We start from the raw sequence: 57,671 nt of genomic DNA, 5'->3' as shown, positions 1-57,671 counted from the left end.
CCATTAGCTGTCCTTCGGCAGCCTTGAGTGTGCCCGATAGAGCCAGACATCCACAGAGCAGGATGAAAAGGAATACTTTTTTCATGATTAAAATGTTATTATTCAGTTAATACTTTGATATGACTTTGCAGATTGAGCATCTATCATGCAAACCCCAAAGTCTCATAATTCGGCTTAAAATCTGACGGGTTTACCGCTTTTAGCACTTTTGATTGCAGATTCTAATATTTCTACAACGATCAGGTTATTTTCCAATGAAGACAAATCATAAGGCTGTACCTGAATTTCCTTCCTAACAGCAGCTTTCAGGTAATAGAAAGAATCATTATAAGGCTCTTTAAGCTTGGGAGGCAATGTCGTTTTTTCTTTTCGATGGGTATAAACACGCATAGAACCCGGAGTATCCTGATAGATATATCCTTCGCTACCATAAATATGCATATCTTTCCGTCCCTTCGGCCAATTCCATGAACCCATAATTTGTACGGTTGCAGAGGGGTACTCGACTAAAATTGTAGCATCGTCATCTACTTTCGGATATTTGTCCGGCTTAAGTTGTTTCAGAATGGCGTATACACTTTTAGGTCTTTCACCGTTCATCAGCCAGGTTACCAAGTTTGCGCCATAGCAGCCAAAGTCTATTACGGCTCCACCTCCATTCAACTTCGGATCGGTCAGCCAGTCGGTGAACTCTTTTCCGCAACCTATTTCAATAGGGCCTTCATGCCCGTCGTACACTTCAATACGATTTATCTTGTCTATTGCGTTTTCATTCTTTATTAACCGATAGGCTTCATGATTCGTATCATACCAAGTCGTTTCGTAGTTTGTCAGTAGCAGCGTATTGTTTTCACGTGCCAACCGAGCCATTCGATTCGCATGATTCATGTTGACTGCCAGAGGCTTTTCCACCATTACATGTATACCGCGCGGTGCGCAGGCTTCTACAATAGCCAGATGATCGTAGATAGATCCGTAAGCGACAACCGCCTCCGGCTTAGTTTTATCCAGCATTTCCTCCAAATCGGCATAGAAAAGAGAACTATCCACCTTTTTGCGCAACGGGTTATTGACTCTTAACTGTTCATCGGGTTCTGCCACTCCTACAATTTCGAAATCACCTCTTTCCAGCCGAATCAGCACTTCATGGAGATGTCCGTGTGATACTCCCGCTACACCCAGACGGAGTGGTTTCAATTCTTGAGCGTTCAGTGTAAAAGACAGACTAAAAACAGACAAGCATAAGAAAAATGTCTTAAAGATGTTTTTTGTATTCATACCACATTATAAAGATAAAAGGTTTTTTATTTACAACAACAATAATACGTGAGGAGTATTAATAAAATCATTAATTTCCTATTAACTCAAAAAGAAATTATCATTTTTTGTATGAACTAACCATCTACGGCAGACATTATATTGAACGTACATTAAAAACACAAGCCGCTCATAACAAGATGTTACCAGCAGCTTGCAAATATCTCAGATTCCGACATTCCCTCAGTCCTCTCAACGGCGACGGGAAGCAGCCACAGGTTCAGTCGTATATTCCACTTTTGCAGTTTCATGAGGCAAGGCACGCATCTCTGTTGCAGGCTTTGTATCATCGTTCGAATTATCGGAAAGAGTTACTGCAAAAAGGGCTACTCCCGCATCCTTCGGCAAAGTCAGAGCCTTGGCATCCGGAGCAATATCAAGGCAGATTTTATACAAATAAGTATAAATATAGGACTCATTACCCCCCACCCAGCTACTGTGGCGATGCGTTCCGATATAAGCTATCGAAGCATCCTTCATATAGCCTTCACTTTCACCCGTCCATCCCCACTGACCTATAAATCCTGAGTAAAAGGGTACATTGACACTATAATCTTTCCCATCTACCTGGAACGAAGCTTTGCGGTCACCGTGTGACGAAGTCACCAGCAGGTAACATTTCGTATATCCGTGTTTCTCAGGAAGGGGTATTGTTTGCCCGTCGCAACGGATATAGTTATAGTCGGCAGGATTGTTTTCCATCCGGAACGTTACCCCCTCGGCTTCTACTACATCCGGCATCAGTTCGGCAGCAAAAGAATTGCCTTCTCCATCAAAATTCCCCGACATACTGAATTCGTCCGCTGTAAGAGCAGTCGCGTTACATTCAATATCTATAGAATGATTTTCTGGAATCGCGAGGCATGCATTTTCCTTAAGTCTCACACTGAAAGTGCGTGGTTGGAAAGCTGTCCCGCTAAAAACAATTTTGTCACCCTCATATTTTGTCTCACCGACATACTCCTCGATACCGTTCACCTCACAAGCGCTCTCCACTGCACTTGCAAAAATGATTTCTGCATTTTCAAAATCTTTTCCATAAATTTCGTTCACCCTTACGATGTAGCTCTTACCGTCTTCCGCTTTCTTAACAGCCTTTATCGCTATGCCGGGCATATTGGTCTTGACGAACGATAACTTGCGTCCCAACGTTCCGGCATGTTTCGGAGTAGTGAAAGAAAGTAAGGGCTGATTGAATGCTTCAGCTTTCCATGCAGTCCCCGCTTCTGCAATATCGGACTTATGACCATATATGGAATAGCTAAAAGTATGATGCCCCATGTCCAGATGTTCCTGATGAGCCATATTGGGATCCTTGCCTACCGCCGGAGTATTCAAGAGAGTAAGCCTCAACGTATGGTTGTCCGGTTTATCCCATCCGTATTTGCTGTCGTTCATCACAGAAATGCCGTAACTGCCATCCGCAGACGTAATGTCGGCCCATTGCTGGGCTACCACCTCATACTTGTTATCTGTATTGCTGCCGCGTCCGATATAACCTATGCCAAGGTCGTATGTAGCTATTTCATTCGACACATTCATTGGGAACTCGGCTTTAAGGAGGGTATTCCTTTCGTTCCAGTCTATCTCGTTACGAATATCTATCCGGTCATCTTGTCCTCCTTCCGTAAGAGTTATATACTGTACGAAGTTGGAAGTGCCGTAAGTACGTTTCACTTTGAGTGAAGCACGTACCGGTCCGTTTTCCGCCACGGAAATCTCAACATTACCATTTACCGGCAACGGTGTCTGGTCAATCGTTTTCTTGAACAGCTCCCATGCCGGCCATGTGCGTGACTCGCTAGGGGTGAAAAGCGCAAGGCGAAAAGCCTTACCTGGTTCCACCAACTCACGTCCGTTGCGTTTATCAGTTATCGAAGCGATGTCTCCGTTCTTGTCCAGTACAACTTTATAAATCGAATTCTCCAAAATATTACTTTCAGCTTTCAACTGCTTAGTACCGGATATTTTTCCGCTACGCACATCGTAAACCGAAAAACTTACCGGATCCATATCCACCGGAAAAAGTACGGTAGCCTTACCGTTCTGCCATGAAAGAAGTTGCCCGGAAACCTTTTTCCCATTGGGGGCAACGGCTACTATGTCTTTCGGTTGCGAAGCCATATCCACTGTGGCTGTAACTATATCGCAACGGCTTTGGGCAACAGGGTTATAAACCACAACTGAAGCGCCTCTTGTCCGTGTATCAAGTGCCCTACTTACCGCACCGACCGCACCTGTAGTGATTTCTGCAAATTCCGACTGGGAAATAAGTTCATCATTCCATGAGAAAGTATAAACTGCCGGAATGCTTGTACCCGTCAGGTCATCATGGAATTGATGCCACAAAAACCTTTGCCACGATTCACGCAACGACTCTTCGGGGTATGCCGCCCCTCCCAACCATTCGGCCACCACTGAGGCTCTTTCAGCAGCATCGGCCAACAGTTCGTTGCGACGGTTGAAAAGTTTCATGGCTGCTTGAGATGTATAACAGCCTGTCGCATGTACATCCATAAGTAATTCCCCTTTGAAAACAGGCAGTTCCGGATGCTTTTCAAAAGGATAATAATCATCAAACAACTGCCCCGAACGTGCACTTATTATCTGCACCGGTCCCTCACCCTTCATTCCTGTTTCAACCGATCTTACGGAAGCAATTGTAGGCGAACCTCCACGGTCTCCGGCTCCATAATAATGGTAGACGGTATTATTAAGACCGTTTTTAGCTAAATCCACCAGTTTACCATTGTTACTCAACTCTTGTCCATCAAATCTAGAAACGTAGTCTTGGGCATGCGGCACCGCCATAATGCGCGAACCGTCTATACCTTCCCACAACCCGAACATGAACGGTAGTTTGTGGTCACCATAAAACGGCAACTTGCGATGCTGGAGCTTCTGTGTGGAAAAACCAATGATACCAGAATGGGCAGCTATCGTGGGCAGGGTGTATCCGAAACCAAAACAGTCCGGAAGAAAAATATCATTTGATTTTTTACCAAATTCTTTCTTAAAGAATTCCTGTCCGTAAAGAAGATTACGGAAAAATGATTCCGGTGAAGGTATATTGGGATCAGTAGAATCCCATGAGCTCCCTGAAATATTCCAACGACCTGCCTTTATATAATTTTTCAGCCGTTCATACTCGGTTGGATAATACTCTTTGGCCCATTGGTAACGAATCGCTCCTTCGAAATTGAAGATATAACCGGGATAATGGTCGATCAGCCAGAAATTCTGAGTGAGTGTACGGTACAGATAATGGTCAATGGTTGTCTGTACAGTCCACAGCCACTGTGTATCAAGATGGGTGTTGGAAACCATGTATGCTTTATACGGTTTCTGCGCATCAACATGGGTACTTATGCCCAATGCAAACAACAGGGGAAAAATCAGTTTTTTCATCATATCAAATTTAATAGTACATGGCAGTTGAACTTTTATCTATTAACCACAAAGTTCCTTATCTGGCATTCCGTGCCCAATGAACGGGGATTCTTGTCGGACGAGATACGCAAGCGCAAGGTATGCTCAGTATCCTCCAACTCTGTCTCTAACATGTATACCCATGGAATATACAAGGCTGAGCTCCATGCCGTATAAGTATCCAGTTTCTTGAACGGAGCATTATCCACACTATATTCCAGTATGCCTGCCGACGGTCCGCAAACACAAAAAATCCCGATAGCCCTTCCTTTGAAAGAGAGTGTCAGCCGATCACCCGGACGTGCAGCTTCCAACATAGGAACATGCACAAATCCTTTCCGCTTTTCATATTTGTTATCCGGATTCCAATCGTCTGTAATCTTCCATCCGCGACCGATACGCGCACGACTGAGAGGGATGAAATGCCCTTTGGTATAACTGTATGGATCAAGTTGCGCAGCAGGAATCTCATGCGGTCGGCGTATACTTTCAGCATTTATTTCTCGCTGCATCTCGTCCAGCAGATTACTAATGGCAGCAGTATAAACAGATTGCCCATAAGGATGGGGATGTGCGTATCCAAACTCTTTCCAAGTAAACTGTCCGTCCTGCAACCGTTCTGAAATCTCTTGTGCCAGGTTGACTGACGACACCCGATAATGATTGGCTACCCGCTCGTGATTTAGAATAGCATCCGGCATCTGCCGTCTGGCGATGATAGGCAGGAAACCGTCCGTTGCAAAATGAGTCAGCACAATATCGGTTTCCGGATTAACTTCCAAAGCATGACGGATTTCCCCCTCCACTCCACGCACCTGCTCCTCGGGCGTAAAACCATTTGTCATATCGTTCGCAGATCCATCAATGAACAGCAAATCTATTTTACCTTTCGACAATACATCGTTATCCAACCGAAAGGCTCCGGGTGTACTTCCTGTAGAACTGATACCGGCTTCTACGAACTCAAAAGTTGTAAAAGGGAAACGCTGTTGCAACTGTTGTTCCATCATGTCTTTCCACCCCACCATCTCTGTGATGGATCCACCGATAAAAGCTACCCTTCCCCGACGTTCCCGTTCAAACTTAATGAACGAGTTGTTCAGACTGCCACGAATGGTGTAGTGCTGGAACTTCTTATGTTCAGGCTGTTGGCGCATAATAAAATCGACTACAGGTTGAGGATCTTCAAGACTATGCGGATGGTGGTCGCATCCCGGTTTTATTATCAATTCCACATTTCCACCCAATGCCAGGTAACGTTTACGCATCACCATCATGTTCTCCTCAATCGGTACACTCCGGTCGCTGTCTCCACAAACACTGATAATGGGCACACCCGCTTTGGCCAACGGTTCCAAATTGTCTATGGGATTGCCGTCAAAACGATCAATGGTTTCTTCCGTCAGGTTCCATTCTTTCAATAAAGTTTTCCATGCTGCCTTATGCAATCTCTTCAGGCAAGTGAACACATCACTAAGTGGTGCATCAAGATAAAGGCAAGCAACGTTATCCGGGTTTCGAGAAGCCCAAATGACAGAATAGAGTCCTCCGCGGCTAAACCCTTCCATTACTACTTTAGAAGAAAGTCCGTAATTCTCCACCATTTCCTTGTAGAAACGGTTACCCAATTCAATAGCCCACGGACTGGCATAATCATTTGTAACATCCAGATAAGCCACGTGGAAGCCTCTTTCCAACAGGGCTTTATCCACAGCAGGAAACGCATCGAAGAAAGCCGGACGCCATATCCACGGATTACCGGCAGCAGCTTTTTGAGGCACAACAACAATAGCGTCCCGTCCCTGGAATTTAAAATCATAACGGTCTCCTTCATGCCATTTGCTTTTAGAAATACCGTTTTCTATTTTCCCTTGAACGGGAGTTGAGTAAAAGGATATTGCCAGCACCCAAAGCAGGCAAAAGAAATAAGGAAAACTTTTTATGTTCATAGCATTCTCATATACAGGTTATTAAAGAGAAAACCGAAGGACGAAATTATTTCTTCCAGCTTACTGTATGGAAAGAGTGAGGTGGCAGAGTCAATGTAACTTTCTGTCCCCCTATTTCAATGCTCATCGTCTCTTCTGTATCAGTCACATTGGCAACAATCACACTGACCGTGCCGTCCGGATTTACGAAAGCCAACATATTTTTATCTGACGGTGTTTCCAGCCTATAAGCACCTGTCTGCACAAAATGCCCTAAATGCTTCATCAGATAGAATTCCGGATTATACTTCACGGTTTGTTGCTTCTTGTCAATGGACACCATAGAATTCTGATTCCATCCCCAAGGACTGATGCCCGGAGTAGGAAGAATCATATTCCAATAGTGATAAGAATTGATGCCATTACTGAAATAGTGCTTCATCAGGTTCCATGTATATTCAGCATAATCCCATGAATTTGCTCCGTTACCACATTCAGTCTCGGTTTGCATCAAGTTCAGATTAGGATATTCACGATGGATAGTCGGAATAGCTTTCTTACCATCCCACTGGAAACCAACGCCTTTAATGTACTTAGCTGCCTGTTCATCCCGCAAAGCAGTGCGCACATAATCCGGATTGGATGTATTGATAGTTCCAAAATAAATATCAGTTTTGATATTTTCCCGCTCAAAAGTCGGTCCCAGATAATGCCCCAAGAAAAAAGTCAGATCTTCCGTGCGCCATTTACAACTGGGAAAGACCTGGTTGGAACAAGGCTCATTCTGGACATGAATACATTCCAGTGGCAATCCTTCGGCTTCATAGGCTTTGATAAAACGTGCAAAGTAATCGGCATACGTTTTCAGATATCCTTCCTCCATCCGGAAACCTGTACTGAACTCTGCTATAGCCTCGCGCGGAAGTAATCCATTCACATCTTTCTCTCCAGACGGACGAACCGCAGAAGCATAATGATTATTCGTCTTCATCCAAGCCGGAGGACACCAGGGAGAAGCCCAAATACGCAAGTCAGGATTTATCTGACGGGCAGCTTTAATATAAGGAATCAGAATATACCTGTCACGGTCGATATTGAAATTCACCAGGTTAAAGTCTCCCGCAACATCCGCAGAAGAGTAGAAACTCAGGGCAAAGTCATTGGCCCCCATCGGAAGACGGCAATAGTTAAAGCAAGCTCCATCTTTGCTGAAGATAGCTTGAAGAACAGCTTCACGATCTTCAGCCGACAAAGCATTCAGCGCATCCCACCCCATTTCATTGAAGCAGCCGCCTATACCCGTAATCAACTGTAAGCGTTGAGTCGGGTCAAGCACGATCTCTGCTCCGGTAGTTGCACGTTCCGGCTTTACCTTTTGTTTCACCCACGGAGAAGTCTGAGTGGTAGTATACCACTCGACTTTCTGCGCTGAAACAGTTCCACTCAACAGGAACAATAAAATCAGACTTATTAACCTCATAATCTATCTCATTTTCTTTGTTTCACCATCTGGATAGTTCCATCTTCATTGTAATAAAGTTTATCCACACAAATAGAACGTAGCCAATCATGATTGGATAAAGCACTGTTGTGATAAAATGCAAACCACTGACCTTTATATTCTACGATAGAGCCATGATTGGTATAGCTATCGGTAGGCTCCATATAGATACCCATAGATTTCCAAGGACCGAGCGGGTTATCACTGATAGCATAACGCATACGGTTGTCACCTTTCACGCCATCGTTCCAATTTTCATCGTGGTTATCGGAATAAGAGAGATAGTATTTTCCATTATATTTATGAACCCATGTAGCTTCGTGGAAGTCTTCCAGACCTTCCATTTCCTTCATTTCTCCATCCAGTTCCACCATATTATCTTTCAGCTTGCCGCCTTTACAAATCTGGCCGCCACCGTTATAGATATAAGCCTGACCGTCATCATCCACAAATACACAAGGGTCGATCAACGGGTCCATTCCTTCAATATATCCCTGCACAGTAAAGTTAGCAGCCGGTTCCTTGCTGGTAGCTACACCGATCTTCCAACTATTATTCCATTTCGTGTCACTGGGATGCGGGAAATAGAAATAGTACGTACCATCTTTGTAAGCACAGTCGGGAGCCCACATAAATCCGCCTTCTTTGCGCCCCCAGGGAACTTGTGATGAATTCAAAATTTCACCATGATCTGTCCAATTCACCATATCATCTGTAGAGAATACATGGTAACGGTCCATCAAATCGCAACCACGCGGAGGATCGATATCATGAGAAGCATATACATACAAACGTCCATCCGCCCATACATGTGCCGAAGGATCGGCTGTGTACATATGCGTGATAAATGGATTGGGAGCCATACTGTCAATACCAACTGTTTCTTCTTTTGCCGAATTACTTCTAGGTGACTGACAAGAGAACATAGATCCTACCAGGAATAATGCAAAAATAGAATAAAAATGTTTTTTCATAAGTAATGTGTTTTATATTAGTAATTAATAGCAACCGTTGCTATCGATAATCGATTGTAGCTTTATAAGTTTCCCCTTTCTTCAACTGAATAGTACGATCATACGTCTGACCGGCTTTCATTCTTATTTTCCGGTCTTTCGCTGAATACAAGGTTACAGACACCTTATTTTGTGAAAGATTCCATGAAAGATGTTCGATGGTAACTCCGCAACGAGTCTTTATTCCACCAATGCTACCTTGCCGGATACCATCCACCAAAGCTGGTAATAAATCAACACCTTCTTCATTGGAGCCAACCAGCATTTCTATCAGTACCCCGGGTACGGCATGACAAACATCAGTACAGAAAGTACCATGGTTCGGATAATGTGCGGTAGACAAACTGTTATAATAGAAATCCTTCTGAGTAAGCGTCATCATTTTCTTCTTTAGCGAAAAGGCATCATGCAGTCCGGCAGCAATCAAGGCAGCGTGAAGATAGCCGTGACCGGCATTCTCGTAATTGTATTGATCACGCATTTGCAATGCCCTGTGAGCAGCCTTGTAAAGTTCCGGTGTCTTATCTTCCGAGAATTCCCGATAGGGCCATACCATCATCAAATGACTGGAATGACGATGATTATAGCTCTCTTCAAGTCCCGGCCAGCCCCACTCTTTGATGGCGCCATCCTTATTAATCCGATAGGGAGGCAATTCATTCAATAAGCGTTGCCAACGGACTTTACCACCATTTATACCCTGTTCTTCACCCAATAAATCGCATACCTTAACCAATGTAGACAGCAGAAAACGGGCTCCGGAAAGATCAAAAGCGGAATTATTAAGCAAAGATACCCGCAAATTGGACGGCTGGTTTTCCGGTGAAACAGATCCTGCAATAATGTAGTGTCCTTCCTCATCCTTGTACCTCAGGAAGTCTTCATAAAAATCTCCCATACACTTCAGCAAAGGGAACAAACGATTTTTCAGGAAGCCTTGATCTTCCGTTATCAGATAGTGTTCCCAGAAAGGATAAAGTAACCAGGCTTCTTCACCTGTCGCATAATGGTAAGGGTAGAAATCATTGATAGAGGCCATTAGTCCTGAAGAAAGTCCGGGTGTGTTTCCACAGGCCAACATTCCCCGACAACCCAATAGTTTGGCAGCATTGGTTTCAAAGTCTTTCCGCCACACCTCATTCAGATGGAAATAGCCTTCCATCACTTCAGGCATGGCACCCGTATTGCCACCACTGACTTGCAGATTCAGATTGGCATCCAAATGATAGTAACCACCCCATCCGGCATTACAGTCGCCAGTCCAGATTCCTAACAAATCAGGAGGAGTCAGTTCGTTTCCAGAAGATAGGAAATGATACCTTCCGGCATCAAAGATACGCTCCCACAAAGCCAGTACAGGCTGGTCGGTATTCTTTTGCTTCTCCAACAGCTCTTCGTTAGATAGTGAGCGTTCCTGAAGAGTCGCGCCCAAATCAATCCGCACCCGATTATAAATAGAGGTGTGGAGAGCTTTATGAGCTTTCAATAATCCATTATAATTGGCACGAATCGCATTGAGTCCTTTTTTCAGAAGTCCTTTATTCCATTCAGCCTCACAATTCTCCGGATACTTTTGAGTTCGGGACAGTAAAAGGATTTCCGAGGCATCCTTTATGTATAAGGTATCGTTACGCAAAAAAGAAGAGCCACCTTTCTGTTTCACGCGAATACCTCCTTCATAGCCTATGGTATCCATAGGTGCAGCATAGTTCACACGGATATTCAGATAGTCTTTCGTATGCAGACATTTTGTTTTCAGTCCTTTCGGGAAATTCATCTCTGCGGGCATTTGCAAACTGATAGCACAATTTAGTTTACCAGCAGAGGATGCCTGTAGCTCGAAGACTGCAACATCGGCATCTCTTGAAACAAACGACCGACGCTTCCATGCTCCACGCTCATCACTCCACTGGACAGTAATTTCACCGGTTTCATAATTACAAATACGGCGATAATCTCTTACCGCTCCGGAAGCATCCATATCTATTTTAAGTGCAAAGCCCGGATGTCTTCCACCCTCTCCCCCGTCCTGCCAATGCGAGGTACGGACAGCCAAATCATTCGCTTCTTTAAACTTCCCGGTTGCGCAGTACTTCTTTATCAAATCAAGCGTATCACGGGGAACCTCCGCAAACGTGCGCGGGTTCTGCCGTGGAAAGTTGAAAGAGCGATCATTGAATACCACCGTTTCGTGCAAAGGATTTCCAAAAACCATGATACCCATCTTACCGTTACCTGCCAGCAGAGCTTCCTGCCACTTCGCATAAGTCTCAGGAAAATGAATGGAATATCCTTGACGTACAGCCGACTGAGCGCATACTCCCAGCGATGCTATACCGATTAATATGGAGTATAGTATCTTTTTGTTCCACATAATGACCTTATTTATTTCAGTGTGAGTAATCTGCTGCGCTTTAAATTATACCCTTCAGCAGAAATGGCGACTTTTCCCCGGGATACATATTCCACCGTTACCGTTCTCTTCTCTCCCGGTAACAGGTTAAAATAGCCGTCGGAAGCATAAGCCGGCAAAATACGTTTATCTGTATCCGCCTCACGGACATTGAGTTTCAGAGCGAGGGCAGGCATTGCTCCGGTGTTCTGTAATTCTATTTGTATCTGACTCTCCTTTTGCCGGATTAGTTTACAGTTTATGGAAGCTTCTTCCAAAGCATTGAATCCCTGGAAATCACCCTCACCGTTATCTTGCCAATAATCATTGATCGAAATAACCTTGCCACGCTTATCCTGAAGTATCAAGCGTTCCATATATACTCCGGATGCAGAAATTGGTTTATCTTGTACGAAGCACTCGGTCAATCCATTAGCCAATACATTCAGCTTGGAAGTGCGTTTAAACAATGACTTACCTTCAAGGGAATAAACTTCATATATAACTTTAGCCCCCTTTATTTCTTTTAAAGAAGTATTTACAACAACTACTTTCTGATCATCCAGATTCTTCTGAATATGAATCGGCTCACACGCTTTACGGCATCCATAGAAAGAACCGAAAGTTTCATAATCCCAGGAATAAATCTGCCAAACCATACTGGGCCAAGCCGGGTGACTCATCCACAGCAACAGCCCACTTGTGCTATTCCACATTTTACTGTTCCAAGCTTCCATCATGGCGCGGTGACTGTCGTAATTGACAATCTGTGCTTTCCGGCTAAAATCTTTCAGGTCCGTCGGCTTTCCATATTTCCGGTCTATCGCCTCCATAAATTCTCTTTGCCCACCATGTAAATCATGGTAATACCACACATCACTAATGGGCCAGGCATCTTTCACATCCATCATAGCCAGGATGGATTCTTCCGTAGGAATGGAAGTTGAACCTTGTTCCGTATTGAACCCATGTGCCCGATCGCGATAGTAATCCACCGGATTCTTATGATAGTTCCATGGTCCGCTTGGTCTCAGGTTGCAATGGGTAGAATTCGGACTGTAATAACGGGTACCGTCTTTCTCGGCAATCATCTTTGCCAGATGTTCTTCGATATAAACAGGTGCAAAGCCTTCATTCCGGGGATTCCAAAAAGCAATGGAAGGATGATTGCGGAAACGTACCACTACATCTTCTGCATTCCGTAAGAATAGGTTATCATCATTTATCGGCATATTGTAGCCTTGCGTACTCAGCCAGAAGTCATTGAAAACCAGCATACCATATTCATCACACAATTCATAGAAGTTCTCTTCCGTACTCTCGCCCGTCCAGTTGCGGATCATATTAAAGTTCGCTTCCTTGTGCAACCGGAAATAAGGTTCAAGATGTTCACGCGAAACGCGCTTCATGGCATCATCCATTCCCCAGTTTCCTCCTTTACAGAAGATACGCTTGCCGTTGACTTTTATAACCATATAATGCTGCATGGCTTTGTCGGGTGCCGGCACAAGAATATCAGAAGAAACATTCTTTTTCAGACGAGGCATACACATGCCTCCTTCTATATATTTGCGGTTTATATTATCAAAGATAGGTTCGCCCTGCCCCATAACCATCGGACGATATTCCACCCGGCGGATAGAGTCATCGGGGAAACAAACTTCCAATTCATAAGAAAGCTCACGGACTCCGAAACGAACTTTCTTAGAATCAGAGGATACGCCTTTTTCCGCTACAACCACATCCATCGTATAAAGCTCCTGACGACCGTAATTATTCGGCCACCACAAACGGGGAGACTTCAGTTCCAATGTCTTGTGAACATCCGGAGTAAAGACAACCGTTTTCCGCTCCTTCGGTGCAAGGTTTACTTCCTGAGTCACCTTTTTTCCTTCAAGATTCAGGTCAACGGATACTTGTTTGGCTATCGGTTGCAGGTTCTCCACTTCCGTACGTACGGTAATTTCAGCGACCGTAGTATCTGGTAATGCCAGATGAGTAACTACCTGCGTATCATGCAGACGGATGCCGTTCGTGAAACGTAAATGTACATCCTGCCAGATTCCTATATTCCGGTCACGGATACCAGGCACCCAGTCCCAGCCCTCTGAAGAAATAAAGGTAGGTCCGTCCAAACACAATTGTCCGCCATTCATACCGTTTCCGGCGGATGGAGATTGTTCGTGAGGAATTCCTGGGTTAGGCGGTGGAAGAATACGAACAACCAACGTATTCTTGCCATCCACCAAATGATCCGTTGCGTTAAATTCACCCCGGATAAAAGCACCTTTCATTGTACCCAGGCATACATCGTTCAGCCATATCTCGGCTTGATAATTGATACCTTTGAAAACCAGCCAGGCTTCCCGGCCTTCTGTAGGAACAGGTGAATTGAATTCCAAACGATACCACCAATCCATCCTGCACAGAGTGTCGGGAATTGCCAGATTATTCAGTCCATAATAAGGATCGGGATACACCCCCTGATCCACTAAAGTAGTCAATACAGTACCCGGAACGGTTGCATTATACCATCCATTTTTGCCATCTGTCAGTTTCCAGCCCCGGTTCAACAGGAAATCATTCTCCCCAATCTTCTCTACCACCGCTTCCACCGGTGTCTGCGTTTTCGGGGTGGGCATCATGATTTGCGCTTTCGACTTCGGTAACGTCTCTTTCGGCTGAGGATGAGTCAATCCCCAATTTGCCACATTCTGCGCTACCAATGAAGTAGCACAACCCAATAAGAGACAAAATATCCACTGAAATTTGGCATTCCGTTCCATACTTATTTATTTTTCCGAGTGAGACATTGGATAATTATCTTTCTGTAATACCGAAACCACTTTCTGTAAACGAATATCAGCAGAAGAAGCACCTACCATGATCGTATAATCACCGGAAGGATAAACAAACTTGCCTTTCGCTTCATCCCAATAGCGTAACAGATCTTTACGTAATTTCAAAGTCATTTTTTTGTTTTCACCACTCTTCAATGCGACACGCTCAAAACCTTTCAGTTCTTTGACAGGCATTACTTCATCCCGTTCAGGCAACTTCACGTATACTTGAGCAACCTCATCACCTGCATATTTACCTGCATTCTTCAGTTGGAAGGAAACATTTATTTCCTCTTCACCATCTGCCACTTGCAGGTTGGAATACTTGAATGTGGTATAACTTAAACCATAACCGAAAGGATACAGGACATCCCCTTTGAAGTATTTATAAGTACGTCCCTTAGTTATATCATAATCATCAAACGGAGGGAGTTCATCCAGACTTCTGTAATAGGTCAAGGGCAGACGGCCACCCGGATTATAATCACCGAACAGGACTTCCGCTACAGCTTTACCTCCGCTTTCACCGGGATACCAAGCATTCACAATGGCTGGAACATGTTCATCCATCCAGTTGACAGCCAACGAACTGCCGGCAACCAATACAACAACGATATTCGGATTTACTTTGTAAATTTCCTGCAAGAACTCCATCTGGTCTGCCGGAAGCTGAATATCATATCTATCTTGTCCTTCACGTTCTATCGACTTATTGATTCCTAATACGGCAACTACCGTCTCACACTCACGCACCGCTTTTCCTGCTTCACCATACAAATCCAAGCGAGTGACTTTGCCAACCTGGGGAACCCGCCATTGCAGTCTCGCTACAGCATAATCACGATTGTCATAGTACTCTGCTTTCAACTGGTAATCTTTTCCGGCTTCCAGATAAATAGTAGCGGTATCAGTCCGGACAGCATGTCCCCGCCATGCATCAATCAGCATTTTTCCATCAATGCTCAAGCGACAACCATCATCCGATGTGAAACTAAGTGTATATTGTCCGGTAACCGTAGGACGCAATTTTCCTGTCCAGCGAACTGACAAAGGAGATTTAGGTAAGAAAGGATCGGGTGCCTGGTTGGCTGGCTCAAAGTTAATCCATTCTTCTTTGCGCACTTTCGGAGTCCCCTGTAACTTGGTATTGTCAAAATACTCGGCCTTCAATCCTTCCGGAAAATTGACTCCCTGTATGAGTTCCATACCGTCTACAGCTGATTTCCAAGGAGCATATACCACTTTCACACCATCGCCTACTCTATCTTTGATACCCTGCAACACTGAGATCGGAGCAATCACTGGCGAACCACTATAATCTCCAAACTCACAATTACCGGCATTGATGCCTACCACAGCTATTGATTTCACCTTTTTGGCATTAAGCGGCAACATTTTCTTCTGATTCTTAAGCAATACAATACATTCACGTGCTGCATTCAAAGCTACTTCCTGATGCTTTGCCGACCCTATCACAGCCGGAGATATTTTCGTATAAGGATTCTTTTCTCCGCTATCGAACAACCCCAACTGCATACGTGCCCGTAACACACGATAGGCAGCCGAATCTATATCAGCATTCGTAACCATATATTGACGGTAAGCACTCAACAAAGGCTCATCAAATACATCATCACCACATTCCAAGTCTAAGCCTGCTTTTATGGAAAGGGTAGCCGCAGCCTCTTTAGTCTTCACATATTTATGTGCATTCACCAACAAGGAAGGTCCACCGCAATCGGAAACCACATATCCTTTGAATCCCCAGTCCTCACGAAGTACTTTCGTCAATAACCAGGCGTTCAAGGTACAAGGCACATCATTCAGCGCATTATACGCTGACATGATGGAAGCTGATTTACCATCCTTCACGCACGCTTCAAAAGCCGGAAGGTAATATTCACGTAACTGTTTTTCTGAAATCTGCGGATTACATACAAAACGATTATGTTCTTCATTATTGGCTGCGAAATGCTTAGGAGTCGACACAATCTTCAGATAACGGTCATCATCGCCTTGCAGGCCTTTCACAAAAGCAGTACCCATGACACCACTTAAATAGGGGTCTTCTCCGTAAGTTTCCGGAGTACGTCCCCAGCGTGGGTCACGCGCCATATTCACTGTAGGAGACCAGAAGGTCAACAAGTCACTAAACTGATTTTTTTGTTCCCGTCCCTGATCCAGTTCGTTCCAACGAGCACGTGCCTCATCAGAAATAACCGTAGCCACCTGCAATTGCAATTCCGGATTCCAGGTTGCCGCCAGTCCGATAGCCTGCGGGAAAACGGTAAAGCGTCCCGGACGAACCACTCCGTGAAGCGCTTCGTTACCGTGGTAATATTTGGGAATATCCAAACGGGGAATACCCGGAGAGGTTGCACGCAACAGGCTGATTTTTTCTTCAACCGTCAAGCGTGATAATAGATCCATGATGCGCTCATGCATCGGCGCTTTCTCATCTTTATATAGCTCTTGAGCCTGTGCCACTCCGGCACAGGCAATTAGAGCGAATAATCCTGTAAATACAATCTTTTTTAGTGTTCTCATGGTTTTTCCTATTGACTTATTATACCTTATTGTTTTTCTGCAGATGGAGGTACTGCATCGCCTGCGCTACCCCATGTTTTATTAGGCCTGCTGCCCATCACCAATACCAATTTTCCACCTTCTTTTATGTCGTCATGACTAAACCAGGGTTTATTCCATTCTTTTCCGTTCAATGTTGCAGACTGAATGTATTTGTTTTCATCCGATGCACCTTGTGCCTCTATCTCAAATACCTTTCCATTGCTCAACATTACCTTAGCCTTAGTAAACAAAGGGCTGCCGATATTATAAGACGGAGAACCCGGAGTTACCGGATAGAAACCTAAAGAAGAGAAAACTACAAATGCTGACATACCGCCACCGTCTTCATCACCCGGTAATCCCATCAAGTCGTTACGGAACCAAGTCTTCAGCAACTGACGAATACGTTTCTGTGTCTTCCAAGGCTGACCCGCATAATTATACAGATAAGGAATATGCAGAGAGGGTTCATTGGCCATTGAGAATTGTCCCACATTTCCGGTATGGTCCGGTATCTGTGCATAGAAAGCATATTTACCACGTCCCAACGGTTCACGGAAGGTCTGATCCAAGTTCGCAATAAACTGTTGGTTACCTCCCATCAGATCAATCAGATCAGCTACATTGTGAGGAACATCCCAACGATAAACCCAACCATTATTCTCACCATAATATTCACGGGCACCCATACCTCCGGAGAAACGATAATCGAATGGTTCGATCCATTTACCATTCTTATCCTTCGGATGGAAGAAAGCTGTTTCTGCATTATACACATTACGGTAATTATGAGCACATTGTAGATAATGAGCAGCATCTTCTTTTTTTCCCAACATATCGGCTATGCGCGACAAACACCACTGGTCATAGGAAGTTCCCAACGTTACTGCAATTGGCTGACGCTTTTCGAAATGATGTACATTCGGGTCTGTTTCTTTTTCTCCTTCCTGAAGTGCAGGGATATATCCGTTCTTCTTATAGAAATCATCAATCCAACCAGCAGCAGCACCCGACCACGGAGCCAATGTCTTTTCTTCAATACCTTTACGGCAAGCTTCATAGGCTTTAGCCAAATCGAATTGTAAGCCTTTAGCAGCCGCATCCGCTACGGTTGCCACAGCATGATTAGAGTTCATACGACGAGAGTCACCTGTAATCTCAGGGAAAGTTGGCATCCACATATCTCCCATCTGTTCCGCCATGCGCAAATAAGAGTCAATCACATTCTTTTCTGTTCCTTCATCAATCAAAAGACGCAAAGGATGGGCAGCACGGTAAGTATCCCAAATCCAATCGTCTGTGTAGAACGGCTCACCATTATCTTCGTGTATCTTTCCGTCGAATGCACTGAAATAACGACCGCCTTCGCTGATACAAACCGGACGTTCGAATACACGGTAAAGCGATGTATAAAGAACCTGTTTATCTGTCTCACTGCCACCTTCTACCTGAATATCGCTCAATGCTTTATCCCAGATCTGACGTCCCTTTTCTGCTAAAGCCTGCAGATTATAATCAGGCAATTCACGTTGCAGGTTTTTCTTGGCTTGTTCTTCACTTATAAATGAAATTCCATAGCGCAAGTTGACTGTTTTTGTTCCGTCTGCAAAGTGCATTACAGCACAGGCATTACGTCCTTCTGCTTCTTTCTTGTCTGCATCTATTTTGCCATCAGCCAGAATACCTGTTTCTATAGGGGCAACGTCCGATTCTATATACAGGTAAACCCGCGTATTATTCTCCAGTTGCTGATAACCGCTCACAAAACCGTCACCTGCCTTGATAGCACCGTTACGCGAATTGATCATCATGTATACAGGCTTATCCTGCTGACTATAATCTATCTGATAAAGAGCCGACTGATGAGAAGGTGCATACTTCACTTTAATTTCCTCGTCATCGAGAACCACCTCATAATAATAAGGTTTCAACTTCTCATCATCATAGCTATAAGCTATAACCGGACGAAGTTTATCTCCCTGATACGGACTCAGATTGAAAGCAGAACTACCACGATGACTAGTCACAATCAAAGGAAGACCTTTCAACTGATCTGTTGTATAATCCGCCCGTTCGGGATAGACACGAAGCATACTATTCGGCAGGTGAATAGTCGGGAAAGTAGGCACCAGCAAGTGACTGATATTTCCCATGTAAGGATTCACATAGTCCACCGGGCCTTTCACGGCGGCTACTTGGTTTTGTACTCCACTACAAGCGCCCAACATGGAAACTAAAGCTACAGAAGCCAGGCAATGTGTAATTTTCATAATATAACAGTTTTAGTTTATATTTATTTCTTGAAGGCAAATGTAAAGCTCAGCACTTTCCCTTTCAATTAAAAAAGACTTAATCGCTAATTAAATTTGAATAAAGTGGCTAATTTGTCTACTATTTAATCATCTTTTCAATCAATTCTACTAATTTCTTCGGGTTTTCAGGAGTAATCGGATAATGCCCACGTCCAGCATCAATGATTACTGTCATCTTGCCTGCATAGCGTTTTTTAGCTTCACCAGTCTGAGTCTTCAAATTAGGATCCAGACTCCCGCAAGCGTGCAGAATAGGAACCTTCGCCTCGGCAAGCGGTTTCAGATTATCCAATGGCTGAATCTTCGCTAAAGAAGAACGCAAAATAGGATTTTCCCCATAGATTCCGGCTATCTTATCAGGGTTCTCAATAGCCCAGGCATAAACTTCTCCTGTCGCACCTCCACGACCGGCTACAACCGGATGTGCTGCAAATCCCTTACTCACAAGATAATTGTATGCAATGCTCCACTGGTCAAATAAAGGACCATCAGCATTATAAGCAATGGGAGCAACCACTATGTGAAAACCACGTGCAAGCAATCCCAAATCTACAGCAGAATTACCATCCGGCTGATCGCAACGGAAAATCCAAGGATTTCCGGCAGCAGGTTTCTCAGGAGCGATAACCGTAACCAGTCCTTCCACACCTTCCAATGAGAACATATATTTATTATAATTACCTGTAAAATAAGGTCCCCATGAGGTAATCCAGAGTTTATCATATTCAGCATACGAATAAATAGGATCTGTACTGTAGAAATTACTTTTTTTGTATTTATCGGGCAGAAATGCAGGCTTCTCAGCCGGTTTTTCCTTATAAGCCTGTTCGACAAAATCCGCAATAATATTCGGATCCTGCAAGCTGTGCGGATGATGTGCCGTACCGTCTTTGATCAAAACCGACATACGCCCACCATTACCTTGATAAACACCTTGAATGGCATAAGTATTATTGAGTATAGGGTCAATGCTACCACAGATATTCAAGATAGGGACATCCTGTCTGGCAAGTTTATCCATTCCCATCAAACTTTTTTGTGAAAGTCCGGGATTATCGGCACAAATAGCCAGAACTTTATCAGGATGTTCTGTCCCCCAAGTAAAAGAATTAGCTCCGCCACGACTCATACCAATAAACGCAGGTTTAGGAAAAAGGCCGTGCTCATTCACCAGGAAATTATACCATACTTCCCATGTCTGATCGGGATCGGTAGTGATGTAAACAATATGAAAGCCACGCTTCAATAACTCAATTTCCGCTTGTGGCTGATGATCCCAATAACAACCACGCCATGACCATGGATTACCTTCAGCAGCCTGTTTCGGGACAACGACAATGCATCTACGCATTCCTTTTTCCGGACCCGCAACACCTGCTCCTTCACGTTGTGTTGCCTTGATAGATTTAATTTGGAATGTTGTTTCACTCATTACAAAATCGTAGCGGTCGAAGCCGTGCCAATCCGTCTTCTCACCGGTAAAAGACTGAGCCCTTACGGACATCGCTACAAGAGAAAAAAGGAAGAGAAAAAATAAGTTCTTCATCGTATTACTCATTAAATTCAAGTTAATCAATTAAGTCTGACAGACTTTCATTGTATAGCATAGGGCAATACCCTATGCTACATTTTTTATCCTGCCAATCTAACTTCTATTTGTTTCCGCGGGTCTGCTTTACGACCTGTATGGTTCCATCCGAATTATAGAACAACTTATCTACACAAACCGAACGTAGATTTCCCTGTCCTGAAAAATCAGAAGTGTGATAGAAGGCATACCATTGACCTTTATACTTTACAATAGAACCATGACTTGTGTCACAAGTGGTCGGTTCCAGATAAATCCCCTCATACTTCCATGGACCTAACGGAGAATCGCTTGTTGCATACCTCAAACGATTGGCACCCGGGTTATTATCCGCATACGATAGATAGTACTTACCATTGTATTTATGTATCCAGGTCGCTTCATGGAAATCACTCAAGCCAGTCATCGGTTTAACCTCTCCGTCCAATTTCGTCCAGTCATCTTTCCGTAACTTACCACCATAGCATTTACCTCCACCTCCATTATAAATGTAAGGTTGCCCATCCTCATCTATAAATACGCAAGGGTCAATTTCCGGAGGCATACCCTCGATATAACCTCTTACACGGAATTCCTTATTCGGATACTTACTGGTAGCTACTCCCACCCGCCAGGTACTATTCCAATTAGCAGCATTGGCCGGGTGCGGAAAGTAGAAATAATAGGTTTGATTCTCCGGATTATAAGCACAATCGGGAGCCCACATGAAGCCATCACACCCCCAACCATTATGTTTTCGCACTGTGGCTGCATTCATTATCTCCCCATGATCGGTCCAATTCACCATATCTTCCGTAGAAAAAACATGATAGCGATCCATGCGGTCGCATCCAAGTGCAGGCTCCATATCATGCGAAGCATACACATAAAGTACTTCTTTCCCATCAATGTTCCATACATGCGCAGAAGCATCAGCTGTGTAAAGGGGTCCCTTTATCCAACTATTGTACATCGGTGACTCCCACTCTACAAACAGGGGATTACTCATTGCTTTCGTAACAGGGTAAGTGAAAGAATTAGAAATATCTTCCAACTCACCTGTACGCGTTAAAACGAACTTATCGATGTTTCCCGGTGTATTGGCACAATACTTCAGTACATGTTTCCCTTTAGTCAGCTGGATTCCATTAGCTTTCACTTTATGGCTAAAATCCGTCCATCCCCCAAGAGGCATATCTATACTGCGGCTTGCACCCCGACCATCTACCTCAAAGTAAAAACTTCCCTCCGATCCGTCCCCTTTCACACAGAATGTTTCAATGGCATAGGCACCATCCTCATCTACCTCAATCGTATAACACATCCATTCACCTGGCTGTACATCACCGATATAATAACCTCCGGAAGCCTTACTTTCTGCACGAACATCAACGGCGTGGGAACCTCTGTACCCCACATCAGCCAGTTTAGAGTCGCTCTCATAATAGACCACATTCTGTGCTCCTTCATCAAAGTCTTCCGCTTCTACAGTGCCGGGCACGCGGTGCGGACCTTTATAGGCCGTTCCTTTATAAGCTTTCAGATATTCTTCCGAATCATAGTCCATATCATAATCGTACTCATACGGCCCATCAGGAACCGGAGGATCTACCTCTGGCACTTCAGGGGGAACTTCTGGAGGTATTTCCCCCGGCGTATCTTTATCGCTGCAAGCTGTAAGAGCAAGTGCAGCAATAAAGAAACCCAACTTCAACAGATGAATAAATAGACGCATACAAATTTATTTTGTTTGTTCTACTACTTTGATAGTTCCATCCGGATTATAGTATAGCTTGTCTACACAAATAGAGCGAAGGTTTCCCCTTCCGGAAATAGAACAGTTATGATAGAAAGCATACCATTCACCGTTATATTCAGCTATAGATCCATGACTTGTATCGCAACCTGTCGGTTCCAGATAAACACCCTGATATGTCCACGGTCCTAGCGGTGAATTACTAGTTGCATAATTTAAACGGTTAGCCCCTTTGCCATTCTCCGCATGGTTATCAGCATAGGACAAATAGTACACACCGTCTTTTTTATGTACCCAAGCAGCCTCATGAAAATCTTTCAGCCCCTCCATAGCACGCAGCGGTTCTGCCAGTTCCATCATATTATCCTTCATTTTGGCACCCACACAACGACCTCCACCGCCATAGTAGAAGTAAGCCTGATCATCATCATCCACAAAGACGCAGGGATCTATCATGGCAAAGCAATCGTCTTCCATTCCTATCATGTCAATATACTTGTCCTGTACAGTGAAGTCTTTGGCAGGATGTTTACTGGTAGCTATACCCACTCTCCAGGTATTGTTCCAGTCATCACCACTCGGATGCGGAAAGTAAAAATAATAAGTACCATTCCTATATGCACAATCGGGTGCCCACATGAAGCCACCATCTTTACGTCCCCAAGACACTTGCGAAGAGTTCAATATTTCACCATGATCCGTCCAGTTCACCATGTCATCCGTAGAGAATACATGATAGCGGTCCATTAAATCGCATCCACGCGGAGGATCAATATCATGAGAAGCATAAACATACAGACGTCCGTCTTCCCATACATGGGCAGAAGGATCAGCTGTATACATGTGAGTAATGAAAGGATTCGGACCTAAAGTAACCGTTTTAGCTTGCTTCTGGTTGTTGCAACTCATCAATGTCAACGACAAAGCAGCCAAGGTAATCAAATAATTTTTCATACGCTTTTTTATAGTTTTTATAGTTAATATGAGCAAAATTAGAGTTGCATGATTAACAAAGCTCTTAATTTCAACTTAATAATTCGCTGTTTTTTTCGATTTTCTATTTCGCATCCCGCCGGGGCATCTCAAAGCTCAGCGGCTTCTCACGACGAAGCATCTTTGCCGCCTCACCCGTCAGCCACAGGTAATGATCGGATGGCATCCCATCCATACCCACAAACTTGACTTCTTTTCCCACCGGAGGATTATCTGTACACTTGAAAATGGCAGTACCTTCATTCACTTCATCGAACATAGCTACATACAGCATCGTAGCCCCTGCATTGATTGCCGTAGAAATCTGTTGCCAATAGAAGCGTCCGCCCTGACGGGGAATAGAACCGGAAGGTTTCACATCATCCTTAAAAGCATGGCGGCTCAGATTATGCCAACTGAATCCCGGAGTCACACAAGGCACATAACCGATATTATTCTCTTTGCACCAAGCTATATCATCGAGAATAACATCCCGATAACGGTCCATATCATTGTGGAGCAACGGAGTAAAGCGCTGCACCATCCATGGCAGAACAATATCCGCCTGTCTGATAAGCTCGTGCAAGTAAGGATCATGTACGCAATCGGCATTCAGGTCTCTCCAGAAAGTAGGTACTCCCAACATAACGCTACAACCACCGTATTCCGGATCATTTTTGAGGAAATCAATAAAACGTTCCAAACCGATATTACGAATATCATACGGACGATCAGGAAAACCGACACCCCAGATAGTAACCAACGGTTTGCCATTATAAAAGACATAAGTCTGTTCACCTGTCTGATTAGTTACACGCAGCGAATCAACCAGATATTTCCAGTCGTCAATCAACATGGAGCAATCTTCACCTTTAGCTGCCAGGCCGGACAAATCATACATAACCCCAATAGCACGTCCATATTTTGAAGCCGCCTTCATGGCATGCTTCAGCACTGTGCTCCGCCTGCGTGCTTCCGGACGGGCAGCCCCGAAGAAACGTTGCATGAATACACCATCCAACCCATACTCCTTCATCCACTTGAAATGCAGATCTACCGTGCTCTCATCCGTAGAACAGAAAAAGCGGGCAGTAGAACCATCTGCCAATTTCTGTCCCGTCGGATATGTTTTCTCATACTCACTCACATCCGGCCACATATCTATGCGGACACTGTTCTCATCCGGGTACATTACCCCTTTCCTCGGTTGGTGAAACCAACCTTGATACCCAGCCATAACCAAACCTTTGTAAGATGGATATTTAGTATTCTTAGAATGTTTGGGTGCTGCATTCAGACTCCCGAACAAGAAAAAAACGAGCAATAGTAAAAAGCATTTCTTCATGGTAGCAATAATTTAATTAGGTATTTAATATTTCAGTTGTTATTATTTGTTCCAAAGTTCTTTGATTGTTTCTTCCTGAGAGTATCCAAAGGGACATGCTTCACTTCTCATATTGGCACGATAGTTACCTTCGGTTTGATTCGGACAGGTTATCATCCGGCAACCGGGCATTTCCAGATGCCCATTCGGGTCGGTACGATGTATCCAATGATACGCATACGTCAACCACTCATTCCGGTAATCTTCCGGTTGCAGGGACAGCCAGGAAATTTCGTCCCATCCCCATACAAAATGGGAGTTCAGATCCGCCACATTCGCTTCTTTCCCCCTGCCATAATTATCAAACTCCACGAGATATGGCAGATGCTCGCATTTCCATCCGCTAGGGGAAATACACCCTTTGCTCTTTTTATAAAGAGCATCCAGATGATTCACAGCAAGTTCAGCTTTATAGGGTTCAGAAGGAATTTCCTTGATGCGAAGCGGGAAAGAATTGAAGTCGAGCAAGCTCACCCCATTCCTTACCATTCCTCCATAAGGAGTATGGGCATCCAGCAACACCCAGTGACGGCGGGCATGAGTACGCGCATACTCACGTATTTTAGTAATGACACGAGTCCAGGAATCCCGTTCCGGATCATTCATTCCAATCAACTCGATCTGCCCAAGATGAAAAGCCTCGCAACCGACATTGATGTAAGAACAAGCAAGATAATAGAACCAAAGTTGAGTTTCCTGTCGACTAATATCCGGTACACTACTGCCTTTACGCCAATGATCGACCAGAAGCCCTTCTTTATTCAGCATATCAACATAAGAAAAGTTACGTGATTCAACCGGCAATCCATACCCCTTAAACACCCAATCGGGTATCTTCACCTGATTCACCTCCTCTGTAACGATCTCAAACAGGCACCCCTGAAGGATTATATCAGGGTCATAGGCGTGCAATTCACCAGCAAATGCTTTCGCTTTACTCCAGAATTCAGGTTTGTTCAACAAGCTTTCGCCTCCCCACCGGTAAATGGAACGACCGATAAACTTTGCTCCGATATCCTTGACCATACGCATATCATCGGCATGATAAGAATACACTCTACGTCCTTCCGGTTTATCTGGCATCAACAGATAGACCATTGTAATGGAACGCTCCAGATAATTTTCCAACACCTGCCGGGAAATGCCTCTCTCATCGAAACTGTACTCCTTCCCCTGCCCCCACATGGAACAAGGGCAAAAGAGAATCAATATAATAAAATTATATATAATATTTTTCATAATAGCCAGTTAATAGGTTTACCAAGCACTCCGTTCCCGATAGAAGGGTACCGGTTCGGATGTATACTCTATTTGTTTGGTCAGGTAAGGCAACACACGCATTTCCGTAATCGGTTCGGTATCATAGTTCTGATTACCGGTCAGCGTTGCAGCGAATAAAGCGATACCTGCATCTTTGGGCAGAACCAGCATTCGGGCATTTGCCGGAATATCTAAACATACCTTGTACAGATAAGCAAAGTTATAAGAGTCATTTCCTTTGTGTGCACTATGTTTATGATTGGCAATATAACCGATAGAAGCATCTTTGATATATCCCTCACTTTCGCCTTTCCATCCCCACTGTCCATAGAAACCGGAATAATAAGGCACATTTACCTGATAAGGCTTATCATCCACCAGGAAAGTAGCCCGACGGTCATCCTTTACAGAAGTCACCAGAAGAAATAGTTTATCCATGCCATGATGCTCAGGCAAAAGAATGGTATCCCCATTCGCCCGGACGTAATTGAAAATAGCAGGATCATTCTGTATACTGAATTCAACCCCATCCGAAAGGATCTTTTCGGGCATCAGTTCGGCTGCCAGTGAATTACCTTGCCTGTCGAAATTACCAGCACGATTAAACTCATCAGTTGTTAAGGCTACCGCATTATAGGGCAGTTCCAATGGTTGGCATTCAGGAACCGTCAGCAAAGGCTTTTGTTTGAATGTAACCCTAAATGTGCGGGGTTGAAAAGCTTTACCACTGACTATCAGCCTATTACCAGAGAAAGTAACTTCACCTTTTTCTTCCTCTATTCCGTTTACTTCTTTGGCATTTTCAATATCAGATGCAAACTCTATATAAGCTTGATCGTAAGAACTGCCATAGATCTCATTGATACGAACAATATATCCGCGTCCATCTTCCGCTTTTTTAATAGCTTTCACAGCAACCTGAGGACGGTCTGTACGGGCAAATGAATAAAAACGCCCCAATTTACCCGCATGCTTAGTAGTGGTAAAAGCCAACAGGGGCTGATTGAAATTCTCCGCCTTCCAGGCAATGCCTGCTTGAGCAGCATCCTCTTTATGTCCCACAATGGCATAACGGAAAGCATGATGTCCATGATCCTGATGATCCTGATATGTATAATGCTTACCGGGTTGAGGAGTATGAAGCAATGTCAGACGGATGGTATTATTATCAGGCTTATCCCATCCATATTTAGATTCATTCAAAATGGAGATGCCATAAGACGCATCATCGGCAGTCAAGTCGGCCCACTGATGTCCCAGTACCTCAAAAGAGTTCTCGATATTGTTGCCGCGCTTCACATAACCTAAACCCAAGTCATAAGTAGCTTTTTCATTGGAGATTGTGGTTGGAAACTCTGCTTTCAGCAAAGCTTTCTTTCCTTGCCAGTCAATTTCGTTACTGATCTCAATTCTATCATCCTCGGCTCCATCCGTTAACGTGATATATTGTACAAACCTAGAGTCTTCATGAGTACGTTCCACACGTAAAGATGCTCTCAACGGTCCATTCTCTGCCACGGTAATTTTAACATTGTCCGTGATGGAAATACTCGGCCCATCCAGAACTTTCTTGTAAATTTCCCAAGCCGGATAATCAGTAGAAAGATTTTCCGTAAACATCATCAGACGGAACGGCTTACCGGTTTGCACCAGTTCACAATTATTCTTTTTATCAAAAATGGAAGCTATGTCACCCTGTTCATTCAATGCTATCTTATAAATAGTGTTTTCAAGAGTTCCGTTCTTTGCCAGCAGTTTTCCGGAAGATGAAGTTCTTCCCGGTTGAATGCTATATACTGAGAAGCTAAGTGGATCTACTTGCGCTACAAACAGAACCTCGGCTATTCCATTCTCCCAAGAAATCAACTGTGCAGGCATATTTTCCCCTTTCTGAGAGGTTACTTTAATTCCTGACGGTCGTTTATCCATCTTAACCGTAGCCTTCACCACATCTCTCCGACTGGAAGCTACAGGATTATAAACCACAACCGGCATCCCTTTTACTTTGGTATCCAAAGCACGACTCACTGCCCCCACTGCTGTAGTAATGGTTTCTGCAAAACGTGTCTGAGCTATCAGTTCATCATTCCAGGAGAAAGTGTATGATTGCGGAATACTGGTTCCCGTCAGGTCATCGTGAAACTGATGCCACAGGAAACGCTGCCAGTTTTCACGCAAAGCATCGGAAGGATATTCCAAACCTCCCAATGTTTCCGCCACTACAGATGCTCTTTCGGCTGCATCCGCCAAGTGTTCGTTCCGTCGGTTGAAATGTTTCATTGCAGCCTGCGAAGTGTAGCACCCCACTCCATGCACATCCATCAGCAATTCTCCGTCATAAACGGGTAGTTCGGGATGCTTTTCAAAAGGATAATAATCTTCATATATTTGTCCGGCTTTGGCACTGATAATTTCTAACGGACCATCTGCCTTCAAACTTTTTTCTAATGAATAGACGGAAGGAAGCGTTGGCGATCCGCCACGGTCTCCTACACCATAATAACTATAAGCCGTATTATCAGGTCCTAGTTTAGCTCTTTCCAGAATGCGGCGATTGATACTGATATCATCGTAGTAATACGATGTACCGTATCCTCCGGCATCCAGTACTGCCATGATCCGCGCACCATCCAGACCTTGCCAAAGCCCTATCTTGAACGGCATTTTTTCTTTTTCTCCAAAATATGGATTTTTCCGCCACTGGAGTTTTTGGGTAGAAAATCCTATCAATCCGCAGTGTGCGGCGATGGTAGGCAATGTGTAACCGAAACCGAAACAGTCCGGCAGATAAATATCGTTTGATTTTACACCAAACTCTTTTTTATAGAATTCCTGCCCTAACAGGACATTCCTGAAAAAGGATTCGGAGGAAGGAATATTAGGGTCTGTCGCTTCCCATGCACTTCCCACTACATTCCAGCGTCCTGCCTTGATGTACTTCTTTACAAGCTCATACTCGTGCGGATAATACTCCTTCATCCACGCATATTTCTGAGCACTCTCAAAGTTAAAGATATAATTGGGGAAACGCTCGAAGAGCCAAAAGTTCTGTACCATTGTACGGTGCAGATAATCATCAATAGATTCGCGTACATCCCAGTTCCACTGCGTATCAAAATGGGCTGTTGCTACCAGATACGCCTTATACTCTTTTTGCTGGCTGTACAATATCTGTACGGAGCAAAACAATGAGAATATGTAACATAGTATTTTTTTCATCTTTCATAAATTAGATTGTCCGTTTCCTACCCGAACCGTACCCGAGACATACTTGCCCCGTACATTCCTCATTCAGCAACCTGAGAAGGTACGGAACAAGTATGTTCCAGGCAGATTACGGATGGATATAATTATCTATTATCTGGAAGGCCATGCATTCTTCAGAGGCACCTCTCCGCGAAGCATCTTACGCGCCTGTCCGGTGAGCCAGAGATAGTGGTCGGTGGGCAAATGGTCTTCAATACCGTAGAAAGGAATATTCAGGTCGTTCACCTTCCTGCACCAGCCGTTTGCTCCCAGCTTGGATTCATCTCTCATCGTACTACTCTTGCCGTAACCTCCCGTATCCGAGTTATACCACACGTAGTAGTCGGTTTCTGCCACATTGCTCGGCGCATCTTTCTGGTTCAGACACTTGAAGATGGCAGTACCTTCGTCTATCTCATCGAACATGGCAATGTAAAGCATCTCCGCTCCCAGCTTGATGCCCCCGTAAATCTGTTCCCAAAAAAACTTACCTCCCACGCGTCCGGATGATCCGGCATTATTCACATTATTAGGATGCATGTGCAAATCCGAAGCACCGGGGAAACAGTGAGGAGCATAGTTCACACCGTACGTCTTGCATAACTTGATATCCGCATCAATCTTAGGCTTGCGGTCGTTCACATATCCATTGATGTCACCATATCGTCCCACAAACCAAGGGAAAATGGTGCTCACGTTCTTTATCAGTTCGTGATACTTCGCTTTGGGCCATTTGGAGGTATTATGTGTGCGCCAGTCGTCGTTTACGCCCAGCATGATACTCCAACCCTGTTCTTTCAAGGCATTCACCAGGCTGGTGATGTCGTTCACGTCGAAAGGTTTCTCCTCGAATCCTACCCCCCAGAGGGCAAGTAAGGGCTTACCGTCTTCGTGCAAATAGAACTTCTGCTGATTACGGTCTTTCAGTTTATAAGTATCCATGATATACTGGGCATCAGCCAGCAGAAAAGCCTCATCTCTGTCTGTACCGGGTTCAAAACCACCCAGGTCATACATCACGCTAATGGCACGCTGATATTGGTTAGATCCCTTCATGGCATGTTTCAGCACGGTGTTGAAGTGATCTTTGCCCTGTTCACCCGCTACTTCGCCTACAAAGCGCTGCATGAAGACTCCGTCGATGCCATAGTCCTGCATCCACTTGAAGTGGAGCAGCACGCTCGATTCGTCATAAGAACTATACACCTGCGCCGCTTCTCCGTTAGGCAAAGTAAATTTGGCAGAACGGCTAGCAGGACCGTCTACACCCGGCGTGTATTTCTTAGTATATTCCGACATGTCGGGCCACATATCAATGGAATTCTGCAACACGCCCGGCTTGAACACTTCACTTTCACGATAGTGATACCATGCCGTATTGTCCGCTTCACTATGCTTGCATCCGTCGCCCGGTGCACCGAACCATCCCTGATAACCTGCCATCACCAAGCCGCGGTAGGTATCGTAAGGTTTTCCATCCTCGCGCAACGGGAACTCCGGCTTGTTATAAATTTCCTCATCCGGTTTGTCTGGTTCCGGTTTGTCCGGCTCTATGGCAGGCGGAATTTCCACTTTGTCATCTCCACACGAAGTCGCCAAGCCTCCCGCCAACAAGCTACAACATACTATAAAATATAATCTTTTCAGTTTCATTTCCATCTTTTTATTTTTTTGTGATAAAGGCCGGGAAAAGGTTTCGGACACCTCCTCCCGGCCTGTCATCCCATCCAATCTTTTTCTTAAAAAATACTACTTTTGAGGGACCTCTATTTTCACAACTTCTGAGTAATTATACATCTGATACGTATCGTTCACACGGGCACCCATACGCACAAAGAAAGTATATCCCGGCTTAGCCCACAGATTAAACTCATAAGTCCGTGTACTGTAGGCATATCCGTTCTCATCGGTCACACCACCAGTTATCTGAGCCCACGACCTTCTGTCACTGATAATTGTTTGCTTCACCTTGTTTATCTCCAAATTGTGATAAGCATCCAGGTGATTGGCATTGCCGCAGAACTGGTTAACGCTAATGAAGCAGCGTACATCCATCAGAGCAGGCATCACATCACCACGTTCGGCATTAGCAGCAGGTATGGGCGGCACGGCAAGTCTTCCCTTTATACGCATGGTATCACCATCCAGCACCGCAGAGAAGTCTGCAATCTTCAGATAAGGAGTCACCTCAAAATTTTGTGTCACCTTTCCACCGATGGGCACATTGCGTAGTGTATCCGCCGGCCACCAAGGACCCTCGGGCACGATGTCGTATGTACCGGCAAAAAGCTTCGTATTGTTGTATGAGCCATCCATCTTCACCGGAATATTCTGCTGACCGGGATTCAAGCTGAAGCTCTTCTCCCAGATGCGCACACGGGCTTCTCCCTGGTCTGCCAGAATATTCTTACCCGTAGTAACATCAATGATATTTCCAGTCAAATGCTCGGACGGAGCATCGAAGTTATCCACTTCCATGCAAGAGGTGACCAATAAAGCCGATGCACCGCCTACTAACAGAGTATATAAAAGTTTCTTCATATTCATCACATTTATTAAGTTTACCATTAATAACCATCGTTGCGAATCAGCAAGTCGTTCTTACCGATTTCACCACCCGGAATCTGTTCATAATACCATCTTTTGTAGAAGTTCACTCTACGATTCTCTGTCGGCTCTTCATTCAAAAAAATCCATTTGTCTTCATCCACCACATAGTAAGCGGAAAGCGTATGTACCTTCACACCGTCCTGGAACATGATGTCAGCCACGCGCCAGCGACGAAGGTCCCACAAGCGATGATTCTCATAAGCAAGCTCACGACCACGTTCGTCGCGGATGAACTGGAGGTTTTCATCGATGGGGAATCCATAAACATCAGAACCTATATCAGCCGGGCTGCTTACCATTTCATGAGGCTTGGCACCCGCACGATCACGCAGTTCGGCAATGTGCTCAAAAGCTTCCTGCTTCAACGTTTCGTCACCACGCTCCAATCCCAGTTCGTATGCAGCCTCCGCCCAGTTGCAAAGCACTTCGCCATAGCGGAATATCTTCCACGGTTGATGGCAAGAGAAGAACACACGGCTGGTATTGATATTTTGAAAATCTACATACTTGCGAATGAAAGCACCCATGTAACCACGGCCTTCGTCACCACCGGATATCGTTATTCCGTGCAAGCCGGAGATTTTAACCATCTTACCATTGATTTCCTGCGACTCACCACGCTTGGCTGCAGCATCTGTACGAACACGAATGCCCGTGGTGTACTCATTGTCCGTTCCACTCTCGGCACTGGTCACTTGCGAAGCTGTCAGTTCGCCAAATGTCTTGTACACACCTGCCTGGATGTCAATCGTCGTACCAGAATTCGGTTCCTTCATGCCAGAGAAGAAGAACGTAGCCTTGCAACGTGCTTCCATCTCATCATTGTTCCAGAAATCAGTGATATCGTTGAAGCGGAGGGGACGATCATTCTCATCCAGTGTCTTCGGCAAATCATACATCGAAATCATCTCCCACGTAGGCTGCAAAGCACAACCCAAATCCGAGGACAAACCATCGCCCAAGGGCAGTATCGCGGTATCCCACATGTGGAACAAACTGGTATTAGCAGGCAATACGGAATTGAGACCGTATTCCTTGATCATGATATCCTCATCGGTATCGTTAATCTTGCCGAACACTTCAAGGAAATTCTGCACCTTGTCGCTTCCTTTATGCAGCTGGAAGCCTGCTTCCTTCAGAAACTTGCTGGCATTGTACGAAGCCTCGAAGAACTCAGTAGCCTTGTCGGCAGACATTCCCATCAGACCAGCCGTCACTGCAGGACCAGTAGTGCTGATGTAGCCGCCATACTTGGCGACAGTGCCTGCATAAAGCATAGCACGGGACATCAAAGCAGCTGCCGAATAACGGTTCATGCGCCATACCTCTTTACGGTCTTTGCTTCCATTTGCCATGGCAAACTCAAGGTCGCTCTGGATAAACTTCCAGCAGTCATACTCCGTGTCGCGCGGTTGCTTCAGTTCTTCAATCGGTGCCAAGGGATCGAGCACTTTGTCCACAATGGGCACACCACCGTAGCGCTTCACCATGCCGAAATAATAGAGAGCGCGCAAGCCACGAGCCTCAGCCAGATGTTCATTCAACACCTCAGTGCCTTCGTCATAATATTGCGGCAATTTTTCTATCAGCGTATTAATGTCGCGGATGCGGTCGTAAGGCCAGTAGCCGAAACCGTCGCCATATTCCGTACAGCGGCCGGCAGCTTCCAGACAAGCCGAAGCCGGACTACTCTTCTGAGCCTGCCACTGGTTGCCCGCATGCCATCCGTTGTTATTCACCGTGGCATATCCCTTCTGGTCTCCATTCTGACCATAATTGAAGTCTTCCACAGGCATATCCTGATAGGCCAGTGCCAGGTACTTCTTGATACCGTTATCCGACCCCATCAGCACATTGTCATAGAGCAGTCCCTTAGGCTCCAGGTCCATCTCGGCACACGAAGTGGCCACCAAGCCCAATGCAGCTGCTACAAATATATATTTGAATGTTTTCATATTCGATTCTCCTTTCTTGATTTAGAATTTAATCGTCGCACCGACATTGAACGTACGGTTCACCGGATAGTTGTAGAACAATATACCTGAATCCCGGTTATTGTTAGCTCCACCTTGACGTCCGGGACGTTCAGGATCAAGATTATCCAAGCCTGTAAAAGTCAACAAGTTATAAGCATTGACATACACACGCAGACTCTTAATACCCGCTTTGGCAACCCATGTCTTGGGCAGCGTGTAACCCAGTTCCAACGTTTTCAGACGAATGTACGATGTGTTCTTGATACCCGTAGTACCCTCTTTGAAACTATGACCGGTAGCAGGATAAAGACCTGATATCCATTGTGTATTAGGATTCCAAGGATCATCCGTAGCATTCACCGTATGCCAGCGGTCGGTATAGATATCCAACACAGCACCACCATTGAAGGGACCTACTTCGGTAAATACTTCATCGTACGAATTGTACACACCAGCCGCACCTTGCCAGTTCATAGAGAGGTCGATCCCCTTCCATTCGGCGCCCATCGTGATACCGTAGTTGAATACCGGCAAGTTAAAGGTAGCCAACGGATGTCTATCATCATCATTCACAACACCGTCACCGTTCCAGTCTTTGTACCAGTAGTCGCCCGGCAACGTCTGCTGCCCGTAGTTGGCACCCGTAGTATTATGATAACGGATGTCTTCGTAACTTCCGAAACGGCCACCTTCTTCATAAGTAAACCAAATATCCTTGTTACGACCCGATACGTCAGTACGCCACCAGTTCTCCATAGAGTTGGGTGCTTGGCCATCCAAATGATAGTCCCAACGGTTCTTCGTAGCGGAAATCTGTCCGTTCACCCAGTAGGTGACACCAGCCACGCGGTTGCGATGCCCCAAACTGATTTCCCAACCGAATGTTTGGTCACTCTCCAAGTTCTCCTGCGGCAGGTTGGCACCCACCGTACCTGGTACTACAGCCGAAGAAATAGCGAACAAACCGGAACGTTTACGTTTAAAGATTTCCATTGTACCGCTTAACTTACCGTTCCACAAATCGAAGTCGAGTCCAGCATTATACATATCCACCTTAATCCACGTCTTGTTGGGATTCGGAATAGCCGTAGCCGACACACCAGTAACAAACGCACCGTTGTAGATATAACCAAGCTTACCCTGATCATCCAACTTATAGGCAATTGCCGTTTCCGGATAAGTGCCTACACCGGAGTCATCACCCATGCGACCATAAGAAGCACGAATTTTCAGGTTGGTCATAAAGGGAACGAGTTCCTTCATGAATGCTTCTTCACTGATGCGCCAACCGGCAGATACAGAGGGGAAGAAGCCCCAGCGCGAATCCTTCGGATAGCTGGACTGCCCATCGTAACGGAAAGAGAAGTCTACCATATAGCGCCCCTTATAGTCGTAGTTCAATCGTCCGATGAATGCGCGGCGAGTCTTGTCACCCGCTCCGTCCATTCCGGCAGACATGTCCTTCAGTTCACCGTACAACAAGTATTCACCGTCCAGCAGCATATTGCGCTGTGCATAAAAGTTCTCCCACTCATTATACTGCTCTTCGAACAAGGCGAGGGCACTGATGTTGTGGTCGCCGAACTTCCGGTTGTAACTCAGTGAGAGCTGCATCACAGTTCCATGAGAGGGGTCGGCCTGCCGCTTCAACGAAGCATCGGTATTACGGTCATAAGTAGTCATCGTACCGTCCGCATTCTTGCTGTACAGTTGATATGCACGCTTGTAATAGATATTATCTGTCGTAGCGTAGTCGTAGCTGTAAAACGCCTTGGCCTGCAACCCTTTCACACCGGGAATATCATAGGTCAGTGCCAACGAACCGTTGAAGTTTTTGCGACGTTCGCGACGGAAACCGGTGAGGTCACTGTTGATAGCTGCCACAGGGTTTTCCTGTTCCAGCATTTCAGAGTCGTAGGACGGCAGACTATGGTCACCATCTACATACGCATTGGAAGTGGGACGGTAAGTCCATGCTTTCTTATACACTGCCCAAATACTGGTGAACGGCTGATTCTTCTCATCCATATAGCCGCTCAACTGCACAGACGCTTTCAGGCGTTTGGTGATTTGCGCATCTACATTGCTACGGAAGTTCCAGCGGTTGTAGTTCAAGGAGTTGAACTTGTACGCACCTTCCTGCTTCAGGTAGCCGAGGTTGAAGAAGTACTTTACCTTCTCCGAGCCACCATCCATGCTAACGTTGTACTGCTGCTGCGGCACATTGTCGTTGAAAAGTTCCTTCGTCCAGTTGGTACCCTTATTTCCATAACGACTATACTCGAATATACGGTCATAGGCATACGTAGGAGCTTGACGAAGAAAGAAGTTCGGCGTTTGTGAGTTATTGTACGTCTTCTCGTTTATCATCAGCATGTGCGTCACAGCATCTGCCGTTTGGGGCACATAAAGGAAGTTCTGCCAACCGTAATTGGCGGAGAAAGTGATATCAAACTTACCGTCAGCAGTTTCACCACGCTTAGTGGTCACCAAGATGACACCGTTGGCAGCACGCACACCATAAATGGCAGCGGAAGCATCCTTCAAAACGGACACGGACTCAATTTCGTTAGCATCCATACGCGAGAAGTAAGCCTTGTCGCGGGGAATACCGTCGACCACAATCAGCGGTTCACCCATACCACGAATATCAATGGCATTGTCGAACTCACCAGGCTGGGAACTACGTTGTGAAATGCGCACACCGGGTATCTTACCGGAAAGCATGTTCACTACATTTTCGTTCTTCGTTACGGCAATTTCCTTGTTAGAAACAGCAGCCACGGCACCAGTCAATGTAGCTTTCTTTTGTGTGCCGTAGCCCACTACTACTACTTCGTCCAGCAACTCGGTGTCATCTTTCAGTGTAATGGTCAACTTGGTGGTCGAAGCAGTAACCACTTCATTCTTATAACCGATAAAAGAGATCTGCAACTTCTCCTTAGCAGAAGCCTGTATTTTAAAGTTACCATCAATATCGGTAATGGTACCTCGTGCGGCATCGCCCACTACCCGTACATTGGCTCCGATAATCGGTTCGCCCGTAGCATCAACCACCGTACCGGAAACGGAACGGAGCTGTGCCGATGCGGGCAGTGCCATCAGGAGGCACAGAAGTGCAAGCAGCACCATCTTGAACGGTAATGCAGCATCACTTCTCCTTTTGGAATTATTTTGGATATAATGTTTCATGTTATAGATTTTTCTGTTCTACGAAAATCTTATTAAGAATTATCAAGGGATGTGCCGCCCACACCGACAAGGTACAACCGGCACAATCTCGTCCGTCTAAGTATCAAGACCTATTACTTCCACCATGGAGCCGGATCCGGCATCTTGGCATCTTCAGCACTGACACGACGGTTGATGAAGAGCATACCGAACTGGTCAGCACCCGCACCCGTCAAGTCCTTAACTCCATAATCATACTCAAGACCAGCTGCAAATGCAAGACGCATACCATAACCTGAGAAGGCTTCCGTGAATGTCAGGATACCTTCCGGTGAGAGCGTCCATGGAAAGTTATTGACTGTGTAGTCATATTTGCCCCATGTAGAGTAGAATCCGGTAGGATTGCTTGCATAGTCAGCAGGATTGCCAGAGCCCCATGCGTCATAATCGTCAAAACCTTCACCACCTGAATGCGTATTGCCTTTAGAGTCCGTATATTTACCGTCATTAACTGCCAATGTCTCAGGAACACGGATACTTAAACCACGATAGTACCAGAAGATACCACGGCTCATCTTACACATTTTCTTCGCATTGTCAGACATAACGAGCTTAGCACCATCGTTGTAAACCAATGAGTTACCATTAGCATCCTTTATATCATACTTCATAAATGCATTGAACCAGTCATCACCACTGTGGCGGATTGGAATAAGTTCTTCCCACTTGTTAAGAATCTCAGGAATATCCAATTCGCTCTTACCTACAGGAACGAATTCACCGCTGCGTCCATACAACTCAGCCTCAAAATTTCCCGTCAATCCGCTAAGAGCCTTGAAATCAAGATCCTTCCACGGGTCGATAACCTTGAAGTAAACCTTCGCCTTTGTCACTTCGTTCACTTTGAGGTAAACCAGCAAGCCCGGTTTGTCGGCATCGTCTTCACCTTTAGGATCGCAGTTAGTGCCGGGACGGCCAGTCATCTTCCACTTACCATCGGCAGAAAGGCACTTCTTCAAGAAATCGTACTTATCTTGCACGTTCTGGTTCTGCTTGCTCTTCGGAGCCAGTTCATATACCACGTCACCCTCTACAGATATGAAATCCTTGAAGCTGAATTCACCCAAGAAGTTGGGAACATCACCATTGCCGTCGGGCAAAGTAGCTACCCAGAACTCACCTTCTTTTGTTGCATCTGTCACAGCAGTTTCAAACTTGGGATCAACCAAATCTTCACTATTGAAAGAGAAGTCGTCGGCCACCTTTACATAGAAGTAGTTGGAGCTCACCAACGGTTTCTCGTTCTGGCTCATGAGCAGCGACACAACATAAGTCTTGTCCGCTTCGACACCGAGACCTTGCAAGGTAACCTTTATCAAATCGCCTTCCAATTCTTGTTTGGCCACTTTTATCAAGTCTTCTCCCGCACGTGTCTCCACCAGACGGGCATCAGCCACCGTAAACGTAGCCTTACTCAAGGCATCAGCCGAAACAGCCGGAGTAGCCAAAAAACGAACAACAGCCACACCTTTTCCATCCATGGCAACAATGCCATCCGTAAATTCGGGACAATAAACCAAGGACTTCACCGTAGTGGCCATAGGGAGTGCATATTCTGTACCACCAATGGAAATGATGATAAAACCGTCGCCCACCGTAATATTGGAAGCTTCACCTCCACCAGCACCAAGATCAATTTTTGTTCCGTCATTCAACGTGATAATACGCTTTTCAGCATCCCAATTGGTAACCGTAGCGCCTACTGTAATGGCTTTACTAAGTTGTGACTTAATGTCATCGATTAGACCTTCGAGAACTGATACTCGGTTCTCCAAATCAGAATTGTCATCATCACTACATGAAACAAAGAATGTTCCACTTGAAAAAACAAGCGCACCATACAAGAGCGCATTAAAAAATCGTTTGTTCATAATAATTAAATTAAAAGTTGGTAAATATATAAGTTAGGTCACTAAAAACCTTTATCTTTCTATTGTCATAAGGAAGATTATCCACAGGTGGATGCTTTACGTATACTTGTGCATTTTTCATATTTATTAATTTAGTGTTTTAAAATTTTATGAGGGCAAAAGTATGGTACGAACGTTAAAATAGTCCTTAAAAAGACATTAATCGAAGTAGTTTTTTCAAAGAAAAACAAGGGTTTCAGAACATTTTAACTCTTTCACATTAAAGAATCATATATAAATGGATTAATCGAAGAAAAATAGACCTCAGATAAAGGTTATTCTTGGATTATGTATTATAATTAAGCCTTTCATAAAAACGAAACTTGTGGCTATATAACCCATAAATCAGTTATATAACCACAAGCTTTAATTAAAGATTTCTGTATTGATCAGTTATTTGCCTACACCATTCTCATTAAAAGCACTCACAGAGAAGTAATATTCAGAATCCCTATTGAAATAACGAGCCTCATATTGATTTTCGTAAACCACCATAGAGTGAGTCAATTTCTCTTTTTGTATTCCCCAACGTAAAATATACCCTGTTACATTTTCCTGCGGATTCCATGTAAACCGGTAGATACGTTTATCATTATTATCACGTGAAGCCTGGAATCCTGTAACTTCGGCAGGCACCTTACCACCACCTTGACCAAAGACGCGCAAATCGAACAGAGAAAAACTACCTTCCATGTCTTTAGTGTTACAGATTTTTAGATATTGCACTTTCGCAGGAACATTCAAAGTATGCAGTTTATGAGGAGCATCCTGCAGATTTTTTTCTTCATCCACCAGACGAGTCCACTCTTTGCCATTTGTAGAACCTTCTATACAATATTGATAAACCACAGGATCATGGGGCGCATGTACATTAAAATTATGATCTGCGAAATTCACCTGAATGGCATTCACTTCCATTGGTTTCCCAAGATCTATTTGTAGCCATTCACCAACATTGCCAGTTTGAGCAGCCCACCAGGTTTCAACTTTTTCATCATTAGCCAATTCCGGTTCGTAACTTTCGAGGTGGGAAGAAGCGGATACATTCTTCTTATAGGAAAGCAGGTTCCAACCCATACCGATGTCTTCCTTTTCAAAGTCTACTTTCCGGTCGGGGATGCAGAAAGGATAATCGGCAAAGGTGCTGAGTGCATACATACCATATTTATCGGAAACGACAACCGGAAAGATGCCTAAACGACGCTCGAACCAATGACGAACGGAAATAACCATGGAGGCTACGTGCCAATAATTACCGTATTTATCCTTGAAAGTATGTCCGTGTCCGGCACCACCGATGAAACCACCGGGTTTGAAGGAGAAGGGGTTATCTTCCACAGCTTCAAAGGGGCCTAACGGGTTATCACCTACATAGTTACCGTCACCATAGATGCGATATTGAGTACCGGGGGCAGCATATTGTAAGTAATAGCGGCCGTTGTGCTTCAGCACGCACGGGCCTTCGTTCCAGCCTTGGCGCGGTTCTTCATTATTCACGCCGGGAACTTCCCAACCGAATTCATCACAACGATGTTTTATCAGGGCTTGGGGTTCTCCGATGGCACGGAAGCCATTTTTAGGGTCCACTTCCACACCCATGATAGGATCTTTATCCGAGCATCCCCAATAAATATAGACTTTCCCATCATCATCTTTAAAAAAAGCCGGGTCATGCTGACGGATAGTCAACTTGGTATCCACTTCCTCCCAAGCATCTGTTTCGGGATGGGCATTCTTGTAAATCTGAGTTTTCCCGCTGGAAGCGGTGAAGTAAAGCGTATCGCCATAGACAAGGATAGTCGGGGCATAATCTTCCATGGTCGGTATCGTCTTGCAAGGGATGTATTCCCAGTTTGCCAAGTCTTCGGAACGCCAGTAGCCACCGGACTTAGAAGCAAACATGTAATAATATCCCTTGAAATATTCCAGTACCGGGTCGGCAGCCTCGCGTCGTGGCTCATCTTCATCCTGAGGTTGGAAACGATAGTTCAAATCAATAGGATTGGCAACAATCCTGTCTGCTTTAATGGCAGTTTTCTCTTCCGAGGCGCAACTTGCCAATAGGCCTGCAGCCAGAGCTACGCCAAATAATCGAGTTATTTTCTTCACGGTAATTTGATATTAAGTTTTTTTCCTACATATTCTGTTTTTACGGTATGCGATTCATTATCCAATCCCAAGCCGTCTTGCCGGTTCACTAGGACGATGTGGAACGTGCGGTTCTGCAGCATATCATCATAGCTGCCCTGACGCGGATGAATGGTGAGTTGGCGATTCTTGTCATCCCACGTCATGCGGATGGTGGTGTATTTACCTTTCTCATAATTATAGTTGTCATCCTCATCTTCGTACAAGGTAAATTCTCCGTCGGCTCCGGGATAGATGCGGATTTGCAGGTCATCCCATGGTTTCTCCGTGGCATATTGCACGGAAGGGCCGATGGGGATAATGGAACCGGCTTTTACATACAGCGGGATGAGGTCGATGGGGGCTTCGCGGGTAATCTCACGTCCGCCCTCCTGCTGTTCGCCCGTCCAAAAGTCAATCCACCGGATACCTGCGGGCAGATACAGGGAACGGCTCTTTACAGGACTCGTGACCGGAGCCACCAATATGGATTTTCCGAAGATATACTCATCGCCAATGTCTGCCACCTTCTTGTCTGACGGGAAATCGGAGAACAGGGCACGCATCAGGCTTCCGCCGTTGGAGGTGATGTTCCATGAGGTGGAATAGAGATAGGGCAACAGGCGATAACGGAGATTAATCATCTTCTCCTGTGCATCGAAAGCCCAGTAACCACGCTCGCCAAAGTTGAAGATTTCACGCGGTGTGTGTGTGCCGTGCGAACGCATCATACCGGTGAAAACGGCGAACTGCATCCAGCGCACGTACAATTCATGAAAAGCCTGGTCTTTTATGCCCTCCGGGAATTTATAGGCAGAGAAGAAACCGCCTATATCGGAATTCCAGTACGGAATGCCCGTAAGAGAGAGGTTCAAAGCACCCGAAATCTGGTTGTGCAGTACCGTCCAGTCCGATGCCACATCGCCCGACCATGCCTGTGCCGCATAGCGTTGTTGGCCGGCAAAAGCGGAACGGGTAAGAATAAAGACGCGCTTGTCGGATGATACTTGCCGTTGATGGTCGTACACACCACCCACGCTTACAAGCGGGAAAGCATTACGAACTTTGCGGAAAGAGCCCAGGTAGGTACGGTAATCGAAGTCGATGTCCTTCACCGGACTGTGTTCCGGCTCGGTGGCATCCAGCCACCAACCGTCCATTCCAATGCTGAACAGGTTCTTATTCATATATTTCCAGAAGACTTCCCTTGCTGCAGGGTCGTAGGCATCATACACCTTCACACCGTTATCCTGCGGGAAGGTTTCGTGTATCATCAGTTTGTTCATCCGTTTCAGCTCGGCATATATTCCGGTTCCCGGTCCGAAAGAGGGCCATACGGAAATAATGGCGTGAGCATTCAAGCGGTGCACATCTTCCATCATCTTCCGGGGATTGGGGAATTGGGGGTTGCGGAATTCCACGGCATTCCAGTCTTTATGGTCTTCGCCCCAGTAGCGCCAGTCCTGGATGATGCCATCCAAAGGCACTTTCAGGTCGCGGTATTTCTGAACCATGCTTACCAGCTCGTCCTGGCTGACGTAGCGTTCTCTCGATTGCCAAAAGCCAAATGTCCAAAGGGGGAACATGGGAGCTTTTCCGGTGAGTTGGCGCAGTTGCGCAACCACTCCGTCGGCACCACCGCCATATACGAAGTAATAATCGCAGAGGTCGCCCACTGCCGAATCGAAAGTCATGCCTTGCGCATTGTCCGTAAAGGTAGTGGGGGAATAGTTATCCCAGTACAGGGCGTATCCCTTGATGGAATGGACAAGAGGAATACAGATTTCCGTATTCGCCTGTTGCAGGAAAATAGTTTGGTTACGCTGGTTCATCCGCCCCTGCTGGTGTTGTCCCAAACCATAAATAGCCTCATCACTATCCAACACGAAAGTCTGGCGAACCTGATAGGTAGAATTTCCCGCATCATTGAATGGAGTAAAGCCAATAGAAGAAGGCTTCTCAGCTAACAAGACCTTACCATCTTTATCAGTAAAACGAACTTGTTTTTGGGCAATATCCATAATTGCTACTAATTCGGAAGTAGCAAGAATCACTTCACCTTTTGTCTCTTGCAATTTGTATTTTACCTTTTCTGGTTGCATAGTGACAGACAATGATTGCTTATCAGGTGTCTTTCTGACTGGATATTTCTTCACGCGGATGATAGAAGAAGAGAAACATTCCAACTCCATACAAGTCGTTCCAGTCTCTACTTTTACCCCATTTGGAGTACGCAGAACAGATTGCCCCCATGACGGGACAATCTGTACACAGATACATAAGAATGCTAATAGTTTTCTCATAGTATCAAAATTATATAGATAACACTTTATATTTGGTAGTAAATATAACTGGATCCGTATTCTCCTTATCTACACTGAAAGGTATCAGTTTCTCTTCTCCCGGAGCTAACTCATAATGAACGTTATTGCCTACTTTCTTACCTCCGACATACATTTCAATTTTTCCTGTATCCATCAAAGTTCCATTGTTTTTGACAGACACCCAAATAGTTTTCTGATTCTTTACCAAGTTTTCTTCCACTTTGAATAAAGTCAAACCGAAATCTGCAGCAAATTCATGAGTATATTCAAGCATACCGGACAAACCTTTTCTGGAATCTGCATAACCCACACTATCCTTAATACGGTCTTTGGCCACATACTGAGGACTTACACCTCCAACTAAAATTTTGAAAGCACCTTTCTCTACAACCCGGTCCATATGATCGTTCAACAGTGATAGTTCATAAGGTGTCAGTTCAAAAGAAACTGTTTTCGCTTCACCTGGTTTCAGATGAATACGGGTAAAGTCTTTCAATTCTGTAATACGTGTCTTCACACTGGCATACATATCCGTTACATACAGTTGTACCACCTCATCACCGGCCCGTTGACCTATGTTCTTCACAGTAGCCTGCACTGTAATATTACCATTTTCTTTTTCCTGTATTTTCAGACCAGAATATTCAAATGAAGTATAACTCAAACCATATCCGAAATAGTAAAGAGGATAATATTCCATATCCGAATATTCATAACGACGACCGGAAGTTTTAAAGTTATAATAGAGAGGGAGCTGACCTACGTGACGTGGAAAAGTCATCGGCAAACGACCGGCAGGATTATAATCACCAAACAGCACATCTGCTGTGGCCGGACCACCTTCTTGTCCCGGCAACCAATTCACAAGGATAGCCTTACACAACTCTGACGCCTTAGACAGATTATAAGGGCGCCCCGCCTGAAGAATCAATATAACAGGTTTTCCAGTTGCACAAACAGCTTCCAATAATTCCTGTTGTTTACCTGGCAAAATCAAGGTTGCATAATCATGGTTCTCACCGGATGTTTTATATACATCTGTCGTAGCCTCACTGGTTGAACAATCTCCCAAAACCAATAGCACCACATCTGATTGTGAAGCTACTTTTACCGCCTTTGCAATATTGTTTTCACCCAAGCTTGTAAAATCACAACCTTGCTCATAAATCACTTTTGTCTGTTTTCCTACCGCTTGTTTGATACCAGTCAACACAGATTTTAACTGACCAGGCTGAAGTTTAGGAGTGTAATCACCAGGCTGAAGATCATTTGCACCGGGACCTAACACAGCAATCGTACGCATGTCTTTAGACAGAGGTAAAATATTATCCTTATTTTCTAACAGTACAATAGATTCACGAGCAGCCTGACGTGCCATTTCTTTATGACTATCCGAATTCCACCCCGGATAAATCTTATTCCAGTCCAACGGCTTGTTTGGTGCTTTTTCAAACAGTTCATTGCGGAACATCATACGCAACATTGTGCGGCACACCTCATCAAGATTCTCCATATTGATACGTCCATCCTTTGCGGCCTGTATCACCTCCTTATCATTATAAGTATCACCACAGTTTGTAGCAATACCGGCAGCCAAAGCCTGGTTAGCAGCTTCTATTTTATTTTTAGCCGTATAATGCTTACGGGCAGTCAAGTTACCTATAGCACCACAGTCGCTAACGATAAAGCCGCTGAATCCCCATTCCTCACGCAAAATATTATGTAGTAATTCTCTACTTTTAGCTACCGGAACACCCAGGAAATCCGAATAAGCCATCATCAAAGATTGGCAATCATAGTTACGAATCACATGACGGAACGGAACCAAATGTACTTCGCGCATTTCACGTTCAGACAATCCTATATCATGAGAATCGCGTCCTCCCAACGGAGCACCATGACCACCAAAATGTTTCGGAGTAGTATACAACCCCATAGACTGGTAGCCTTTAATCCAAGCTCCACCAATTTGCGATACCAAAACCGGATCCTCTCCAAATGTTTCCTCACAACGTCCCCAACGGGCATCCTGAGCTACATCCAGTACCGGAGACCATGCCTGCATAGTACCTGCCGAAAGAGTTTCATCGCCAACTGCCATTGCCACTTCTTCCGTCAACTTCTTATTCCAAGTTGCCCCCATTGCAAGAGCCTGGGGAAAGATAGTAGCTCCACTACCATATGAGAAGCCATGTACAGCTTCCACCTTTGTAATGGGCGGTACATACAAATGAGGAATACCGGGAATGCCCCAGCCCTCACGTATCAGTTCCATTTTATCTTCCGGCGTCATCACAGACAACAGGCTTTCTACACGTTCTTCCACCGGAAGCGTAGGGTCCATATAGCGTAGCGAAGTCTTTTCTCCTTTCCGATCTTTCAATTCCTTATCAGCCAGAAGAACAGATACCTCCTTTACCATAAAAGGTTTAACACGATCACCTCCCTTAAAAGCCAACCGGACATGTGCCCCATATTTAGGTGAAAACTTCAACCGCATCTCTTTAGCGCTACCCTGTACCTGATAATCGACAGGCACTCCCAAATTCATAGGATCATATGTAACAAAGATATTCATCAGTTGCTTTAAATCCTCTTTAGAAACACCTTGCATCTGAACCCCAAGTTCACATACATCACCAGGAGTCTGGATAGTGAACATCAACCATTGGTCTGCTTTCAAGTCCTGACCACTAACTTCCCACATTGTCTTTTGATCCTTATCAAAAGCTAACGAAGCTTTTTCTACATTAGTCGATGCTGAAACGGACAAAATATCACTTGGCTGCTGAGCCATTAGAAAAGAGCAGGATAATATTCCTGCAAATAAGAATAAGTGCCTTTTTAAGTTCATATTATCAGATTTTAATCTATTTTTATGCAAAGTAAACGGCAACCGCTTAATAAAATGATAAAACAATAATTAATGAAACATTAAAATCCACTTAATGAATCACTTTTGCAGGAAAAGCGAAGCCTGGCTGTAATAATTGCATAAATAAGTAATCGGTTTTCACCAAAAAACACTACTTTTGTACGAGCTAATACTTCATTAAGGACATACAAAATGAAAAAGACACAATCTATTATCTTTCTTCTGTTGATGTGTATGCGTTCAGTCGCTCAGCTTCCTGAATATGGTTTGCATATTCAATCCTACCCGCTTCAGAATTCTGAGTTTACCAGTATGGTATTAGAAGATGGAAAGCCCATAGAGACTAAAGGAGACAAAATTACCCTGAGTTTTAACCTCTGGGTGAGACCCGATAATGTATTCGGAACCGTATTCCGCATCATTACTGAAAACAATAAGAATGTCGATCTGATGTACAGTGTCAGCGAAAACGACAGACGCTTCCCAATTCTGGTCACTGGAGATGCAGTACACCCCATTCAAAAAGAAGTGAGGCGTGAAACTTGGACTTCAGCCAGCCTGACCCTCGATGTTAAAGAGGGAAATATTACCGTATTATATGATAGTACGGAAATCAATGTGAATTATCCCGACCTGAAGGGTACGCAGAAACTACGCTTTGCTTTCGGCTATTGTCCCTATGAGGGCTTCTCTTTAGCCGATGTGGCTTCCGTTAATTTAAGAGATATCAGTATCAAGCGCGGATTACAGGAGATACGTTTGTGGAAAATGGCGCGCCATAATAAGGAAGTCTGTTATGACGAGATTTCCCACAGTCCGGCTTCCGGCAAAAATACCCGTTGGATTATAGACCAGTATATCACCTGGAAGAAGATTCATTCACAGCAATTCAAATCTTCTCCCTCTGTAGCATTCGATCCTACTGTCGGAACTTTCTACATAGCCAACAATAAACAAAAGCTGTATGTTTTCCATACGGATGAAAGGATAACTGACACCATTCAGGTAAAAGGCGGTGAGTTTGTAGCCAACTATCCCAACCAGTTGATATATCTACCAGAGCAACATCAGTTGTTATCCTACAACCTGAATGAAAATCTATATTCATTCTTTGATCCTGCTTCACAAAGCTGGAAAGGGACACAGGCAGCCGTACAAGAACATGACTATTGGAATAATACACTCGTTTATAATCCGGCCAATTCTTCACTGATCAGCTTCGGTGGATATGGACATTATCATTATAATAACAAGCTATTGATCTGCTATCCTTATGAGGATACCCCGCAGCGTCACCTCAATCTGACGAATATTCATCCCAGATACTCTTCCAGTTCTGTCATAGTTGACAGCACACTTTATATCTTTGGAGGACGCGGTTGCCCATCCGGACGGCAAGAATTATCTCCCCGCAACTATTATGATTTGTATGCTGTCAACCTTTTGACCCAGCAAGCCAATAAGCTATGGGAATTCACTCAGATTCCGGACAGAGGAGATTTTCAACCCAGTGAAAACATGGTTTATGATACTGAAAAAAAATGTTTTTACTTCTTCAGTACCCAGCAAGGTGGTACGTTGATGAAAATTGATACTCAAACACCACATTTTGAGCTCATGTCATTGCCTATAGGACTGAAATTAGAGGCTCAGTATATGTATACCAACATATACTATTCACCAAAACAAAAGAAGTTATATACAGTGATTCACCAAGCTGAAGTAAGCGGAAAAGCTGATATAGGCATCTATGAACTGAATTTCCCTCCGATTCCCATTTCATCCTTTAAGCAGCCTGATGTGGTTGCAGACAATACCAGTCAAAACGATCAGCCATCTATATGGCTGTACATTATAGTCGGAATACTGGTTATTGCCGGAATGGGAGTCTTCTATTATAGAAAGAAAAAGGCTGAAATAAACCGGGTCAAGACCACCGCCGAGAACAACAAGAAAACGGAAACAAACAGCCTCCAATCAGAAACAGCGAATGGCTCTCTAATCAATGATATATCTGAGATAAAAATAGAAATGCCTATACACACAGAGACAACGACATTCCACAATTATGATTTCTCCAAGGGATGTGTTTGTTTCTTTGGTGGCTTCCATGTTGTGGACAAAGAAGGCAATGACATTACAGCCTTATTTACTCCAACCCTTAAGGCTTTATTGATATTGCTTATACTCTATACCGGAAGAGACTCCAAAGGAATCATTGGTCATAAACTAATCCAGCTATTATGGTATGACAAGACGGATGAATCTGCCAAGAATAACCGTAATGTATATATGAGTAAACTACGCGGTTTATTGGAAAAAGTAGGCGATATCAAAATATTGAATCAAAATGGCTTCTGGAGCATACAGTTTGAAGAAGGGACTATTTGCGACTATCTGGAAGCACTTCATTTATATAAAGAGAATAATAGTCAGAACTTAGAGAAGCTGCTTGAGTTATTGCTACGTGGTATGATGTTACCTAATATGGAAACCGATTGGATCGATACGTTCAAAAACGATTTTTCAAATAGCACTATCGATCTGCTTTGCAGATTACTGAAACGGGAAGACCTCTCGGAGACGTTAAAGCTAAAAATTGCAGATACACTATTCCAACATGACTACATCAACGAGGAAGCTCTTTGTGTAAAATGCCGCATTCTTTGTCAGCAAGGCAAGAAAGGGCTTGCCAAGACTGTCTATGATGCTTTCTGCAAAGAATATGCTGCTTCGCTGGGAACAGAATACAAGTTCTCCTTAATGGAAATTATCGACGAGCAAAACTGAAACAAATAGATACTCCAAAAGAAAAACGTCTGACCTGGATACTCCCAAGTCAGACGTTTCTTATGTTATATATCCAGATTCTACTTTGACTTATTTACGTTCCGGTTGTTTCATTTCCAACGGTTTTTCTTTACGCAACATTTTACCGGCCTGACCTACCAACCATAAATAATGGTCACTTCCGATCCCTTCTTCAATGGGCACAAATGTACTGGCACCAACAGGAACTTTTTTAGCACACTTAAAGATAGCTGTACCTTCGTCTATTTCATCAAACATGGCTACATAAATCATTTCGGCCCCTTCCTTGATAGCACCGGATAACTGTTTCCAAAGGAACGAACCTTTATTGCGCGGTATTTGCACACTATTCTCATGACCTTTCATATTACGCCAGGAGAAGCCCGGAAAAGCCAGAGGAGCATAGTCTACTTTATTTTTCTTAGCCCAGGCAATATCATCTTTAATCAGTTTCTGATAACGGGGATATGAATTCTCATTATAACGTCCCACGAACCACGGCATCACAACATCACACCGTTTTATCAATTCATGCAAGCGAGGGTCCGACTCGGTATCACCATTCAGTTCACGCCAATGCGTGGGTACTCCCAACATTACACTAAACCCCTGTGATTTCAAACCATTAATAATCTTTTCTGCTTCGTTCAGACCATAACGGCGACGGTCATTGAACCCTACACCCCAGATTGTAACCAGTGGTTTCCCGTTATGATACAGATAGGACGGGTTCTTAGCATGATCCTTTAAAGCATGGCGCTGAGCTATGTCGACAATATCCTTTAGCAGGACCTCTTCATCGCCAGGGCGCATACCACTCAAATCATACATCACGCAAATGGCGCGTTCATACTTATTAGCAGCCTTCATTGCTGAGTTCAGTACTATGTTGAAGTGATTCAATCCGCTCTTATTGCGAATCTCGCCTACAAAGCGTTGCATGAAAACTCCATCCAGCCCGTACTCTTTCATCCATCTGAAGTGAGTATCCACCGTAGATTCATCATGCGAAGAGAAAGTATAGGCCGGAGTTCCATCGGCAAACTTGAACTCCGTCTTATACAGTTTTTTATATTCCGATACTTCAGGCCAAAAATCAATCGTACAAGAACCGGGGCGAAAACCGTCGTGCCCGGTATAGTGATACCAACCACGACCGGCACCGTCATCAGGGGCATTGAACCACCCCTGATAACCGGCCATCACCAATCCTTTATACGAATTATACTGCTTGCCAGCAGCTTGTGCTGTAACACCTATTGAAAACAGCATACATACAATAAACCAATTTATTCTTTTTACCATAACCTATTTTATCTATATCACTTTTTTAAAACGCTCTTTGCAATGTGTACTTTTCTCCCGGTCGGGTCTGTATATCATACTCGTATATCCTGTACAGGATGGGGTACTGCGCCTTTAGGCCCTCTGCCACCAAGGGCTCCTTGATATCTCCACGTTTCATCAACGGGTTCGGGTTCTCACCTTTAGCTTCTTTCAAGCCGGCACCTTCCAGCGGTACATACGAACGTATACGCAAGTTTCCACCGATACGTGAAGTTACAATAGCCGTCGTCAGCTCACCGCCATCCCAGTCCATATCAACTTCGAAAGCACCACGTGCCACCAGACCTTTCACACTACCTTTGTTCCATGCCGTAGGCAGGGCAGGTAACAGGTGCAGAGCTTCATCATGGCTTTGAAGCAACATTTCGGCTACGCCTGCCGTGAAACCGAAGTTTCCGTCAATTTGGAAAGGCGGGTGTGCATCGAACATATTCGGATAAGTGCGTCCGTCAGGATTACCCTTCTCCACCAGCTTCAGCATATTTTTAATAATTGTATACGCATGATCTCCATCGAGTAGGCGTGCCCAAAGATTAATTTTCCAGCCGATAGACCATCCCGTAGCCATATCACCCCGATAGAGGAGCGAACGCTTAGCGGCTTGGAAAAGCTGAGGATGGGCATAAGGAGAAATCTGATTACTCGGATAAAGCCCATACAAATGGGAAACATGACGGTGATCATTATGCGGGTCATCCACATCAGCAAGCCATTCCTGCAACTGGTTATGTTTGCCTATCTGCATAGGAGGCAAGCGCTTGATCATGCCTTGCAGGCTATCGCAATACGATGTATGATCGGGATATAACAACTTCGTGGCGGACAGTACGGAAGTCAAAGCATCCAATACTATCTGAGTATCCATGGTACATCCAGCGGTCAACATGGTTCCTGTTCCCGGAGGACCTTGCTCGGGAGACATAGACGGTGCACAAACCATCCAACCGTACTTAGGATGCTCTACCAGGAAATCGAGGAAGAAATCAGCTGCCCCTTTCAAAGCCGGATAGGCAGTCTGTAGGAAAGCCTGATCTCCTGTATAGAGATAATGTTGCCACAAGTGCTGACTGAGCCACGCACCGCCCAAAGGCCAAACATACGAAGCACCATCCACCGGACCGGCCATGCGCCACAGGTCCGTATTATGATGCACCGTCCAACCCCGGCAATCATACAAAGTACGCGCAGTGCCTTGTGCCGACTCGGACAGTTCTTTCACCATCTGGAAAAGAGGTTGATGCATTTCGGGCAGATTAGTTACTTCTGCCGGCCAGTAGTTCATTTCCGTATTGATATTGATAGTATATTTTCCATCCCACGGAGCCAGCAATTCATGATTCCAAATGCCTTGCAAACCTGCAGGCTGCCCACCGGGTTGTGAAGAAGAGATAAGCAAATAACGTCCGAACTGGAACATCAGGGCTACCAATCCCAGGTCTTTTCCCTCGTTAAAGTGCTTAATGCGGTAGGAAGTTTCTTCTTTGCTGGAAGCACCTACATTCAGCGAGACACGTCCGAACAGCTTTTGATAAGCTTCCTCATGAGCTGCAAGGGCTTGTGCATAGGGGCGTTTCATGGCCTGCGACAAGAACTCTGTTGCACGGCGGGTTTCATTGGCACTTACGTCTTTATAATTGACAAAGTTAGTAGCAGCGGTTACATAGATCACTGCTGCGTCTGCTCCTTTCACTTCGATACAGTCGTTGGTGACGTTGACTTTGCCTTTCTCGGCCTTTATCTGCGTACGGGTTTCAAAGCGGATGGCACCCGGAATGCCTTCGTGTGCAGAGCCATGTCCGGACAGCAGCAAGCTTTTACCGTTCTTTTTTATTTCGTATTCTTTGTACGGAGTGCTATATCGAGTGGTAAAATTGACTGCTCCCGGTTTGTCGGCTTCGATACGCACAATCAGAGCATTATCTGCCAAGGATGTAAACACGGTACGAGTATAGTTTACTTCACCTATTTTATAACGTACAGAGGCTATCGCTTTCTCCAAATCCAGTTCCCTGCGATAATCGGAATAGTCAGCATGTCCTTCAAATTCCAGCATTAAACTGCCAATGGTTTGGAACGGCATACCATGTTGTCCGGTAAAAAAGTTATCGGCAATCACTTTTTCAGCTTCCTTCTCACGTCCGGAAAAAAGCAACTCCCTGACCGTAGGCAATACGCCGAGTGCCTTCGGACTATCGTTCCGGTGCGGACCACCACCCCAGACGGTCTCTTCATTCAGCTGTATTTGCTCGTTAACTACTCCGCCATAGACCATGGCGCCTAAACGCGAATTACCCAGAGGTAATGCTTCAGTCCATACTTTAGCCGGTTGCTTATACCACAGTTTCAGATCGTCAGCTTTGACCATCATGCAACAAGCACACAGCAGGCACAGACTTATTAAACGGTTTTTCATGATTCTTAAAATTTACATTTTCCAAATGCAAAGAAAAGCGTATCTCATTAATAAATTCAATGAAAATGCATTAATATCGACTTAAAATTATATTAATGCATATTGGATGATGGAATTTACTCAAAATCGTACAAAAATGAATTAAATGCAATAGCTAACTCCGTTCTTAGGCATTCCTATGCTTTTTCCCTTCCAACGGTTAGCCTTTTCCATCCGAACGTTTATTCTTTCCACCGTGGAGGTTCTTTCTTTCCACCATGGTGGAAAGAAAGTTTCCCCGTGATGGAAAGCAACTTTCTCCATGGTGGAAAGAATAAGTATCTACTACGATTTTCCTTAACCATCGCAGCGAAAAGAGATAAAAGTGGCGATGCGGCGGCTTAACCTCTGAAACTTATATTATTCATGCGAATCAGGAGGGGAAAGTATGTTCATATCCCGTCAAAAATGAGAAAATGGTATATAGAGCCCTGCCATCCCCTTCTTTCTCTACACATTCTTTTTCAAAGAGATAAAGCAGGCATTCCCAATATAATTACTACATTTGCAGAATAATCAACTACAAAAAGTACAAAGAAGATGGACTTAAACAAAGTATTTGCCACCGTGCAGGAAGCCAGTCGGGAATTGCTGTCGTTAAGCGACCGGAAAATCAATCAGATACTGCTGGCTGTAGCGGATGCCGCCTTGGCAAAGTCAGACTTTATTCTCGCAGAGAACAAGAAAGATCTGGAAAGAATGGATCCTAAAGATCCGAAGTACGACCGACTGAAATTAACCGCCGAACGCCTTCAAGGCATCGCAGCGGATACACGCAACGTAGCTACCCTCCCCTCTCCCGTAGGGCATATACTGAAGGAAAATACACACCCCAAAGGAATGAGACTTAAAAAAATAAGTGTTCCATTCGGTGTTATCGGCATCATATACGAGGCTCGTCCGAACGTTAGTTTCGACGTATTCGCACTTTGTCTGAAAAGCGGCAATGCCTGTATATTGAAAGGCGGCAGCGATGCTGACTACTCCAACAGGGCTATTATTAGCGTAATACACGAAGTTTTGGAACGTTTCCAAGTCAACCCTCATATCGTAGAGTTATTGCCTGCCGACAGAGAAGCAACAGCCGAACTGCTAAATGCAAGGGGGTATGTGGATTTGCTTATTCCCCGTGGCAGCAGTAGCCTCATCAACTTTGTGCGTCAGAATGCTACCATACCGGTTATTGAAACAGGTGCAGGTATCTGCCATACATTCTTCGACCGCTATGGTGATGTGGAGAAAGGTGCCGCCATTATCAACAATGCCAAAACCCGTCGCGTCAGTGTATGCAACGCTTTAGATTGCCTGCTGATTGATGAAGAGCGCCTCAGTGACCTGCCGGTACTTTGCGCTCCGTTGCCAGATAGCCATGTGATAATCTACGCAGATACGCATGCATACGATGTCCTGAAAGGCAGCTATCCCACCGATTTACTGAAAGAAGCTACGGAAGAAGATTTTGGAACGGAATTTCTGGATTACAAAATGTCTGTCAAAACCGTCCAGTCTATCCGCGAAGCCATAGCACATATCCAAAAATACGGCTCCAAGCATAGCGAATGCATCGTAACGAATGATAAAGCTCATGCCGAACAGTTCTGCCGTGATGTGGATGCCGCCTGTGTGTATGTCAACGTACCAACGTCCTTCACGGACGGAGCGCAGTTCGGGTTGGGTGCCGAAATCGGCATCAGTACACAGAAACTTCACGCCCGCGGTCCGATGGCGCTGGAAGAGCTCACCACATATAAATGGATTATCGAAGGCGAAGGACAGATAAGGGAGTGATAAGTGGCAGAGTGATAAGTGATCAGCCAAAGCCCCACCATAAATCATAAATTATAAATCATAAATATATAAGATGAAGAAGTTTACTTGTGTGCAGGACATCGGGAATCTGAAAGCTGCACTGGATGAAGCATTTGAAATTAAGAAAGACCGTTTCAAATACGTAGAGTTAGGACGAAACAAGACGTTGATGATGATATTCTTCAACTCAAGCCTGCGTACCCGCCTCAGTACGCAGAAAGCTGCAATAAACCTGGGTATGAATGTAATCGTACTGGACATCAACCAGGGAGCATGGAAACTGGAAACGGAACGCGGAGTCATTATGGACGGTGACAAACCGGAGCACCTGTTGGAAGCTATCCCCGTAATGGGCTGCTATTGCGACATCATCGGTGTACGCTCCTTCGCACGATTCGAGAATAAAGAAGATGATTACAACGAAATCATCATAAACCAGTTCATTAAATATTCCGGACGCCCTGTATTTTCAATGGAAGCAGCTACGCGCCATCCGTTGCAAAGTTTCGCCGACCTCATCACTATTGAAGAATACAAGAAAACGGCACGTCCTAAAGTAGTAATGACCTGGGCACCGCATCCGCGTCCATTGCCACAAGCCGTGCCCAACTCATTTGCAGAGTGGATGAATGCTACAGATTATGATTTTGTCATCACTCATCCCGAAGGCTACGAACTCGACCCGCAATTTGTAGGACATGCCCGTGTAGAATACGACCAGATGAAAGCATTCGAAGGTGCAGACTTCATCTATGCCAAGAACTGGGCTGCCTATGCAGGCGATAATTACGGACAAATTCTAAGTAAGGACCGTGAATGGACAGTAAGCGACCGCCAAATGGCTGTAACCAACAACGCCTACTTTATGCACTGTCTGCCTGTACGCCGTAATATGATTGTAACGGATGATGTCATCGAAAGCCCTCAATCCATTGTAATCCCCGAAGCCGCCAACCGTGAAATATCGGCTACAGTAGTATTGAAAAGACTACTTGAGTCACTTTAAAAAGTGATCCGGACAATGGACATTGAACTATTATACAAGTTTCGCCTTAGTTTGTCTTACACTCTAAGGCGAAATTTGTATTTTTGCTCAAAAAGCAAAGATAAGCTGCACCTCAACATTAAAAATAAGCAAGCTTATTTTGTACTGCTTTCAGTTTACATTATCTTTGCCTAAAGCGAAGATAAGCTGCACCTCAGCATTAAAAATAAGCAAGCTTATTTTGTACTGCTTTCGGTTTGCATTATCTTTGCCCCAAATAACGCTAAGGATTATGACAATAAAAGAGTTTTTTTCTTTCCGACAGAATAAATTTTTCTGGGTAAACCTGATTGCAATGATCGTTGTGGTTGCCCTTGTACTGTTTGGAGTTTTGAAGGGACTGGATATATATACCCGTCACGGCGAAGCGGTAGTAGTGCCCAATGTAAAAGGCATGGGAGTGACTGAAGCCGAAAAAATGTTCCGCAACCAAGGACTGACCTGTATTGTTTCCGACTCCAGTTACGTAAAGAACTTACCCGCCGGATGCATCCTTGAACATAATCCTGCTGCCGGACAGAAAGTAAAAGAAGGACGCACCATCTATCTGACAATAAACACACTGAATGTACCTTTACAAATTGTTCCCGACGTAGCAGATAATAGTTCCATGCGTCAGGCACAGGCACGTTTATTAGCGACCGGTTTCAAGCTGGCCGAAAACGAATACATAGCCGGTGAGAAAGATTGGGTGTACGGCGTAAAGTACAAAGGACGCACACTGACCAACGGTGAAAAAGTTCCCGTAGGTTCCACACTTACCCTAATAGTAGGGGATGGCGGAGCCTTAGCTCAAGAGTCAGATTCTACAAATACGGAAACCACAGGTTCTGTTTCTTCCGGTGATTCTGCTACTGACGACTCTTGGTTCTAAACATTATATTTGGAGAATAAGCAACTTTCAATCATAATAACACATAGAAAAAACGAGGAATGATAGAAGAATTGCCGGATGACATAGCGATTGATGATGACCTGGACGACGTAGAGCCTGTCGGTGATGAGGCCCAACTCTATGAACACTTCCGTGTGGTAGTGGACAGGGGACAGGAAATGATGCGCGTAGATAAGTACCTTTTCGATCGTCTGACAAATGCTTCACGCAACCGCATTCAGAAATCAGCAGAAGCAGGTTTTGTAATGGCTAATAATAAGCCTGTCAAAAGCAGCTATAAAGTGAAGCCTATGGACGTCATTACCATTATGATGGACCGTCCACGCTACGAAAACGAAGTCATTCCCGAAGACATTCCACTCAATATTGTTTATGAGGACAAATACCTCATGATAGTGAATAAACCTGCCGGACTTGTTGTGCATCCGGGACACGGTAACTACCACGGAACTCTAGTGAACGCCATAGCCTGGCACATGAAAGATAACCCCGATTACGATGCCAACGACCCGCATGTCGGTCTGGTGCACCGCATCGACAAAGATACTTCCGGTTTGCTCGTTATAGCAAAGACACCGGACGCCAAAACCAATCTCGGCATACAGTTCTTCAACAAAACCACCAAACGACGTTATCGTGCATTGGTATGGGGAATCGTTGAACAGGACGAAGGAACCATTATAGGTAACATCGGCCGGAATCCCAAAGACCGTATGCAGATGACCGTGTTGCCCGACGACCAGGGTAAACATGCTGTTACCCATTACCGGGTAT

31 protein-coding genes (2 of these 31 cut by a window edge) are annotated in these 57,671 nt (G+C 44.7%); 5 read left to right on the top strand and 26 right to left on the bottom strand.

Annotated elements, in window-relative coordinates; all coding sequences use genetic code 11:
* The 24 genes from DW182_RS09835 to DW182_RS09720 form a co-directional block, all read right to left on the bottom strand.
* Positions 1–85 carry the 5' portion of a hypothetical protein gene (locus DW182_RS09835; RefSeq protein ID WP_118295379.1) on the bottom strand. 1,196 nt of this gene lie to the left of the window's left edge, so 85 of the gene's 1,281 nt are visible here — the first part of the coding sequence; it begins with the start codon at positions 83–85; the stop codon falls past the left edge of the window.
* Between the two features lie 89 nt (positions 86–174).
* Positions 175–1,278, bottom strand: a complete 1,104-nt coding sequence (locus tag DW182_RS09830) for a Gfo/Idh/MocA family protein (RefSeq protein ID WP_118295378.1) — start codon at positions 1,276–1,278, stop codon at positions 175–177.
* 231 nt (positions 1,279–1,509) lie between these two features.
* Positions 1,510–4,728, bottom strand: a complete 3,219-nt coding sequence (locus DW182_RS09825; RefSeq protein ID WP_118295377.1) for an alpha-mannosidase — start codon at positions 4,726–4,728, stop codon at positions 1,510–1,512.
* Between the two features lie 32 nt (positions 4,729–4,760).
* Positions 4,761–6,695 (bottom strand): GDSL-type esterase/lipase family protein, encoded by a 1,935-nt coding sequence (locus DW182_RS09820; protein WP_118295376.1) that lies wholly within the window; start codon positions 6,693–6,695, stop codon positions 4,761–4,763.
* Between the two features lie 46 nt (positions 6,696–6,741).
* A complete protein-coding gene (locus tag DW182_RS09815; RefSeq protein WP_118295375.1) occupies positions 6,742–8,154 on the bottom strand; it encodes a glycoside hydrolase family 30 beta sandwich domain-containing protein in 1,413 nt (470 codons plus the stop codon).
* A gap of 8 nt (positions 8,155–8,162) precedes the next feature.
* Complete coding sequence (locus tag DW182_RS09810; RefSeq protein WP_118295374.1) at positions 8,163–9,149, bottom strand: family 43 glycosylhydrolase; 987 nt, start codon at positions 9,147–9,149, stop codon at positions 8,163–8,165.
* A 40-nt stretch (positions 9,150–9,189) separates the two neighbouring features.
* Positions 9,190–11,562, bottom strand: a complete 2,373-nt coding sequence (locus DW182_RS09805; protein WP_118295373.1) for a glycoside hydrolase N-terminal domain-containing protein — start codon at positions 11,560–11,562, stop codon at positions 9,190–9,192.
* Positions 11,563–11,573: 11 nt separating this feature from the next.
* Positions 11,574–14,366 (bottom strand): glycoside hydrolase family 2 TIM barrel-domain containing protein, encoded by a 2,793-nt coding sequence (locus DW182_RS09800; RefSeq protein ID WP_118295372.1) that lies wholly within the window; start codon positions 14,364–14,366, stop codon positions 11,574–11,576.
* 6 nt (positions 14,367–14,372) lie between these two features.
* On the bottom strand, positions 14,373–16,967 hold the full coding sequence (locus DW182_RS09795; protein WP_118295371.1) for a beta-glucosidase: 2,595 nt from the start codon (positions 16,965–16,967) through the stop codon (positions 14,373–14,375).
* Between the two features lie 26 nt (positions 16,968–16,993).
* Positions 16,994–19,258 (bottom strand): GH92 family glycosyl hydrolase, encoded by a 2,265-nt coding sequence (locus DW182_RS09790; RefSeq protein ID WP_118295370.1) that lies wholly within the window; start codon positions 19,256–19,258, stop codon positions 16,994–16,996.
* Between the two features lie 121 nt (positions 19,259–19,379).
* A complete protein-coding gene (locus DW182_RS09785; protein WP_233564118.1) occupies positions 19,380–20,846 on the bottom strand; it encodes an alpha/beta fold hydrolase in 1,467 nt (488 codons plus the stop codon).
* 106 nt (positions 20,847–20,952) lie between these two features.
* Complete coding sequence (locus DW182_RS09780) at positions 20,953–22,602, bottom strand: family 43 glycosylhydrolase (RefSeq protein WP_052574731.1); 1,650 nt, start codon at positions 22,600–22,602, stop codon at positions 20,953–20,955.
* A gap of 6 nt (positions 22,603–22,608) precedes the next feature.
* A complete protein-coding gene (locus DW182_RS09775; RefSeq protein WP_007660511.1) occupies positions 22,609–23,577 on the bottom strand; it encodes a family 43 glycosylhydrolase in 969 nt (322 codons plus the stop codon).
* Positions 23,578–23,680: 103 nt separating this feature from the next.
* A complete protein-coding gene (locus DW182_RS09770) occupies positions 23,681–24,940 on the bottom strand; it encodes a glycoside hydrolase family 71/99-like protein (RefSeq protein WP_007660513.1) in 1,260 nt (419 codons plus the stop codon).
* A gap of 42 nt (positions 24,941–24,982) precedes the next feature.
* Complete coding sequence (locus DW182_RS09765) at positions 24,983–26,218, bottom strand: hypothetical protein (RefSeq protein ID WP_199678571.1); 1,236 nt, start codon at positions 26,216–26,218, stop codon at positions 24,983–24,985.
* Between the two features lie 18 nt (positions 26,219–26,236).
* Complete coding sequence (locus tag DW182_RS09760) at positions 26,237–29,458, bottom strand: alpha-mannosidase (RefSeq protein ID WP_118295368.1); 3,222 nt, start codon at positions 29,456–29,458, stop codon at positions 26,237–26,239.
* A 138-nt stretch (positions 29,459–29,596) separates the two neighbouring features.
* On the bottom strand, positions 29,597–31,138 hold the full coding sequence (locus tag DW182_RS09755; RefSeq protein ID WP_118295388.1) for a glycoside hydrolase family 71/99-like protein: 1,542 nt from the start codon (positions 31,136–31,138) through the stop codon (positions 29,597–29,599).
* A gap of 96 nt (positions 31,139–31,234) precedes the next feature.
* Complete coding sequence (locus DW182_RS09750) at positions 31,235–32,026, bottom strand: DUF3823 domain-containing protein (protein WP_118295387.1); 792 nt, start codon at positions 32,024–32,026, stop codon at positions 31,235–31,237.
* A 26-nt stretch (positions 32,027–32,052) separates the two neighbouring features.
* On the bottom strand, positions 32,053–34,050 hold the full coding sequence (locus tag DW182_RS09745) for a RagB/SusD family nutrient uptake outer membrane protein (protein WP_118295367.1): 1,998 nt from the start codon (positions 34,048–34,050) through the stop codon (positions 32,053–32,055).
* Between the two features lie 21 nt (positions 34,051–34,071).
* Positions 34,072–37,263: a TonB-dependent receptor gene (locus DW182_RS09740; RefSeq protein ID WP_118295366.1), complete on the bottom strand. Its 3,192-nt coding sequence runs from the start codon at positions 37,261–37,263 to the stop codon at positions 34,072–34,074.
* Positions 37,264–37,376: 113 nt separating this feature from the next.
* Complete coding sequence (locus DW182_RS09735) at positions 37,377–39,173, bottom strand: hypothetical protein (protein WP_147400118.1); 1,797 nt, start codon at positions 39,171–39,173, stop codon at positions 37,377–37,379.
* Between the two features lie 432 nt (positions 39,174–39,605).
* Complete coding sequence (locus tag DW182_RS09730; protein ID WP_118295364.1) at positions 39,606–41,321, bottom strand: family 43 glycosylhydrolase; 1,716 nt, start codon at positions 41,319–41,321, stop codon at positions 39,606–39,608.
* A complete protein-coding gene (locus tag DW182_RS09725; protein ID WP_118295363.1) occupies positions 41,318–43,642 on the bottom strand; it encodes a glycoside hydrolase family 31 protein in 2,325 nt (774 codons plus the stop codon). The genes DW182_RS09730 and DW182_RS09725 overlap by 4 nt, the downstream gene beginning before the upstream one ends.
* A 10-nt stretch (positions 43,643–43,652) precedes the next feature.
* The gene (locus tag DW182_RS09720; RefSeq protein WP_115503063.1) at positions 43,653–46,517 is read right to left on the bottom strand and encodes a glycoside hydrolase family 3 C-terminal domain-containing protein; all 2,865 of its coding nucleotides are present in this window, start codon (positions 46,515–46,517) and stop codon (positions 43,653–43,655) included.
* Between the two features lie 213 nt (positions 46,518–46,730).
* Here DW182_RS09720 and DW182_RS09715 point away from each other — a divergent pair, with 213 nt between their 5' ends.
* Entirely contained in the window at positions 46,731–49,328 is a 2,598-nt protein-coding gene (locus DW182_RS09715; RefSeq protein WP_118295362.1) for a hypothetical protein, read from the top strand.
* A 90-nt stretch (positions 49,329–49,418) separates the two neighbouring features.
* Here the strand turns inward: DW182_RS09715 and DW182_RS09710 are convergent, their stop codons facing one another.
* Together DW182_RS09710 and DW182_RS09705 are read right to left on the bottom strand one after the other, a co-directional pair.
* Positions 49,419–50,654 (bottom strand): glycoside hydrolase family 71/99-like protein, encoded by a 1,236-nt coding sequence (locus tag DW182_RS09710; protein WP_118295361.1) that lies wholly within the window; start codon positions 50,652–50,654, stop codon positions 49,419–49,421.
* Between the two features lie 25 nt (positions 50,655–50,679).
* Positions 50,680–53,109 carry a glycoside hydrolase N-terminal domain-containing protein gene (locus DW182_RS09705; protein ID WP_118295360.1) on the bottom strand — a complete coding sequence of 810 codons (2,430 nt, stop codon included), beginning with the start codon at positions 53,107–53,109 and terminating at the stop codon, positions 50,680–50,682.
* 579 nt (positions 53,110–53,688) lie between these two features.
* Here DW182_RS09705 and DW182_RS09700 point away from each other — a divergent pair.
* From DW182_RS09700 to DW182_RS09685, 4 genes are all read left to right on the top strand, one after another.
* Positions 53,689–54,936 carry a glutamate-5-semialdehyde dehydrogenase gene (locus DW182_RS09700; RefSeq protein ID WP_118295359.1) on the top strand — a complete coding sequence of 416 codons (1,248 nt, stop codon included), beginning with the start codon at positions 53,689–53,691 and terminating at the stop codon, positions 54,934–54,936.
* 73 nt (positions 54,937–55,009) lie between these two features.
* Entirely contained in the window at positions 55,010–55,963 is a 954-nt protein-coding gene (locus DW182_RS09695; protein ID WP_021967945.1) for an acetylornithine carbamoyltransferase, read from the top strand.
* Positions 55,964–56,234: 271 nt separating this feature from the next.
* Positions 56,235–56,876 carry a PASTA domain-containing protein gene (locus tag DW182_RS09690; RefSeq protein WP_007660535.1) on the top strand — a complete coding sequence of 214 codons (642 nt, stop codon included), beginning with the start codon at positions 56,235–56,237 and terminating at the stop codon, positions 56,874–56,876.
* A 59-nt stretch (positions 56,877–56,935) separates the two neighbouring features.
* A protein-coding gene (locus DW182_RS09685) for an RluA family pseudouridine synthase (RefSeq protein ID WP_007660536.1) crosses the window boundary here: on the top strand, positions 56,936–57,671 show its 5' portion. The gene runs 338 nt beyond the window's last position; the window shows 736 of its 1,074 coding nt (coding positions 1–736); it begins with the start codon at positions 56,936–56,938; its stop codon lies beyond the right edge, outside the window.

The sequence above is a fragment of the Bacteroides sp. AM16-24 genome (assembly GCF_003471885.1).
In the GTDB taxonomy this organism is placed as follows: domain Bacteria; phylum Bacteroidota; class Bacteroidia; order Bacteroidales; family Bacteroidaceae; genus Bacteroides.
Note: the sequence above shows the minus strand (reverse complement) of the source record. Positions and strands in the feature narration are given on the sequence as shown.

What these genes read in the sequence shown, in the direction of transcription:
- DW182_RS09785 (WP_233564118.1), bottom strand. Translation starts at nt 20,846, where the DNA reads ATGAAGAACTTATTTTTTCTCTTCCTTTTTTCTCTTGTAGCGATGTCC.
- DW182_RS09750 (WP_118295387.1), bottom strand. Translation starts at nt 32,026, where the DNA reads ATGAAGAAACTTTTATATACTCTGTTAGTAGGCGGTGCATCGGCTTTA.
- DW182_RS09810 (WP_118295374.1), bottom strand. Translation starts at nt 9,149, where the DNA reads ATGAAAAAACATTTTTATTCTATTTTTGCATTATTCCTGGTAGGATCT.
- DW182_RS09710 (WP_118295361.1), bottom strand. Translation starts at nt 50,654, where the DNA reads ATGGTAAAAAGAATAAATTGGTTTATTGTATGTATGCTGTTTTCAATA.
- DW182_RS09765 (WP_199678571.1), bottom strand. Translation starts at nt 26,218, where the DNA reads ATGAAAAATATTATATATAATTTTATTATATTGATTCTCTTTTGCCCT.
- DW182_RS09725 (WP_118295363.1), bottom strand. Translation starts at nt 43,642, where the DNA reads ATGAGAAAACTATTAGCATTCTTATGTATCTGTGTACAGATTGTCCCG.
- DW182_RS09755 (WP_118295388.1), bottom strand. Translation starts at nt 31,138, where the DNA reads ATGAAACTGAAAAGATTATATTTTATAGTATGTTGTAGCTTGTTGGCG.
- DW182_RS09700 (WP_118295359.1), top strand. Translation starts at nt 53,689, where the DNA reads ATGGACTTAAACAAAGTATTTGCCACCGTGCAGGAAGCCAGTCGGGAA.
- DW182_RS09735 (WP_147400118.1), bottom strand. Translation starts at nt 39,173, where the DNA reads ATGAACAAACGATTTTTTAATGCGCTCTTGTATGGTGCGCTTGTTTTT.
- DW182_RS09690 (WP_007660535.1), top strand. Translation starts at nt 56,235, where the DNA reads ATGACAATAAAAGAGTTTTTTTCTTTCCGACAGAATAAATTTTTCTGG.
- DW182_RS09790 (WP_118295370.1), bottom strand. Translation starts at nt 19,258, where the DNA reads ATGAAAATTACACATTGCCTGGCTTCTGTAGCTTTAGTTTCCATGTTG.
- DW182_RS09695 (WP_021967945.1), top strand. Translation starts at nt 55,010, where the DNA reads ATGAAGAAGTTTACTTGTGTGCAGGACATCGGGAATCTGAAAGCTGCA.
- DW182_RS09780 (WP_052574731.1), bottom strand. Translation starts at nt 22,602, where the DNA reads ATGCGTCTATTTATTCATCTGTTGAAGTTGGGTTTCTTTATTGCTGCA.
- DW182_RS09715 (WP_118295362.1), top strand. Translation starts at nt 46,731, where the DNA reads ATGAAAAAGACACAATCTATTATCTTTCTTCTGTTGATGTGTATGCGT.
- DW182_RS09760 (WP_118295368.1), bottom strand. Translation starts at nt 29,458, where the DNA reads ATGAAAAAAATACTATGTTACATATTCTCATTGTTTTGCTCCGTACAG.
- DW182_RS09740 (WP_118295366.1), bottom strand. Translation starts at nt 37,263, where the DNA reads ATGAAACATTATATCCAAAATAATTCCAAAAGGAGAAGTGATGCTGCA.
- DW182_RS09830 (WP_118295378.1), bottom strand. Translation starts at nt 1,278, where the DNA reads ATGAATACAAAAAACATCTTTAAGACATTTTTCTTATGCTTGTCTGTT.
- DW182_RS09720 (WP_115503063.1), bottom strand. Translation starts at nt 46,517, where the DNA reads ATGAACTTAAAAAGGCACTTATTCTTATTTGCAGGAATATTATCCTGC.
- DW182_RS09825 (WP_118295377.1), bottom strand. Translation starts at nt 4,728, where the DNA reads ATGATGAAAAAACTGATTTTTCCCCTGTTGTTTGCATTGGGCATAAGT.
- DW182_RS09815 (WP_118295375.1), bottom strand. Translation starts at nt 8,154, where the DNA reads ATGAGGTTAATAAGTCTGATTTTATTGTTCCTGTTGAGTGGAACTGTT.
- DW182_RS09770 (WP_007660513.1), bottom strand. Translation starts at nt 24,940, where the DNA reads ATGAAGAAATGCTTTTTACTATTGCTCGTTTTTTTCTTGTTCGGGAGT.
- DW182_RS09805 (WP_118295373.1), bottom strand. Translation starts at nt 11,562, where the DNA reads ATGTGGAACAAAAAGATACTATACTCCATATTAATCGGTATAGCATCG.
- DW182_RS09795 (WP_118295371.1), bottom strand. Translation starts at nt 16,967, where the DNA reads ATGAGAACACTAAAAAAGATTGTATTTACAGGATTATTCGCTCTAATT.
- DW182_RS09745 (WP_118295367.1), bottom strand. Translation starts at nt 34,050, where the DNA reads ATGAAAACATTCAAATATATATTTGTAGCAGCTGCATTGGGCTTGGTG.
- DW182_RS09800 (WP_118295372.1), bottom strand. Translation starts at nt 14,366, where the DNA reads ATGGAACGGAATGCCAAATTTCAGTGGATATTTTGTCTCTTATTGGGT.
- DW182_RS09820 (WP_118295376.1), bottom strand. Translation starts at nt 6,695, where the DNA reads ATGAACATAAAAAGTTTTCCTTATTTCTTTTGCCTGCTTTGGGTGCTG.
- DW182_RS09775 (WP_007660511.1), bottom strand. Translation starts at nt 23,577, where the DNA reads ATGAAAAATTATTTGATTACCTTGGCTGCTTTGTCGTTGACATTGATG.
- DW182_RS09705 (WP_118295360.1), bottom strand. Translation starts at nt 53,109, where the DNA reads ATGAAAAACCGTTTAATAAGTCTGTGCCTGCTGTGTGCTTGTTGCATG.